Genomic DNA, 55342 nt, shown 5'->3' with positions numbered 1-55342 from the left:
CGCCGAGATGCGCGCCGCCTATCCGGGCGCGGAAATCCTGGCCCACCCGGAATGCCCGGAAGAGGTGCTGGCCGCGTCCGACTTCGCCGGATCGACGGCGGCGATGATCGACTATGTGGTCGACCGCAAGCCGAAGCAGGTGGTGATGATCACCGAGTGCTCGATGGCCTCGAACGTCAAGGGCGACGTGCCCGGCGTCGACTTCATCGGCCCGTGCAACCTGTGCCCGCACATGAAGCGCATCACGCTGGAGAACATCCGCGACTGCCTGAAATACATGCAGTTCGAGGTGACGGTGGAGCCCGAGATGGCCGAGCGCGGGCGTCTGGCCGTGCAGCGGATGATCGACCTGCCGCCGCCCGCCATCCCGGCGCGCTATGACCTGATCAAGGCCCGGCACCACGTCGATGTGGAGCTGATCTGATGCATGACGCTGCTGTCCTTCTCCCCTCGGGGGAGAAGGTGGCCGGTGGAGCCGGACGGATGAGGGGGAGGGCAGCCTCATCCTCGACCGTTCGCCTGTCTCCGGCGTCCCCCTCATCCGAGACGCTGCGCGTCCCACCTTCTCCCCCGAGGGGAGAAGGATGAGCGTCGAGGGGCCTTGGGGTGCGCGCGACGGACGAACTGCGCCTGTCTCTGAAGCCGCGCCCGTTCGTTCCGCACCGCTGGAGGACAAGGGTCAGCATCCGGCCTGGGCCATCGCCTCGACCCTGCTGATGGCGGGCTTCCTGTGGTGGGTCACGGGCAGCGTCGTGGTGGCGGGCGGCGTCCTGTTCGGCCTGTTCGTGCATGAATACGGGCACGTTCTGGCGATGAACCGCCTCGGCATGGGACCGGCGCGCATCTACATCATCCCCTTCCTCGGCGGCATGGCCAAGGCTCAGCGCGAGCCGAAGAGCGAGTGGCACGGCGTGCTGGTGTCGCTGGCGGGTCCGGCCTTCGGCCTGGTCGCCATGATCCCCTTTGTGGCCGTCGGCTTGGCGCTGCGGTCGCCCGAGTGGCTGATGGGGGCCTTCTTCATCGCCATGATCAATCTGGTGAACCTCCTGCCCGCCCCGCCGCTGGACGGGTCCAAGGCTCTGGGGCCGGTGCTGACCCGGGTGCATCCGCGGCTGGAGCAGGTCGCCCTGCTGGCCGTCGGCGGTCTGGCCGTCTGGTGGGGCCTGTCGACGGGACGGCTCATCCTGGCGGCCTTCCTCGCCATCGCGATTTTCGGCCATATGAAGCGCGGCGTCTGGCGCGCGGCCTGGGGTCAACTGAGCTGGCCGGAGGCGGGGCGCAGCCTGGCGCTCTATCTGGCGACGGCGGCGATCTGTGCGGCGGCGGCCCTTGGCGCCCTGCTGCCCCTGACCGGCGGCGCGGTGGAACCCGCCTTCGACATGGGCCTGAAATTCATCGGCGTGGGAGGCCGCTAGCAGCATGGCGCGTATCCGGCATGACGGGCCGCTGATCATCGGCGGCGGACTGGCGGGGCTGTCGGCCGCGCTGGAGGCCGCGCCGGCGAAAGCCTTGGTGGTCACGCCGGATCTGTTGCTGAACGCCTGTTCCTCGGCCTGGGCCCAGGGCGGGCTCGCGGCGGCCCTGTCGCCGAAAGACAGCGCGGTCCTGCACGCGAAAGACACCGAAGGGGCAGGGGCCGGTCTGGTCGAGCCCGAGGCCGCGCGCGCCCTGACCGAGCGGGGGCGCGAGACGGTGGAGTGGCTGGCTTCTCTGGGCGCGCCCTTCGACCGGGACGAGGCGGGCGGATTTTCCGTCAGTCTTGAGGCGGCGCACAGCCTGCCGCGCGTGGCGCGGGTCGGCGGCGACGGCGCCGGGCGGGCCATCCTGTCGGCGGTGGTGGCGGCGGCGCGCGCCTCCAAGCATATCGAGATCTGGGAAGACGGGCGGCTGCGCGGCCTGATCCAGGACGTGAACGGCCGGGTGCGCGGCGCCCTGATCGAGCGGGCTGGCGGGCGCGTGGACGAGGTCTTCGCCCCCGCCGTCGTCTTGGCCACCGGCGGCGTCGGCGGTCTGTATGAAGTGACGACCAACCCCTCGGCCCTGCGCGGCGAGGGGCTGGCGCTGGCCTATCTGGCGGGGGCTGAAATCCTCGATCCCGAGTTCGTGCAGTTCCACCCCACCGCCATCGATGTCGGCCTCGACCCGGCGCCCCTGGCGACCGAGGCCCTGCGCGGCGAGGGGGCGCGGCTGATCGACGGAACCGGCGCCTTCCTGCTGGGAGCAGACGCCGACGCCGATCTGGCCCCGCGAGACATCGTGGCGCGGGTGGTGCACGCGGCGCGCGCCGACGGACGCGGGGCGTTTCTGGATGCGACCCAGGCGGTGGCCGAGGCCTTCCCGCACGAGTTCCCGGCGGTGTTCGCCGCCTGCATGCGCGCCGGGCTGGACCCGCGCGTCAGCCCCATCCCGGTGGCGGCGGCGGCCCACTACCACATGGGCGGCATCGTCGCCGACGACGAGGGGCGGACCACGGTTGCGGGCCTCTACGCCATCGGCGAATGCGCGGCGACCGGGGTGCACGGCGCCAACCGTCTGGCCTCCAATTCCCTGCTGGAAGCGGGCGCCTTCGGGCGTCGCGCCGGGCGGGCGGCGGCGCAGGAGGTGCAGCCGGCCAAGGCGGCGCTGAAGCCGGCGCGGGCCTCGAAGGATTTGCCGCCCGAAGCGATGGCTGAGCTTCGCGCCGCCATGACCCGGTTCGCGGGCGTGGTGCGCGACGAAGAGGGGCTGAGCGTCCTGATCGGCGGCATCGACCGACTGATGAAGGCCCATCCCGACGCCGTGGTCCTGACCGCCGCCCGCCTGATCGCCGAGGGGGCGCTGAAGCGCCGCGAGAGCCGGGGTGGGCACTACCGCGCCGACTATCCCGACAGCCTGCCGACGGCGGAGCACACGCGGATGCGGCTGACGCCTGTGATCCTCCCCTGCGGAGCGGGGGAGGGGGACCGCGAAGCGGTGGAGGGGGCGGAGCCGGGCTCTTGCCTAACCGTTGCTGAGCGCTGAGAAAACACAAACCGGGGCGGTTGCGGCCGCCCCCTCCACCACGCTGCGCGTGGTCCCCCTCCCCCGTCGGGGACGGGGGAGGATTGGTGAAGAAGAATGACCCGAACCTTGCCGGACCTGCTGATCGAACCCGTCGTGCGGATGGCCCTGGCCGAGGATCTGGGCCGCACCGGCGATGTGACGGCCCAGGCCTGCATCCCCGAGGAGGCGCGGATGAGCGCAGTCTTCGCCGCGCGTCAGGCGGGCGTGATGGCCGGCGGCGCCGTGGTGCGGATCGCGGTCCATGCCATGGACCCCAAGGCCAAGGTGACGGTGAAGGTCGCCGACGGCGAGGCCTTCGAGGTCGGGACCGTGCTGGTTGAGGTCGAGGCTGACGCCCGCGCCCTGCTGGCGGCGGAACGGACGGCGCTGAACCTGCTGGGCCGGATGTGCGGGATCGCCACCCTGACCCGGACCTATGTGCAGGCCGTGGCGGGAACAACTGTCCGCATCGCCGACACCCGCAAGACCACGCCCGGCCTGCGCGCGCTGGAGAAGCACGCGGTGGCCTGCGGCGGCGGTCTGAACCACCGCTTCGGACTGGATGACGCCATCCTGATCAAGGACAACCACGTCGCCGTCTGCGGCGGGGCGGGCGAGGCGGTGCGTCGCGCCAAGGCCTTCGCGCCCCACCTGATGAAGGTCGAGGTCGAGGTCGACAGCCTGGCTCAGCTGGACGAGGTCCTGCCGGAGCGCCCGGACGTCATCATGCTGGACAACTTCAACCTCGACGACCTGGCCGAGGCCGTGCACCGGGTGAAGGCCAGCGCCTTTGGTCCCGTGACGCTGGAGGCCTCAGGCGGGGTCAATCTGACGACCGTGGCGGGCATCGCCGCGACCGGGGTGGACGTGATCTCGGTGGGCGCCCTTACGCACTCTGTTCCGCAGTTGGACGTGGGTCTGGACGCGAAGTAACCGGGCGAGCGAACCATTTGCGGCCAATCCATTTCTGGATCGGTTCGTCGATGAGGCGGTTGTAGAGGTCCGAGGCGACCAGGGTGAAGACCAGGGCGCCGAACCACATGGCCCAGGCCTCCCAGGCCACGCTCTCGATCGCCGGATGCAGGCGGGCCGCCAGCGGCTCGACCACGTCGAACCAGACGGCGCCGGTGATGGTGTGGACCATGAACAGGCAGAAGCTCACCTTGGCGCCCCATTCGGCGCCGGGGATGGGCTTGGTCACTGGCGAGGCGCCGCAGCCGATGATGACGGCGCCGATGGCCAGGATGTTGATCAGGTCCGGCCCGACCCACCAGGCGTTGGCCAGCAGGACGGCCCCCCCGCCAAAGCCGACGATCCGCGCCGCGCCGGCGGTCCAGCGCCCCGTCTGAACCGCGCGCGCCAGCGCCAGCCCGACCAGGAAGAGCGGCGCGGCGCGGAACATGCACCACTGGAAGGGCAGGCTGAACTGCTGCTCGCCCAGCAGGGCCAGGCTCAGGGCGTTGGCGCCGACGACAATGCCGATCGCCAGCCCCAGACTGATGCAGACGCTGTTGATCCTCAGCATGGTCCGCCACAGCATGGGGAAGAAGGCGTAGCAGATCAGCAGGGTCGAGATGGTCCAGCTGGGAATGTTCCAGTGACCGCCGCCCAGCCCGAAGGCATGCAGCAGCAGGATCTGGGCGGGCAGGCCGGACAGGTCAAACCGGCCCTCATTGCTCGCCTGCATGCCCAGGGCCCCGGCGGCGAGCACCATGACGACCAGCATGGCCAGGGTGATGATATGGGTGGGATAGCAGCGGGCCAGCCGCTTGAGCCAAAACCGGGCCAGGGACACCTTGCGGCTGGCGACGCCCGCGCCATAGGCCTTGGCCAGAACGAAGCCCGACAGGATCAGGAAGAAGTCGGTGGCCAGATAGCCGCGTCCCAGAAAGCCATGCATCGACTGCAGCGAGATCGGCGCCGCATCCCCGAAATGAAACACCACCACGAACAGGGCGGCGACAAATCTCAGGGCGTCGAGCGCGCCGCCACGCGTTTTGGAGGCGGCGGGCGGGGCGGCGGAGGTCAGGGTCATGCGGCGGCTTCCGGGACGTCGGGGGCGGTCTGAGCCGTCTTCAGCAAGAAACAGGCCGGGAACATCCTTGCGTCGGGGCTCGTTTCCTTGAGGTGAAAGGAGCCCGCCATGACCAAGTCCTTATCCGTACCCAAGGAGCAGCGCAGCTTTGCCGATCATGGCGCGTGCGCGGTTCAGGATATGGCGGATCGGCATGAGTTGGCGACCGGCGCCGCGAAGGGGCCGCCGGGCGATATGGGCGTCAACACGCATCAACAGGGCCGGTTCGGCAACCTGAAGCAGAACATGACGCCGCAGTGGAAGACGCAAGACCGCTAGACAGCCATCCACGGTCGGGCCGTCACCGGGAGGTTATCCGGCGACGGCGGTTTCCGACGCGATCTGGTTGTAGGGCACAGGGCCGGTCGAGGCCTCGGTCGTCTTGAGACTGGCCTGAATCAGGCGCGGGGTCTCGGCGCCGCTCGAGGGACGCGGGGTGTAGCGGAAGGCGTCGCTGGAGCCCGAACGACCGCCGAAGCGATAGAAGAGGTGATCGCCGACCTGGCCGACCTTGACCAGGCTGTTGCGCCAGCTGGGCGAAACCCCGGTGGTGTGGAAATGGGTGGCGTTGCCGACAGGGGCATAGACCTGACCTGACAGGGCCTTGGACGCCACGTCGCGCGCGCGGTTCCAGGCGGCGCGGTTGACGGCGCCGCGCATGGCGCCGTTGCAGGTAAAGCTGAACTGGCAGCCGCTGCTGCGGTTCGAGCCCTGGAAGACCACGGCGCAGACGGTATTGGGGAAGGCGGCGTGACGGGCGCGGTTCAGAACCACCTGGGCCACGGCCTTCATGCCGTCCACACCCTCGCCGCGCGCTTCGTAATAGGCGGCCTTGGTCAGGCAATCGAGATCGCGCGACTGGTCCAGCGAACTGCCGAGATTGAAGGGGCGGGCGGCGGGGCTGGTCAGGTTGGCGCGACGCAGGCCGTTCTGGCTCTCTTCCAGGCGGGCGGTCAGCAGTTCCGCCTGACGGTCGCGCTGGGCGGCGCCAGCGACGGAATAGGGGTCATGGCGATCAGCGATGGCCAGGGCGCTGGCGTCCAGGCCGCCCGCCGCAGCGGCCATGGCTTCCTGGGTATAGCCCTGGGAGCCGGCGCCTTGCAGGCGTTCAGCCTGGGCGCGAACGGTTGAAGCCTGGGCGGCCACGCCGCCCAGATAGGCTCCACCGACAGCAAGGCTGACCACGCCGCCGAACGCCGCAGCCGCCGTCCTGGGGCGCAGGCGAATCGATTGGGCGGCGTGCATCAGCGCACGCGTCTGCGAAGAGAAACTCAAAGGCGTAGTCCTGTTCAGCAGGGCGAGGATGCCGCCCCTGTACTCAACGAACCCAGGCGACATGACGCGTCGCGAACCGGCTCCGGACCAGAGATCGACGAACGGCCGACCTCCGGAAGGCGGGCCTTAAGCCATCTGTTTATGACCTCAATGTGGTTGATTCGCCAGATATCGTTGCGCCGCAGCAATTCGTCGCGCGCCTACAGATGGCGTTTCGACCGCTTGTGAGAAGCCTGTGTCATTGCTTCAGCACATCTTGCCGAATCTGTATTCGGATACCGGTCGATGATTTCGATCCGGCCCCGATCGGATCGTAAACGCTATTCGTGAAGGCTGGGTTACTTGCTGAAAGGCGTTTCGCTTGAGAGGGGAACTCTAGGCCTCTGGGCGCGTTGCAAGCTGAACCATTTCAAGGAGTTCTCCGCCCCATGACCCGATCCTCGATCCGCGCCGCCGCCGTTCTCGCTCTCGGGGTCTCGGCCCTGGCCCTGTCCGCCTGCGGCCATTCGGTCGAGCAGAAGGCGGCGACCGGCGCCATCGCCGGCGCTGTGGTGGCGGGGCCGGTGGGGGCCGCGGTCGGCGGGGCGGCCGGCGCCGCCGTCGGCCATATCGACAAGCCGCACCGCTAATCGCGCCTGCGCGCGGCCCCGCTTGCCTGCGGCGCCGCGACGGCCCATCTGCTGTTCTGGACGCGATATCGCTCTAAATTGCGCGTTTAGAGGTCCGGAACGGCCGCAGAGCTTGCTTTTCGCGCCGGATTCCGCTTTGCCAGCGCGCCGGGCCGTTCGCGCATCCGCACGCCCGCCGGGCCGCCACTGATCGGCGTCGCCCCTCATCAGAGTTTCAAGGAAGACCGCCTCTACGCATGCGAGACCTCAAACAAACCGGCTTCAACGACCGTATCTCCGCTCAACAGGACGCCAAGAAGGCCCTGCTGGCCAAGTTCAAGCCCAAGCCGACCGTTCAGGATCCCGAGTTCGAGAAGCTGGCCGCGAAGCGGGCCGCCGAGAAGGAGGCTCTGCGTCAGCAGTTCGAGCTGGAAAAGGCTGAACAGCGCCGTGAGAAGGCCGAGAAGGAAGCCGCACGCATGGCGGCTGAACAGGAAGCCCAGGAAGAAGTCGACGCCGCCAAGCGCGCCGCCCGCAAGGAGCGCAAGCAGTTGACTAAGGAAGAACAGAAGGCCGCTCGCGACGCCCGCTACGCCGCCCGCAAGGCGCGTCAGCGCTAAACAAGCGTCTTCCAGCTAAGGCCCTTCTCCCTTTGCGGGAGAAGGTGGACGGCGAAGCCGGACGGATGAGGGGGGCGCGAGGTTCAACGCGCCGCCTTCGTCCGCCATTGCGAGACCCCTCATCCGGCCCTGACGGACCACCTTCTCCCGCAAGAGGAGAGGGGTTTGGCGCTCGGCTGTTTGAGCGCTGTCTGCGCCTGCAACGCCCCGGCGACTTCAGCGTTTCAGCAGTGAAGATTCATGGGCGCAGGCCGCCTCGCCCCTTGGCGGGCCTGAGAAAACACCTACCTGCAAAGCTGGATCTTCGTTCGTCACGCCTTCAGGAGCAGACATGACCGCTTCCATCGACACCGGCCTGAAACCCAAGGAGCGCGGCGATGTCGCGCAGGAACTGTCCAAGGTTCTGGCCGACAGCTTCGCCGTCTATCAGAAGACGCACGGCTATCACTGGAACGTTCGCGGGCCGGAATTCTTCAGCCTGCACAAGCTGCTGGAGCAGCAGTACAATGAAATCTGGGCCGCGCTGGACGACATCGCCGAGCGTATCCGCGCCCTGGGCGAACTGGCCCCGCAGAGCGCCTCGGCCTTCGCCAACCTGACCTCGATCAAGGACGGCGACCCGGAAAAGGACGCCAACGCCATGCTCAAGGAGCTGATCAAGGACCACGGCGTGCTGATCGCCACGGCCCGCGCCGCCCTCGACGCCGCCGACAAGGTCGGCGACGAGGCCTCGGTCGATCTGATGACCCAGCGTCTGGCCGCTCACGAAAAGGCCGCCTGGATGCTGCGGTCCAGCCTGGGCGACCGCTAGAGCGCGGTCGCTCACGGAACGGTAATCAACGGGCCTGAAAAGCGCCGGATTGGGTGACCATCCTGATCTCCCTCCGGCGCTCGCCAGCGCCGCCTATGGGACGCTGGATGCTGAAAGGCCGACTGCCGCAGTTGAAGACGACCGGACGTCAGGCCCTGGCCATGGCGCCTATGGCGGTGGCCGTCAGTCTGGCGGTCATGGGTCTGGCCATGTCGGCCAGCTCCAGCGTGCGGCCTGATCTGGACCGCACCGCCGAGGCTGTGGCCCGCGCTACTGGCGGCGACCTGACCCCGAACGGCCTGAAACTGATCATGGCGCGGCTGGACCCCGGCCAGTTGGCCATCGCCCGCCGCTTCGACCCGGCGTTGAACCTGCCCGAGCTTTATGACCTGACGCCGGGGTGGGAGAGTCTGACCCTGGGCGGCAAGCCGTCTCTGGACGCCGGCGTCTCGGGCGTCGCCGCCCAGCAGTTGAACGCGGCCATGCCCAATGCCTTGGGCGCGTTGCAACCCGCGAAGCCCTTCGACCTGCGTCCCGCCACCGAGGCTGACCGCAAACGCGCCCTGCGCTGCCTGACCCAGGCCGTCTACTACGAGGCGGCGCTGGAGCCGAGCGAGGGGCAGGAGGGCGTGGCCCAGGTCGTGCTGAACCGCGTGCGCGACCCCAACTATCCCAACACGGTCTGCGGCGTGGTCTATCAGGGCGCCGAGCGGACTGCCGGCTGCCAGTTCAGCTTCACCTGCGACGGGGCGCTGAGCCGCGCCCCCATCCCCTGGGCCTGGTCCCGCGCCGCCCGCGTGGCCGAGCGCGCCCTGGCCGGCCATGTGGCGACGCGCGTGGGCACCGCGACCCACTATCACGCCGACTACGTCCATCCGTGGTGGTCGCCGACCCTGGCCAAGATCACCCAGGTCGGGGCGCACATCTTCTATCGCTGGAAGGGCGCGCCGGGCGAAAGCGCAGCCTTCGCCCAGAGGTCGGCGGGCCGCGAACCTGTCATCGACGAGGCCCGCTTCGCCCGGCCCCGCATCCTGCTGGCCGCCGACAGCGTCGAGGAGGCCTTGGCCGGCGCCGCGCCGAACCAGTTGCGCACCGTCGAGATTGACGGCCAGACCCGCGTGGTCGGCATCGCCAGCCTGGGCGGCCGCCGTCAGGCCAGCAAGGACGAAATCGCCGCCATCAACGAACGGCTGAAGGCCTATGAGGCGGCGCCCGCCGTCGCGGTCGCGCCTCCGCCCGGCGTCACCGCCATGGCGGTCGAGGAAGTGGGCAAGCCGGCGGTCTGACCGTCGCTGTCGCGGCGCGGCGGCTATCGTCGCCCCGCCTCGAGTGCGTCCGCTCTGAAATGCCAGAACGGGTGGGAAGCGGGCCTTGGAAGTGGAGGGGGTCCCCTATAGCCCAATGGGAACGGCGATCATTTGATATGGGACAAACGTGTCCGAGCCCCAGCAACACGCCGCTTCAATGAAAATGAGACCATCGTCGGGATCAGAAACCTGGAGCCCTGCCCAGGCTCGAAGGATAGGAACGTCGCCAGTTGTGATAGTCCCATTTCGCGAGCGGGCAAAACGGTTCTGCCCGACGGCAATCCAGCCGTCGTCAGTCGCGATCAAACTGTTGAACGGCCAGGTTTGTCCGGCTCGATTGACGATTGAACCGGGCTTGATGGGGAGCGGATCAGCGAAGACTGAAGAGATCTGGTCTTCACAAACCCGCATGACTTCACCGTATCGTCCGCTGAGGTGCGCCAAACTTGCTCCAACCAGAATGCAGCCCTGAGTCGAGGTGTCGGTGATAATCCCGACGACTGGCGTGCAGTCAGGGCTGATCAGGCCGCCGCATGAATTGGCGCCGGCTTCGCGCACGAAAGAAATTGTCCCGGTTGAAACATCAATGCGCCGCAATCCGCCACCCCACTCGCCCTTGTTGTATCCGACGAAAAGCATGCCATCGGTGAGCGCTGAAACCTGTGCGTAGGGTTCCACGGATGCAGCAAGCGGCCTGCGGTCCCACTTGTCGGCCAGGGGGAGCAGAACCTTTTCGGTTGTCAGGACGCCGGGGCCGTCGTTCGTGGCAAACAGGGCCACAGGACTACCTTCGAAATAGATCCGACGTTCAGGTTGATCGGGATCCCGAAGGTCACGCACGACGCCTTGATTGGCGTCTAGCCCCACCAGCGCCCAGAGGTGGGGGCCGTCAGCCAGGATATCCAAGACCTGAAGAGCAGCGACCGATCGTTCGCCGGTCTGCCGGTTAAACCGCACGACCTGCTTGGAAGCGCCGCGAAGCCACAATGAATCTGAGGTCGCAATACCTTCGACAACGGCTCCGCCAAGGTCCGGGTCAGTCCGGTCTCGGATCGGGCGTCCTTCTGCATCTGTGCGGATTTGAGCAGCAGTGCCTTCAGCCAAGGTCAGCACAATGAGCAGGGCAAGAAGTGTTGAACGCATGCACAACCATCCTACGGGTCTAGGTTTATGGCGCGCTTCTTCGAATGGGCGGTCTGCAATGGATCAAAAGCGAGGAAGCCGCGAGCCGGTAGCTATCGGATGTCGAGCCTAGCGCAAAAAACGCGCCGTAGCCCACCCTTCCCGATGGGGAGGATGGGCTTGAGGCCCTACCAGGCCCCGATTTTCTCGGCTTCGGCGTGGCTGATGGGGTTGTGGGCGGCCTTGTGGTCTTCCTCGGCGAGGAAGCGCGAGGCTTCCAGTGCGGCCATGCAGCCCATGCCGGCGGCGGTGACGGCCTGGCGATAGACGTCGTCGGTCACGTCGCCGGCGGCGTAGACGCCTTCGATGGCGGTCGAGGCCGTGCCCGGCTTGACCCGCAGATAGCCGCCGGAGTTGATCTCCAGCTGACCCGCGAACAGCTCCGAAGACGGGGCGTGGCCGATGGCGATGAAGACGCCGTCGGCGGGGATTTCCGACAGGTCGCCGGTCTTGACGTTCTTCAGGCGCACGCCGGTGACGTTGCGGGCCACGCCGTCGACGACGCCGAGGATTTCATCGACGGCCACGTCCCAGATCACCTCGATCTTGGGGTGGGCGAACAGGCGGTCCTGCAGGATCTTCTCGGCGCGGAACTCGGCCTTGCGGTGGATGACCGTGACCTTCTCGGCGAAGTTGGTCAGGAACAGGGCTTCCTCGACGGCCGTGTTGCCGCCGCCGACGACCGCGACCTGCTTGCCGCGATAGAAGAAGCCGTCGCAGGTGGCGCAGGCGGAAACGCCAAAGCCCTGATACTTGCTCTCGGATTCCAGACCCAGCCACTTGGCCTGGGCGCCGGTCGAGATGATGACGGTTTCGGCCAGAAGCTCCGTGCCGCTGTCCAGCGTCAGGCGGAAGGGGCGCTGCGACAGGTCGGCCTTGGTCACGATGTCATGGATGACCTCGGTCCCGACGTGCACGGCCTGGGCCTGCATCTGCTCCATCAGCCAGGGACCCTGGATGGTCTCGGCGAAGCCGGGATAGTTCTCGACATCCGTGGTGATGGTCAGCTGACCGCCGGGTTGCAGACCGGCGATGACCACCGGGTTCAGCGAGGCGCGGGCGGCATAGATGGCGGCGGTCCAGCCGGCGGGACCGGAACCGATGACGGCGAGGCGGACAGTACGGGGCGTGCTCATGACGCCTATTTAAGGGCTGATTCCCGAATGCGCGATGCTAGCGTGTCGTTTCAAGCGAGGGGATTTGATCATGAGCAACAGAAGCGCGGCCTTTCTGCCCGTCGGGATCGGCGTCGGACTGGCGATCGGGGTCGCTTTCGGCAAGGCCGTCGACAACCTGGCGCTGGGCCTTTCGCTGGGCGTGGCCGTCGGGGCGGGGCTGGGCGTGGCCCTGATGGGGTTCGGCCATCTGAAGGCGCAGAGCGGCAAGAAGGCGGCTGACGGCTCGCCCATGGTGTCGGACGGCGGCGCTTCGACATCGAGCGGCAGCCACTGCGCGCCCAGCGCGGACTGCGGCGGGTCTGACGGCGGCGGCGGGGGCGATTGACGCACATCGTCGTGGAGGCCCATGCTCCTTCAAGGAACAGGGTGATGTCATGACCTCAGCCGCCGATCCGGTCCGTGAAACGCGCAGCTATCTGCGCCGTCTGCTGGCCGCAGCGCGGCGCGGGGTGGATCGGGAGGCGGTCGAGGCTTCGGTCTATGACAACGGCGGTTTGAGCGGCCGCTATTTGATGATGACGGTGATCTCGGCCGCCATCGCGGCCCTCGGTCTGATGCTGTCGTCACCAGCCGTGGTCATCGGGGCCATGCTGGTGTCGCCGATGATGGGGCCGATCGTGGCTCTGGGCTTTTCACTGGCCCTGCTGGACTGGCGTCGGCTGAAGCAGTCGCTGACCTGTCTGGCGGTCGGTATGGCGACGGCCCTGACGGTGGCCATTCTGCTGACCCTGCTGTCGCCGCTGAAGGAGCCGACCAGCGAGATTCTGGCGCGGACCCGGCCCAACTTCTTCGACCTGCTGATCGCGGTCTTTTCCGGGGTGGCGGGGGCCTATGCGGTGATCCGCCAGCGCGGCGAGACCATTATCGGCGTGGCCATCGCCACGGCCCTGATGCCGCCGGTGGCCACCGTCGGCTTCGGCATCGGCACGGGGGAGCTGTCGATCTCGGTGGGGGCCTTCTATCTGTTCATGACCAATCTGGTGGCCATCGCCCTGTCGGCGACGCTGACGGCGGGCTTCTACGGCTTCCGGCCGCGGCTGATGGAGCGGCCCTCGCCGTGGCGGGGGATGGCGGTGCTGGCGGTCTTCGTCCTGCTGTCGATCCCGCTGGTGATCTCGCTGAGGGCCATCGGACTGGAGAGCCGGGCCACGGCCGAGACGCGGACGGCGGTGGCCGACATCTTCGCCGGGGCGGATTCTCGCATCACCCTTCTGGACGCCCGCAGCGAGGGCCGTGGCGTGGTGGTTTCGGCTCTGGTCAGCACGAAGAAGCTGGTCGCCGACGCCCAAGGCCAGCTTCAGGCCCGGCTGTCGGCGGCCCTGCATACGCCGGTGACGGCGACCCTGGATCAGATCGTCGTGGCCGACCCGCAAGCCGCCGCGCGCGCGGTTCAGGCCAGCACCACCTCGGCGGCCGACCCCACGGCGACTCTGCGCACCCGCCTGTCCGACGCCGTGCCCTTCGCCACGGACGCGGTGATGGTGGACGCCGAGGGACGGCGCGCCATCGTCCTGCTGCGGCCCGACGCCGGGCTGGATCTGGCCAGCGCCTATGCCCTGGAGGCGGGACTGCGTGGACGCTTTGAAGGCGTGGATGTCTGGGTCACGCCGCCGGTTCAGGAACTGTCCGTGGTCGATCTGAGCGATGCAGGCGCGCGGGCGCGGGCGGTCTGGGCTCTGACCCGCTGGCGGGCCAGTCCCGCGGTGCGCGACTGCCGCCCTGCGCCGGGCGCAGCGGTCGGCGAAGGCCAGGAACCCCAGCCGAATGCGGGCGAGGCCTTTCGCGCCCAGCTGGCGGCGGCGGGCGTCTCGATCCGCGCTGAACCGGGGCCGGAGTGCCGTCGGGGCGATCAGAACCTGGCGCGGCTGTCGCTGGGCTAGGCAATGACCCCGAATCGTCACCCTCGGGACAAGCCCGAGGGTGACGATTCGGGGTGGATCCTAGCCGCGCGCGGCCATGGCCTCCAGCACCGCCCTGGCTGCGCGCTCGGTCTCGTTGAGCGGGGCGTAGGTCCAGGGCTGCAGCGATCCGTCAAAGGGCCGCGCGGCGCCGTGGGTCATCAGGTCGGCGTGAAGCCGGGCGAACTTGCCGGCGGGCTTGAGCGGGATCATGGGCAGGACGTGGACCGGCTTGCCGGTCGAGGCGGCCTCCGCAGCCATATTGGCGCTGTCCTCGGTGACGAGGACGTGGTCAGCGGCGTCCAGCATGGCGAACAGGGGGTTGTCGCCCGTTCCGTCCCAGATCCAGCCCGGCAGGGCCGACAGGCGCTCGGTCATGACGGCTTTCGCCGCCTCGGGCGTGCGGCGCGAGAAGGTCAGCAGCAGAGAGCCGTTCGCCGTCTCTATCGCCGTCTTGATCTGATCGGCCAGCGCCACCGCATGGGCGGGCGGCAGGTCAAAGGCCTTGGACCGACCGCCGATCATCACCGCGACACGCGGATGGGGCAGGGGGGCGATGCGGTCGGAGAAGGCGGGCGCGGCCTCGGCCAGCTTTGACGGCGTGATGCGGTGGGGGCTGCCGACGATCTCCAGGACGTTGTCGCCGGCCAGACCGTCGTGGGCCGGGGCGACGATCAGGTCATAGACGCTGTTCTTCCAGCGCGGGTCCTGGGTCTGGACGGTGAAGGTCTTGCCGCCGCTCCAGTCGCGCACGCGGGCGGACAGGGGCAGGCTGGCGCGCCCGGTGGCGATCCACAGATCGGGCCAGTCGGTCACGGCGCGGGGATCAAACGAGCCCGGCGCCAGCATGGCGGGGGTCTTCAGGCTGGACGGCCAGCGGTCGAACAGGGGCCGCCAGCGGACGATCTTGAGGGCGATGTCGGCGGGGGTCAGGCGGGCGACCGCCTCGGCCAGACCCAGGGCCTGGTTCTGGATGCCGGTGCGGCCGTCGGACACCACCCAGACAGACAGAGGGCGCGCGGCAGAACCGCGCGCCCCTGTGGCCTTCTCAGCGAGAGAAGGGCTTATTTCCACTCGACCTTGAGGATTTCATAGGCCTTCACGCCGCCGGGCGTGTTGACCTCGACCACGTCGCCGACCTTTTTCGAGATCAGGGCGCGGGCGATCGGCGAGGCGATGGAGATCTTGCCCAGCTTCACATCGGCTTCGTGTTCGCCGACGATCTGATAGACGCCCTCTTCCTCGGTGTCTTCGTCCACGAAGGTGACGGTGGCGCCGAACTTGACCTGGCTGCCCGACAGCTTGGAGACGTCGATCACCTGGGCGCGCGACAGCTTGTCCTCGATGTCGGCGATCGAGCCTTCGATCCAGCCCTGGCGTTCCTTGGCGGCGTGATACTCGGCGTTTTCGGACAGGTCGCCGTGTTCGCGGGCCTCGGAGATGGCCGCGATGACGCTCGGCCGTTCGACCTGCTTCAATTGCTTCAACTGTTCGTCGAGGACACGGTAGCCCTCGGCCGTCATCGGCACTTTTTCCATTGTGTCGTGAATTTCTTGTTTCGCCCTGAGACTAATGAGAGACGTAATCAGCACAGACGCGATCACGGGGCGCGCGTGATCGGGGCCGAGAGCCTAGGGCGCCCTTTCGCCAAACTCAAGAGCATGATCGGCGGGACGGATCAGGGCTTGGTCTGACCCATGGCCCGGCGGATCGCGGTCCAGGCGATAAAGCCGAGCGCCGCCACGGCCAGCAGCATGAAGACGCTGGAAATCAGTCCCACCCCTGCGGCGATAAAGGCGATGATGACGCAGATGGCGGCGGACAGGGCCGCGATGACTTGAATGACTGAAAGGCGCATGGGCTCGTAAACGCCGGCGCCGCGCCGGGGTTGCGCCCTCCCGAAGCCGTGATCGGGCAAGGCGGGCGTCAGGCATAGGCATAGTCTCCGCCACGTTCCAGGGCGCGTTTCCAGGCCGGACGGGCATGGATGGCGTCCAGGAAGCGCGCGATATGAGGATAGGCCGCCAGATCAACGGCGCGGCTGGCGGCGGCCTCCAGCGGGAAGCTCATCATGATGTCGGCGGCGCTGAACGCCGGCCCGGCGAACCAGCCGGTCGCAGCCAGTTCGGCCTCTTGCCAGTCCGCGTGGGCCTTCACCTGTGGGTCGATGAAGCCGGTCTGCGCCTTGGCGGCGATGCCCTTGACCAGGGGCCGCATCAGCCCCGGCGCCCGCCGTGGCATCTGGGCGAAGACCAGCTTCAGCAGCAGGGGCGGCATGGCCGAGCCCTCGGCGTAGTGAAGCCAGTAGGTGAAGCGCCGTCCCTCCGCCGTGCCGCGCGCCGGCCGCAGCCGGCCCTCAGGGTCATAGGCGTCCAGCAGGTATTCGACGATGGCCCCGGTCTCGGCCACGCGGACCTCGCCGTCATCCAGAACCGGCGACTTGCCCAGCGGATGCACCGCCCTCAGCTCGGGCGGGGCCAGCATGGTGGCCGGGTTTCGCTCATAGCGCTTGATCTCATAGGGCAGGCCCAGCTCTTCGAGCAGCCAGAGCACGCGTTGCGAGCGGGAGTTGTTCAGGTGATGGACGGTGATCATGACCCGCCCCATACGCGCGGCCTCAGGGTTTGGATGTCGGCCGGGCCCTTCATGTCCGCGGCATCAGGGCTTCGGCGGCCAGGACCGAGCCTTCGACGCCCAGGGTGACGGCCGGTTCCGGCGTGATGCGGAACAGGGGCGAGTGGTGGCCGGGGGCGCTGTCCGCCTGATCGGCGGGCGTGCCGCCGACGCTGAAATAGACGCCCTTCACCCCGCTTTCGGGGGTGACGAAATAGGCGAAGTCCTCGGCGCCCATGCTGGTGCGCGGCGTATCGAGCAGGACGTCCTCGCCCAGTCCGGCGACGAAGGCGGCGCGGACGCGGGCGGCGGTGGCGGCGTCGTTGATGTTCGCCGGCGTATTCTCCAGCGCCGAACGGGTCACGGTCGGCAGCTTGTCCTCGGGCACGCCCAGCGCCAGGGCCGTGTTGCGGCTGATGCGGTCGATGCCATCCAGAAGCTGGGCGCGGACCTCGGGGCTGTCGGCGCGGACTGTCAGCTGCATATCGACGCGGTCGGAGATGATGTTGTGCTTGATGCCGCCGTGGATGGCCCCGACGGTGACGACGGCCCCTTCCAGCGGGCTGGTCTCGCGACTGCGCAGAGATTGCAACGAGACCACGATCTGCGAAGCGACCAGCACCGGATCGACGCCCAGGTGCGGCGACGCCCCGTGCGTGCCGACGCCATGCACGGTGATGTCCACGCTGTCCGAGCTGGAGGACGTGATGCCTAGCGGCGCTTCGATCTTGCCCGTCGGCGTGTCCGCCGAGACGTGGAAGGCCAGGGCGTAATCGGGCTTGGGGAAGCGGGTGTAGAGGCCGTCGTTGACCATGGCCCGCGCGCCGAAGATACGCTCCTCGGCCGGCTGGGCGATCAGGACCAGGGTGCCGGACCAGTTGGCCTTGCGCGCCATCATCTGACGGGCGGTGCCGACCAGGGCGGTGATGTGCACGTCGTGGCCGCAGGCGTGCATGACGGGCTTCTCGGTTCCGTCCGAGTCCACCTGACGCGCGGTCGAGGCGTTGGCGAGGCCGGAGTTCTCGACCAGGGGCAGGCCGTCCATGTCGGCGCGGATCATGACGGTCGGCCCCGCGCCGTTCTTCAGCACTGCGACCACGCCGGTGCCGCCGACGCCGGTGGTGACGTCATAGCCCAGGGCGCGCAGTTCCTGCGCCATGCGGGCGGCGGTCTGGACCTCCATGCCCGACAGTTCGGGGTTGCGGTGGAAGTGGTCGAACAGGGCGCCGAGGTTGGCGTCATAGTCCGCCTTGACCGCCGCCTTCAGCCCGGCGTCGCTTCCGGCGCCTTGGGCCATGGCCGGGACCGCGCCCGCCGCCAGAACCGTGGCCAGCACGGCCGTGATCGATAGTCTTTTCATGATGTCCCCCTGATCCCTGCGGTGAGCTTATGCCTTTCACAGGGGGCGGCAAGGGGCGACGAGATCAGGCGGCCAGCGCCTTCCAGATGACATAGGCCGCAGCCGCCAAAAGGGTCGCGACATAGAGGGCCAGACGAAAGCCCAGCCGAGAACGGAACGGCTCCTTCCGCGTCTTGTGGCGCAGAATGTGTTGACCCATCCAGGCCCCCAGGCCGCCAAATAGGACCGCCCACAGCAGGGTGTTCTCAGAAATGCGCCAGTCGCCGTTCTCGGCCGCCCTCTTGTCGAGCCAGAACAGGCTGAAGGCGATCAGGTTGCCCGCCAGCAGGAGCAACAGGGTCAGGTCGATTGTGGAAAGGTGCATGGCGTCGCTCAATCTTCGGAGCGGCAGTGTGCCTGAGGGATGGCTGAGAATTTGTTGCCATCCCGCTCATCCCCGCGGACGCCGGGATGAGCGGGATATGTGGATATGAAAAAGCCCCCGGCGTCGGAACGCCGGGGGCTGATCTCAGGACTGAACCGTGGCTCAGTTGTAGGACTGCACCGGGCGGACATCCAGGTCGCCGTGGCGGATGGCGGCGATCCCTTGCGCGGCGGCCAGCGAACCGGCGGCGGTGGTGTAGTAGGGAATCTTCATCATCAGGGCCGTGCGGCGGATGGAGAAGCTGTCGGCCAGGGCCTGCTTGCCGTCGGTGGTGTTGAAGACCAGCTGGACCTCGCCGTTCTTCATGGCGTCGACGATGTTGGGACGGCCTTCCAGCACCTTCTTGACCAGGCCGACCTCAAGGCCCTGGGCCTTCAGGTAGTCGTGGGTGCCCGAGGTGGCGATCACCGAGAAGCCCTGCTCCAGCAGCGAGCGGACGGCCTCGACGATGAAGGGCTTGTCGGCTTCCTTGACCGAGACGAAGGCGCAGCCTTCGGTCGGCAGGACGGTGCCGCCGCCGATCTGCGACTTGGCGAAGGCGCGGGCGAAGGCGGGGGCCAGATCGGCCTCGCCCTCACGCTTCCAGTCCAGGCCCATGACCTCGCCGGTCGAACGCATTTCCGGACCCAGGATGGTATCGACCCCGGCAAAGCGCGCGAAGGGGAAGACGGCTTCCTTGACCGCGATATGCTCCAGTTCCTTGTCGACCAGGCCGAAGGAGGCCAACGGCACGCCAGCCATGATCTTGGCGGCGATGGCGGCGATGGGCTGGCCGATGGTCTTGGCCACGAAGGGGGCGGTCCGCGACGCGCGCGGGTTTACTTCCAGCACGAAGATGCGCGGGTTTTCGCTGTGCGGCTCCTCGATGGCGAACTGCACGTTCATCAGGCCGCGCACCTTCAGGGCCTTGGCCATGGCGGTGGTCTGACGCTTCAGCTCGGCCACGATCTCGGGACGCAGCGAGAAGGGCGGCATGGAGCAGGCGCTGTCGCCCGAGTGGACCCCGGCTTCTTCGATGTGTTCCAGCACGCCGGCGACGAAGACGTCTTCGTCATCGCACAGGGCGTCGACGTCCACTTCCGTGGCGCGGTTCAGGTAGTGGTCGATCAGCACGGGATCGCTGCCCGAGACGCGCATCGCCTCATGGACATAGCGGTCCAGCTGCTCGCGGTCGTGGACGATCATCATGCCGCGGCCGCCCAGAACATAGGAGGGGCGCAGGACGACGGGATAGCCGACTTCCTCGGCCTTCTGCGCGGCTTCTTCGGCGCTGCGGGCCAGACCGTTCGGCGGCTGCTGCAGACCGATGGCCTGCAGCATCTGCTGGAAGCGCTCGCGGTCCTCGGCCAGGTCGATCGAGTCGACGCTGGTGCCCAGGATCGGCACGCCGTCCTCTTGCAGGGCGTGGGCCAGCTTCAGCGGGGTCTGGCCGCCGAACTGGACCACGACGCCGATCAGATCGCCTTTCGAGCGCTCGACGTCGATCAGTTCCAGCACGTCTTCGCCCGTCAGAGGCTCGAAATAGAGGCGGTCCGAGGTGTCGTAGTCGGTCGAGACGGTCTCGGGGTTGCAGTTGACCATGATCGACTCGACGCCGATGTCGGCGAAGGCGAAGGCCGCGTGGCAGCAGCAGTAGTCGAACTCGATGCCCTGGCCGATCCGGTTCGGACCGCCGCCGAGGATGATGGCCTTCTTCTTGTCCGACGGCGCGGCTTCGCACTCGGGGATCTGGCCCAGGGCGCCGGTCTCATAGGTCGAATACATATAGGCCGTGGCCGAGGCGAACTCGGCGGCGCAGGTGTCGATGCGCTTGAACACCGGGCGCACGCTCAGGGCGCGACGGGCCTGACGCACGGCGACCTCGGTCGTGCCGGTCAGCTCGGCCAGGCGGGCGTCGGAGAAGCCCTTGGCTTTCAGCTTGCGGAACTCGGTCTCGGTCGCGGGCAGGCCCTGGACGCGGACATGACCCTCGGTGCGGATCAGGTCGGCGATCTGACGCAGGAACCAGGGCTCGTAGGAACAGGCGGCGTTGACCTCCTCGACCGTCAGGCCGTGGCGGAAGGCCTGAGCGATGACGCGGATGCGGTCCGGGGTCGGCTGGCCCAGGGCGCGGACGACCGCGGCGCGGGCGCTGGCGTCGTCCTCGGCGTCGGCCACGCCTTCGATCTCGATGTCGTCAAAGCCGTTGAGACCGGTTTCCAGGCCGCGCAGGGCCTTCTGCATGGATTCCTGGAAGGTGCGGCCGATGGCCATGACCTCGCCGACCGACTTCATGGCGGTGGTCAGGTGGGGCTCCGAACCCGGATATTTTTCAAACGCGAAGCGCGGGATCTTGGTGACGACATAGTCGATCGACGGCTCGAAGCTGGCCGGCGTCACCATGGTGATGTCGTTCTGAAGCTCGTCCAGGGTGTAGCCGACGGCCAGACGGGCGGCGACCTTGGCGATGGGGAAGCCGGTGGCCTTGGACGCCAGGGCGGACGAACGCGACACGCGCGGGTTCATCTCGATGACGACCATGCGACCGTCAGCCGGGTTGATCGCCCACTGGACGTTGGAGCCGCCGGTTTCGACGCCGATCTCGCGCAGGACGTTGATCGAGCCCGTCCGCATCAGCTGATATTCTTTATCCGTCAGCGTCAGGGCCGGGGCGACGGTGATGCTGTCGCCGGTGTGGACGCCCATCGGGTCGATGTTCTCGATCGAGCAGATGATGATGCAGTTGTCCGCCGTGTCGCGGACGACCTCCATCTCGTATTCCTTCCAGCCCAGGACCGACTCTTCGATCAGGACTTCGGTGGTCGGCGACAGATCCAGACCGCGCTCCACGATCTCGTGGAACTCTTCGATATTATAGGCGATGCCGCCGCCGGTGCCGGCCAGGGTGAAGCTGGGGCGGATGATGGCGGGCAGGCCGACGAAGGCCAGGGCGTCGTCGGCTTCCTCGATATGGTGGACGGCGCGCGAACGGGGGCTTTCCAGACCCAGCTTGTCCATGGCGTCGCGGAACTTCTGACGGTCCTCGGCCTTGTCGATGACCTCGGCCTTGGCGCCGATCATTTCGACGCCGTACTTGGCCAGGGCGCCCGAGGCGTTCAGGGCCAGGGCCGTGTTCAGCGCGGTCTGGCCGCCCATGGTCGGCAGCAGGGCGTCGGGGCGCTCCTTGGCGATGATCTTCTCGACGATCTCGGGCGTGATCGGCTCGATATAGGTGGCGTCGGCCACCTCCGGGTCGGTCATGATGGTGGCGGGGTTCGAGTTGACCAGGATGACCCGGTAGCCCTCGGCCTTCAGCGCCTTGCAGGCCTGAACGCCGGAATAGTCGAACTCACACGCCTGGCCGATGACGATCGGGCCGGCGCCGATGATCAGGATGGACTGGATGTCTGTGCGCTTGGGCATCGGCTGCTACTCAGTTCGTCACGACCGCGCACTCCCAGCCGTCGTAGTCGAGCTGGAAGGCCGCGGCCCAGGATTGCATCATGGCCGACACAGGCGAAAACGACGCCTCGTCGACCGCTATGGTCGTCTCCAGAACGGTCATGTCGTCCTGGCCCCGTGTCAGGAACCCGGCGCGGCGGGCCACCTCGTTGAGGTCGCCGTGGTCGCCGTCGCCATAGAAGTAGAACAGCGTATGGCGCGGGGTGATCCCGCTGTCGCCCTGCTCGGCCAGAGCAGCGCGCACCATAGCATCCTTTTCCTCATGACTGGTCAGCGGCGGGCTCCACGCGCGCGAAGAAACCGGACGCAGGGCGAACCCCCGCGACCGATCCGTTCAGGTTGTCGGTTAAGCGGTCCGTTTAGAGACGAGGGGCCGGGGGAGCAAGGGCCGGAATGAGGCGGGCGGGGATTTCCCCTACTGGTCGATGGCCGCGATCCAGTCGGGCAGTTCGCCGATGCGGCTGAGGCTGACATAGCGGGGATGCCCCTCGGGCGCGTCGGCCAATTCATGCGCCCAGGTGATGTGGTAGGGGATGTGGGCGGCGAAGGCTCCGGCCTCGATGGCGGGCAGGACGTCGGACTTCATCGAGTTGCCGGCCATGACGGCCTCGGCCGCGCCGGTGCCGTGGCGGGCGAAGATGCGGTCATAGGTCGAGCGGTCCTTTTCCGACACGATCTCGACGGCGGCGAACAGGTCGCCGAGGCCGGAGGCCGCCAGCTTGCGTTCCTGATCCATCAGGTCGCCCTTGGTGATCAGGACCAGACGGTATTTCTCGGACAGTTCGGCCAGAACCTCGTCGACGCCGGGCAGGGTCTCGACCGGGTGGGCCAGCATCTCGCGACCGGCGGCCAGAATCTCGCGGATGATGTGGGGCGGGGCGGCGCCGTCGCACAGCTCCATGGCCGTCTCCAGCATGGACAGGGTGAAACCCTTCACCCCGTAGCCATAGAGCCGCAGGTTGCGCCGCTCGACCACCGACAGGCGCTCCATCATCACCGGTTCGTCGGCGTGATCGGCCAGCAGGTCCACGAACCGCTTCTGGCTCAGGCGGAAGATGGTCTCGTTGTGCCAGAGCGTATCGTCGGCATCGAGGCCGACCGTGGTGATGGTCATGGGGCGTCCAGGGTGAGGCGGGGGCTGGCCGCTTCCTAGACCCGCGCTGATGGCGAGGGTAGGGCGTGATCGGTCCAGAGACGGTTCCGCGGCGTATTTCCCCACGACAAGGGAGAGCAAAAGCCATGACGCAGGGTTCGGCGATCATTATCGGCGTGTCGGGCGGCGTGGGGCGGGCGCTGGCGCAGCAACTGGGGCAGGCGGGCGACCGCGTGGTGCACGGCCTGTCGCGCACGCCGGTCGCGCCCCTCGACGGCGTGACGCATGGTCTCCTCGATCTGGAGGACGAGGCCGGCATGGCCGCCGCCGCCGCGCGCATCGCCGAAGGTCCGGCGCCCAGCCTTATCATTGTGGCGACCGGCGTGCTGCACTCCGGCCAGACGCCCGAACGCAGCTGGCGCGAGCTGTCGGCGGAGCATCTGATGCGCGATTACCGGATCAACGCCGTTGGCCCGGCGCTGGCGGCGCGTCACTTCCTGCCTCTGCTGCCGCGCGACCAGCGGGCGGTGTTCGCGGCCCTGTCGGCGCGGGTCGGCTCCATCAGCGACAACCGGCTGGGCGGCTGGCACAGCTATCGGGCGTCCAAGGCGGCGCTGAACATGATCCTCAAGACCCTGTCGGTGGAACTGGCACGCACCCATCCGCAAGCGGTGGTCGCGGGCCTGCATCCCGGCACGGTGGACACGGCCCTGAGCGCGCCCTTCCAGCGCGGGGTCAAGCCCGAGAAGCTGTTCTCCCCGGCCTTTTCGGCGGCCAGCTTGCTGACGGTGATCGAGGGTCTGACGCCGGCTGACAGCGGCGGCGTATTCGCATGGGACGGGGCGAGGATTCCCGCGTAAAGGGCGGGCATGACCCAGACGGAAATCCTGCCCGACCCGCCGCACCGCATTGGCTGGGCGCTCGCCGCCCTCGTCGTGGCCGGCAACATGATCGGTTCGGGCGTCTATCTGCTGCCCGCGACCCTGGCGCCGACGGGCAGCAGCAGCATCATCGGCTGGCTGATCTGCGGCCTGGGCGCCGTGACCCTGGCCCTGGTGTTCGGCGGTCTGGGGCGGATGCAGCCGGACGCCGACGGCCTGTCGGACTTCACCCGGCGCGGCATGGGCCGCTTCATCGGCTATCAGACGGGGCTGGCCTACTGGGCCGCCTGCCTGGCGGGCAATGTGGCGCTGGCGGTGGCGGGCACCGGCTATCTGGCCTTCTTCATTCCGGCGCTGAAGGAACCGCTGTGGGCGGCGGTCAGCAATCTGGCCCTGATCTGGCTGACCTCGGCGGCCTATGCCAGCGGCGCCCGGACGGCGGCGCGGTTCGGGGCCATTACGCTGGGCCTCGGCCTGATCCCCATTGTTCTGGCCATCATCGCCGGGGTCGTGGCCTTCAACAGCGACACCTTCGCCGCCTCGTGGAGCCCTGGCGACCAACCCCTGTTGAAGACGGTCCCGGCCTCGCTGGCCATCATCTTCTGGGCCTTCCTGGGCGTCGAGAGCGCCGCGGCCCTGTCCAGCCTGGTCAAGAACCCGTCGGTGGACGTGGGGCGCGCCTCGCTGGGCGGCGTGGCGCTGGCCTTCATCGTCTATGTTGCCGCCAGCATCGCCGTGTTCGGCGTCATCCCCGCCGATGTCCTGGTCCATTCGACGAGCCCCTATGCCGATCTGGTGGCGCGGGTCATGGGGTCGTCCGTGGCCGGTCTGGTCGCGGCCTGCGCCGTCATCAAGGTGCTGGGCACCATCGCCGGCTGGACCATGCTGGCGGGCGAGACCTCGCGCGGCGCCGCCGAGGCGGGCTGGATGCCGCGCTGGTTCGGCGGAGCGCAGAAGGGCAAGACCCCGCTCAGCAACCCGATTCTCAACTGTGTGGTCATGAGCGTTCTGGTCATCGCCAGTTCGCAGCCGAAACTGGGGCAGCAGTTCGAGAAGCTGATCGGCGTCACCTCGGTGCTGACGCTCTGTATGTACGCCCTTTGCGCGTTGACGCTGTGGAAGCTGACCCGCAAGACGGGCTGGCGCTTGCTGGCGATTGGCGGCGCTGTCTTTTCGGCCTTTGCGGTGGCGGCGGCGGCGGGCGACTATATTCTGCCCAGCGTCGGATTCTTCGCCCTGACCAGCCTGGCCTGGGTCTGGGTGCGGAAAACCCAGAAGGTCTAAAGGTCCAAGGGCGGTTGACCCCGTCCCGGCATCTCTTTAGTGACGCCGCCGTTTGTCTGCCCGTATTCATTGCTAGGAGCCTGCGCCATGACGACCCAGATTCTGTCCGGCGCCACTGGCGTCCTCGCGCTCGCTGACGGCACCATCCTGCAGGGAATCGGCGTCGGCGCCGTCGGCTCGGTCCTAGGCGAGGTGGTCTTCAACACCTCCATGACCGGCTATCAGGAAATCCTGACCGACCCCTCCTATATGAGCCAGATTCTGGCCTTCACCTTCCCCCACGTCGGCAATGTCGGCGTGAACCACGAAGACGTCGAGCAGATCGGCGCGTCGCCCGAGCGCGCGGCCCGCGGCGCCATCTTCCGCGACGTCCCGACCGAGCCGGCCAACTGGCGCGCCATCGGCAGCCTGGACGCCTGGATGAAGTCGCGCGGCGTGGTCGGCCTGGCCGGCGTGGACACCCGCGCCCTGACCAAGATCATCCGCGACAAGGGCGCGCCGCACGCCGTCATCGCCCACAACCCCGAGGGCCAGTTCGACCTCGACGCCCTGGTGGCCCAGGCGCGCGACTGGAAGGGTCTGGTCGGTCTGGACCTGGCTCAGGAAGCCTCGACGACCCAGGCCTTTGAATGGACCGAGGGCGTCTGGGACTGGCCCGCCGGCTACGCCAAGCCCGAAGCCGGCGCCAGGTCAGTGGTGGTCATCGACTATGGCGTGAAGCGCAACATCCTGCGCGCCCTGGCCTCGACCGGCGTGAAGATCACCGTGGTCCCGGCGACGACCTCGGCCGAGGACATCCTGGCCCGCAATCCCGACGGCGTGGTCCTGTCCAACGGTCCGGGCGATCCGGCGGCGACCGGCGAATACGCCGTGCCGGAAATCCAGAAACTGGTGGCCAGCGGCAAGCCGATCCTGGGCATCTGCCTGGGCCACCAGATGCTGGCCATCGCCCTGGGCGCCAAGACCATCAAGATGGATCAGGGCCACCACGGCGCCAACCACCCGGTCAAGGACCTGACCACGGGCAAGGTCGAGATCGTGTCGATGAACCACGAGTTCTCGGTCGACCGCGACAGCCTGCCGGACGCCGTGGAAGAAACCCACGTCAGCCTGTTCGACGGCACCAACTGCGGCATCGCCCTGAAGGGCAAGCCGGTGTTCAGCGTCCAGCATCACCCGGAAGCCTCGTCCGGCCCGATCGACAGCCTCTATCTGTTTGATCGTTTTGCGGACTCGCTGAAGGCCTAGAGCGACATCAGGAGGCGGGGTGAAAGCCCCGCCTTTTTCCTTGGGGCCTAGGCCGTCAGAACATTGCCGCGCGCATGATGCCGGCTGTGCCAGGCCCAGGCGCTGCCGACCACGGTGGCCAGGTCCGAGCAGCGGGTCTCAAAGCCCAGCTCCCGCCGCGCCAGCGACGGGTCGGCCACCAGACTGGGCGGATCGCCCGCCCGGCGCGGCCCGACCGCGTTCGGCGCCGGTATGCCCGAGGCGGCGGCGACGGCGTCCAGCACCTCGCGCACCGACCGGCCTTCGCCGGTGCCCAGGTTGAAGGCCGAGAAGCCCTGGCGTCCGTTCAGCAACTGCTCCAGCGCGGCCAGATGCCCGGCGGCCAGATCGGCGACGTGGACATAGTCGCGCACCGCCGTGCCGTCTGCGGTGTCATAGTCGGCGCCGCAGACCTGGAAGTCGTCGATCTCGCCCAGGGCGGCCATCATGGCGCGCGGGATCAGGTGGGTCTCCACCGGACGGAACTCGCCGATGTCGGCGGTTTCGGAGGCCCCGCAGGCGTTGAAGTAGCGCAGGGCCACGGTCTTCAGCCCATGGGCCTCGGCGGCGTCGCGCAGCACGGTCTCGCACATCAGCTTGGAGCGGCCATAGGGGCTGATCGGCGCCGGGCTCAGGTCCTCGCGGATCACCGCGCCTTTCGGGTCGCCATAGACGGCGCAGGTGCTGGAGAAGACCAGCTTGTCCACGCCCGCCGCCCGCATCCCCTCGACCAGACCCAGCAGGCCGCCGACATTGTTGCGGTAATAGTCCAGCGGGGCGACGGCGGATTCGCTGACCACCGACGAGGCGGCGAACTGCATGACGGCGGCCACGTCATGCGCGACCAGGGTGCGGCGGACCAGCTCGGCGTCAGCGACATCGCCCCGGACCAGCGGCCCCCAGCGCACGAACTCGGCATGGCCGGTCGAGAGGTTGTCCAGCACCACCGGCCGATAGCCGGTCTTCGCCAGGGCTTCGCAGACATGGCTGCCGATATAGCCGGCCCCGCCCGCAACCAGGACGGCGGGGCGGTTCGGCGCGGCGGAGGGGAGACTCATGATCGCTCGATCAGCGGTTAGGCAGGAGCGATCAATATAGCGGGCTTATCGCCCCTCGGGTGTAATTTATGGTCTCGCAGGGGCGGGCAGGTCCAGCAGGCGACCGGCCTTGACCGAGGCTGTGCCGGAGAAGGCCGGGCGGGTGATCTGCATGGTCTTCAGGTCGATCTCGCCATCGGATCCCAGGGCCGTGACCTTGATGGAGGCGTAGTCCAGCGGCTGGCCGGGCTTGGCCTGCGGCGCGCCGTCGGGCTGCACCAGCCAGGCGTAGCCGCTGCTGGCGGTGAAGAAGCGTCCGACGCCGTCAGCCTCGACGCACAGGGCGCCGTCTTCATCGACGCCCAGGCCGACCGCCTGCGGGTCGTCGGTGGCGCGGGTCTGAGCCACGAAGGCGATCAGCCGGCCCATGCGGTCGCGCACCGAGAAGTGGGTGTCGGTCACGACATGGGCCAGGTAGGGCATGCTGAGGAAGTCGCGCACCATGGTGACTTCGGACCCCATCGGGTCCTTAAGCGCGGTCTCGGAATCGACGCTGCCGTCGTCCATCGCACCGTATCCGGCGCCGCCCAGGATGGCCAGACCCGCGCTGGTGCCGCCGATCGGGCGACCGCGCGCGACATGGGCGTTCAGCGCCGTCTCGACTGGGGTGTCTTTCCAGAAGCGGACGTATTTGGCCTGGTCGCCGCCGGCCAGGAAGACGCCGTCGGCGTGATCCAGAATGGCCAGGACGCGCGGATCGTAGGCCGCCTTGCGGTCGTCGAACAGCAGGGTCTGGACCGAGGCGGCGCCGCCGATGTCGCGATAGATCTCCTCGCCCCCCTCGCCGTCGCCAGAGGCGCGCAGGATGACGATATGGCCGTTGCCCGCCTTGCTCAGGAACCAGCGGAAGGCGCGGTAGTCCCAGTCGCCGCCGCCCATCAGCAGCAGGGCGGCCTCGGTCTGTCCTGGCGTCGGACCAGCCACGTCGCCGACCGAGAAATAGGTGTAGCCGTCGGGCGTCTGCGCCGCCGCGGGCGCGGCGCCTGTTCCCCAGGCGATCGCCAGGCCGCAAAGAAGGGCGAAGATAGCCTGTCGCATGAAGAAACCCCGTGGTCGGCGATGATGCCGGCATAGGCGCACATTTCGTCGAATGACGCGAGATGAACGGTGGTTTTCGCTCTTCTAAAACAGTGAAATCAGTTGCAAGGTGACGCTTGAGGGACACTGGGGGAACCGTCATGCGACGCATCAAATCCATCATCTGGGCGCTGAGCGCCGGCAGCAGTCTGATCGCCCTGGCGGCGGCGGCCCAGACCACGTCTGCGCCCGCCAATGACCAGACGACCACGGTCGACGAGGTGGTGGTGCTCGGCTCGCGGATTCCGCGCAAGATCGACACCGAGGGGCCGGCGCCGGTGACGGCGATCACCGCCGACGACATCCTGCGCAACGGCTATCAGAGCGTGCCGGACGTCCTGCGCGCCGTGACCCAGAACGGCGGCGAGACGCAGAGCCAGCAGTCCTCGTCCGGCGCCTCCTTCACGCCGGGCGCCCAGCAGGTCGACCTGCGCGGCCTGGGGCCCAACCACACCCTGGTGCTGGTCAACGGCCGCCGTATCGCCGACTTCCCTCTGCCCTTCCAGGGACAGAGCAATTTCACCGACGTGTCCAACATCCCGGTCGGCCTGATCGAGCGGGTCGAAATCCTCAGCGGCAGCGCCTCGGCCGTCTATGGCTCGGACGCCATCGCCGGCGTGGTCAACTTCGTGCTCAAGAAGTCGGCCGACGGCACACGCTTTGATTTCCGCACCGGCTTCACCGAGGACGGCGGCGGCGAGTCGCAGCGCCTGACCATCACCACCGGCTGGGATCGCGGAGCCTTCCACGGCGTGGTCGGCGTCGAGCTGCTGAACCAGGAACCCCTGTGGGCCTATGATCGCGAGATCCAGGATTCGACCAAGGACAGCCCGGTCAACACCACGGCCCGTCGCGCCTTCCTGAGGTTCGACGACGTGGACGACTACCTCGACCCCGGCGAGGCGACCTGCGCCGCCCTGTCCTCGCTCAACGGCGGCACGACCTACTACGCCAACCGCCCGCGCTACGGGAACTTCTGCGGCAGCGACGAATCCATCGGCTACGGCACCATCCTGAGCGAGCGTCAGGGCGTGAACGCCTATTCGGCCATCGGCTACACCCTGAACGACCGGGCCGAGCTCTTCCTCGATCTGCAGTTCAGCCACAGCAATCTGAAGCTGTTCCGCGACGTCCAGACCTGGCTCTATCAGGACGAGAACGGCAGCGAGGACGGCCTTTTCTTCAACGCCGACACCGGCCTGATCGAGGGCTGGCAGCGCCAGTTCTCGCCCGAAGAGATGGGCGGCCTGGCCAAGGGCTTCACCCACAACCGCTCGACCTCGTTCAACATCACGCCGGGCATCAAGGGCGTGTTCGGGGACGGCGACAAATGGGCCTATGAGGTCGCCTTCAACCACGCGGAATACCGCTCGAAGGTCCGCTTCCCTCAGATCATCGCCAGCGCGGCCAACGACTTCTTCCTCGGAGAGTCCCTGGGCGTCGATCCTGACAGCGGTCTGGCCATCTTCGCGGTCGGAGAGAATGCGGATCGCCTGTATCACCCCCTGACGCCGGCCGAATACGACCAGATCGCCCAGCATGCGGTCTATGAGCCGCGCTCGCGCACCGACAGCCTCTCGGCCAGCCTCAGCACCAGCGACCTGTTCCAACTGCCGGCGGGGCCGGTGGGCTTCGCCGCCGTGGTCGAGGCGGGCAACCAAGGCTATGAGCTGAACCCCGATCCTCTGGCTCTGATCCCCTATTACGTCGGCCTGATCGATTCAGACGGCAAGGGCGACCGCGACCACTGGGGCGTCGGCTATGAGCTGCGCGCGCCGCTGCTCAGCAACCTCGAGTTCAGCACCGCCGGTCGCTATGACCACTACGAGTTTGCCGACAAGGGCTTCGGCAAGTTCACCTACAACCTGGGTCTGGAATATCGCCCGATCGAGACCCTGATGTTCCGCGGCGCCTATGGCACCGGCTTCCGCGCGCCGGACCTGCACTATGTCTTCTCGGGGCCAGGCAACACCCACCCGTCGGGCGACGACTACTACCGCTGCCGCACTGAGGAGCCGGACGAGGATATCGGCGACTGCTCCTACTCGGGCGAGGGCATCGTCGCCCACCGCAACGGCAATCGCGACCTGAACCCGGAAACCAGCAAGTCCTTCAACGCCGGCCTGGTCTGGCAGCCGGTCCGCAACTTCGACCTGTCGATCGACTACTTCAAGGTCGAGCTGACCAATCAGGTCCGCGACATGAGCATCGACGCCGTCCTGCGTGACGAGGCCGACTGCCGCATCGGCCAGACCGCCGGCGGCTCGACGGTCGATCCCAACTCGCCGACCTGTCTGGACGCCATCGCCCGCGTCGAGCGCAATCCGTCGGGCGAACTGCTGGGCGTTTTCATCAACCCGATCAACATCGCCAAGGAAACCACGTCCGGCTTTGATGTCGCCGCCCGCTGGCGCATCCCGACAGAGACCTTCGGCCGCTTCAACCTGTCCGCCGCCTATACCTGGGTCGACAGCCACGACTTCCAGCAATATCCGGGCGATCCGACCATCGACAAGCTGGCCTTCGACAGCGGCTACTACATCCCGCGCGAGAAGGGCACGGCCAGCGTCAGCTGGACCAACGATCGTCTGACAGGGACGATCCAGGGTCAGTATCTGGGCAAGCTGCCGAACTATGACGAGGACGCCTACATCGACGCCAGCTGGATGTTCAACGCCTCGGTCCAGTACGACCTGAACGACCGCGTGCGCCTGTCGGGCACGATCAACAACCTGTTCGACGAGGGGCCGGTCAAGGACCCGACCTACAGCGCCTATCCCTACTACGACATCTCGTGGTTCGATTCGGTCGGGCGCAGCTTCTACTTCCAGATCACCTACAAGATGGGCGGCGCGGGGCTCTGATCTGACGCTCCAAAGCTTGAGGCGCCGACCCTTGTGGTCGGCGCCTTTGGCCTGTCTCTACAGGGGTCAGGGCAGGGCGACGAAGTCCGCCTGACGCAGGGCGCAGGCCTTTCGAACCGCCATCGGCGCGGCCGCGATCCAGTAGGCGGCGTCGTCGGCGCGGCGGGCCTGCTTTCGCTCCAGTCCGCGGCGACGGCGCGCGGCGGCGTTGTCCAGCAGGCGCGCATGCAGGGCGCGGGGCGTCAGGAACGGAACAGCGGGGGAGCCGGGGACGGCGACGGCGTCGGGGCCTTGGGGCTCCACCGCCGGGCGGGCGATGGCGATGAACATCAGAAGCTTCCATAAAACAGATCAATCCACAGGCTGTGGATAAGCTGTTGTCGCGCGCGATTTCGTTCGTATTCCGACGATTCAGCGTCCGGCGCGGCCTTCTTGGTTAATCAAACCCTAACGCGGGTTTTGCGCTCAAGCCTTTTCCTCCTGTCACGGAAAGCGCCTAGGGTGGCGGGACCTGGAGGACGCCCATGAGTTTCAGCCTGATGCGGACGGTCGCCGCCGTCCTGAGCGCTGGTCTGCTGGCCTCGGCCTGCGCCAGCGGCGCGCGCAGCGACTTCGGCCTGACCGAGCGCGAGGCGGCCTCACCCGTGGGCTTTCCCAATGTCCGCTTCTCCATCGAGGACGAGGCGGCGGCCCAGAAGATCGAGCAGCAACTGGGCGAGGGCGTGCCGAAGGGGCCGGACGGTCATTTCGACCTGATCGCCCTGTCCGGCGGCGGGGCCAACGGCGCCTTCACCGCGGGCCTGATCAACGGCTGGACCGCCAGCGGCAAGCGCCCGGATTTCGAAGTCGTGACCGGGGTGTCGACCGGCGCTCTCGCGGCCCCCTTCGTCTTCCTCGGCCCGCGCTGGGATGCGCGGCTGAAAGAGGCCTATACCGGCGGTCAGGCGACCGGGTTGCTGAAAAGCCGTGGTCTGCGCGCCCTGGTCGGATCGGGCGTGTTCAGCGGCGAGCCACTGCGTGAACTGGTCGAGCGCAATGTGGACCAGGCGATGCTGACCGAGGTCGCCGCCGAGCACGCCAAGGGGCGGCTGCTGCTGGTCGCCACCACGGATCTGGACGCCCAGCGCGGGGTCATCTGGAACATGGGCGCCATCGCCGAGCGCGGCGGGCCGGAGGCTCTGGCCCTGTTCCGCGACGTCCTGATCGCCTCGGCCAGCATTCCGGGCGCCTTTCCCCCGGTGATGATCCGCTCCCAGGGGCGCGGCGCGGTGTTCGAGGAGATGCATGTCGACGGCGGAGTGATGAACCCCTTCGTGGCCCTGCCGCAGATCATGTGGAACTGGGACGATGTGTCGGGCGTGTTTCAGGGCGCGCGTCTGCACGTCGTGGTCAACGGCAAGGACGCGCCGCGCTTCGCGGTCACCCGCGACGCCGCCATCCCGGTGCTGACCCGCAGTCTGGACGCGGTGCTGGGCGGCCAGCTGCGGGCCACCATCGCCGCCAACCGCGCCTTCGCCAGCCGCAATGGTCTTGAGTTCCACGTCGCCGCCATCCCTGAGGATTTCGACGGCGCCGACAGCCTGGACTTCAACCAGGCCTCGATGCAGGCCGTCTATGACCTGGGCGAGGCCCTGGGCCGGACGGGCGAGGCGTGGAAGTAGGCCTGCGCTCGCAAGCGACGGACTTCTCCTCGATCTTCACAGGCTGTGGAAAACACAACCGGGGATGGCCATGTCTGACGACGCGGCGGGCCTTCCCCTCGTCGCCGCGCCGGAGTGACTGAAGACGTGCGTTTCGACGATCGTTTCCTTGAAGAACTGAAGGCCCGCCTTCGGCCGTCCGACGTGATCGGGCGGACGGTGAAGCTCAAGCGTCAGGGCCGCGAGTATGTGGGCCTCAGCCCCTTCTCCAAGGAGCGGTCGCCCAGCTTCTTCGTCAACGACGACAAGGGCTTCTTCCACGACTTCAGTTCCGGCAAGCACGGCGACATCATCAACTTCCTGCAGGAGACCGAGCGTCTCAGCTTTGTCGAGGCGGTGCAGCGGCTGGCGGGCGAGGCGGGGATGCAACTGCCCGCCGAGGACCCGCAATCCGCCGAGCGCGAGGCCAAGAAGCAGGGCCTGACCGACTGGATGGACCTGGCCCAGAAATGGTTCGCCGCCAATCTGCGCCGCTCGGTCGGCAAGGCGGCGCGCGAATATCTGGAAAAGCGCGGCCTGCCCGAGGATCAGTGGGAGCGGTTCGGTCTGGGCTATGCCCCCAATGACCGCGAAGGCCTGAAGAACGCCCTGATCCAGCGCGGGGCGCGGCCCGGCGATCTGGTCGAGGCTGGGATGCTGATCTCGCCGGAAAGCGGCGGCGCCCCCTATGACCGGTTCCGCGACCGACTGATGTTCCCCATTCTGGATGCGCGCGGGCGGATCGTCAGCTTCGGCGGACGGGCCATGAACCCCGACGACCGGGCCAAGTATCTGAACGGGCCGGAAAGCCCGCTGTTTCACAAGGGCGCCACCCTCTATGGCCTGCCTGAGGCGCGCCGCATCCTGGGGGCCGAGAGCCGGGGCGAGCAGGGGATCATCGTCGTCGAAGGCTATATGGACGTCATCGCCTGCCAGCGCGCGGGCCTGCCGGCCGTGGCCCCCATGGGCACGGCTCTGACCGAGGAACAGATGGAGCGGCTGTGGCGGGTCTCGGCCGAGCCGGTGCTGTGCTTTGACGGCGATGCGGCGGGTCTGCGGGCCGCCTACCGCTCGATCGAGCGGTCGCTGCCCCTGTTGAAGTCGGGGCGGTCCTTCCGCTTTGCTCTGCTTGAGGCCGGGCAGGACCCCGACGACATCCTGCGCGACAAGGGGGCGCCGGCGCTGCGCCACGCCATCAGCGAAACGCGGGCCTTTGTCGAAGTCCTGTTCCGCCGCGAGGCCGAGGCCGAGCCGCTGGACACGCCCGAGCGCAAGGCGGGGCTGAAGGGACGGCTGCGTCAGGCGGCCTCGGCCATTCAGGACAAGGATCTGGCCGAGCAATACCGCCGCGACCTGTTCGAGCGTTTCGACGCCCTGTTCCCTCGTCAGCAGCAACAACAGCAGGGCCAGCCCTATCAGCAAGGCGGGGCGCGCCCCGGCCCCGGTGGCCGTTGGCGCGGTCCGCCGCCCAAGCTGGGCCAGACGACCGAGGGCGCCCAGGCCATGCACGCCCTGTTCCGCTCCATCGAGCCGGTGGCCGCCGCCCTGGCCCACGGCGCGGTCGATGATCCCGAGCGGATGGACGACCATCTGGAGGCCATCGCCCGCCACGGATTCGGCGACCCGGCGCTGGACGGACTGGCGCAGGAACTGGTCCGGTTACGGTTTTCCGGGCAGAGCCTTGACTCTGCCGCGATCCGACGCCATCTGGCCCACTCGGGTCATGATGCCTTGATGCACGAGGTCGAGAAGGCGGCGGCAAAGTCCGGCGCGCCCTTCCTGGCTGCAGACAAGCCCCTCGGCGAGGCGAGGATCCGGTGGTCGCAGGCGTTCGACGCTCTGACCCGCGTAGCGGCGTTGGAGCAGGCGCTGGCGTCAGCAAAGTCGGACGCCCACAAGGCGTTCGATAACTCGGCCTTCACCCTGGTGAAAGCTGAGCGCGATGCTTTGCGACGGGCCATCAAGACCGGAACGATTTGGGAAGACGCGGCCTCTTCGTAACCAACGAAGTTGTCGGGCGTTGTATTTTCGCCGCAGGGGACTGATCACCCTCGAGCGGTCGTGGAGACTGACTGAATGAGCGCGCAGACCGAGACGCAGGACACTGAAGCCAATACCGACGGGCCCCTGCTCGATCTGACGGACGCCGGCGTCAAGAAATTCATCAAGCAGGCCAAGGCGCGCGGCTATGTCACGATGGAGGAGCTGAACAAGGTCCTCCCGTCCGAGGAAGTGACCCCCGACGCCATCGAAGACACCCTGGCCATGCTGTCGGAGATGGGCGTCAACGTCGTCGAGGCCGAGGAAGACGCCGCGGAATCGACCGGCACCGACGTGGCCGCCGCGGCTGAAACCGCCGTGGCCGAGGCCCCGGCCAAGGCCGCCTATGACCGTACCGACGACCCCGTGCGCATGTATCTGCGCGAAATGGGTTCGGTCGAACTGCTGAGCCGCGAGGGCGAAATCGCCATCGCCAAGCGGATCGAAGCCGGCCGCGACGCCATGATCTCGGGTCTGTGCGAAAGCGCGCTGACCTTCGAGGCCATCATGGTCTGGCGCGAAGAACTGGCCAACAACCGCATCCTGCTGCGTGAAGTGATCGATCTGGACGCCACCTACGGCATCCTCAACCCGTCGTCCCTGCCGCACAACCAGCCGCCCGCCGCCCTGCCCGGCGCCGCCCCCGCCCCCGGCGAGGCCGACAAGCCTGAGAGCGACGACGAGGACGAAGACGACTTCGACGACGGCGGCGGCATGTCGATCTCGGCGCTGGAAGCCGAGCTGCGCGACGGCGTCATGGAGGTTCTGGACGCCATCGCCTCCGACTTCGGCGGTTTCCGCAAGCTGCAGGACAAGCTGGTCGAGGCGCGCCTCAAGGGCGAGGTGCTCAGCGCCAAGGACCACAAGGCCTATGAGACGCTGACCAAGACGATCTCGGATCGTCTGAAGACGATGAAGCTGAACAACAACCGTATCGAGGCCCTGGTTGAGCAGCTCTACGCCATCAACAAGCGTCTGATCGGTCTGGAAGGCCGCCTGCTGCGTCTGGCGGACAGCTACGGCATCTCGCGCCCCGAATTCCTGAAAGCCTACTTCGGTTCGGAGCTGGACCCCAACTGGGCCGAGCGCGTCAAGGAAATGGGCGTCCGCTGGACCAAGTTCAGCGACAACGAAGCCGCCCAGATCGCCAAGATCCGCACCGACATCGCCGCCGTGGCGACCGAGGCCGGCCTGCCGATCGACGACTATCGCCGCATCGTCCAGACGGTCCAGAAGGGCGAACGCGAAGCCCGTCAGGCCAAGAAGGAAATGGTCGAGGCCAACCTGCGTCTCGTCATCTCCATCGCCAAGAAATACACCAACCGCGGCCTGCAGTTCCTGGACCTGATCCAGGAGGGCAACATCGGTCTGATGAAGGCGGTCGACAAGTTCGAGTACCGCCGCGGCTACAAATTCTCGACCTACGCCACCTGGTGGATCCGTCAGGCGATCACCCGCTCGATCGCTGACCAGGCGCGGACCATCCGTATCCCGGTCCACATGATCGAGACGATCAACAAGATCGTCCGCACCAGCCGCCAGATGCTGCACGAGATCGGCCGCGAGCCGACCCCGGAAGAACTGGCCGAGAAGCTGGCCATGCCGCTGGAGAAGGTGCGCAAGGTCCTGAAGATCGCCAAGGAGCCGATCAGTCTCGAAACGCCTATCGGCGACGAGGAAGACTCGCACCTGGGCGACTTCATCGAGGACAAGAACGCCGTCCTGCCGATCGACGCCGCCATCCAGAGCAATCTTCGCGAAACAACGACGCGAGTGCTCGCGTCGTTGACCCCGCGCGAGGAGCGGGTTCTGCGGATGCGCTTCGGCATCGGCATGAACACCGACCATACCCTGGAAGAAGTCGGCCAGCAGTTCAGCGTGACCCGCGAACGCATCCGTCAGATCGAAGCCAAGGCCCTGCGCAAGCTGAAGCACCCGAGCCGGTCGCGGAAGCTGCGGAGCTTCCTGGACAGCTAAGACGATCCGAGACAGATCAAGGGCGGCTCCGATGGAGCCGCCCTTTTTGTTTGGCCTGTTTTTCCTCCCCATTTCATGGGGAGGTGGCGCGGCGCGTGGCGCCGTGACGGAGGGGGCGACGCAGACCTGTCCGTCTCGGGCGCGTGAGCGCCTAACGTCGCGCCGCCCCCTCCACCGCTACGCGGTCCCCCTCCCCACGAGTGGGGAGGAAAGCGGGTTCGTTAGTTCTGGAACACCGTCTCGAAGCCGCCCCACATCATGCGTTTCCCGTCGAAGGGCATGTCCATGTCGGCCATGGCGGGGTCCTCCTGCATCTTGGCCCAGGCGTCGTCGGCGGTCTTCTTGTCGGGCCAGATCAGCCAGGAGAAGACCACGGCCTCGCCGTCCTCCAGCTTCACCGCCATGGGGAAGCTGGTCAGCTTGCCGTCGGGCACGTCGACGCCCCAGTTCTCGACCTGGGCCAGGGCGCCATAGCCCTTGAACAGCGGCCAGGCGACGCGGGCGGACTCGATATAGCGGTCCTTGTTCTCGGTCTTCACCGGGGTCAGGAAACCTGTGACATAGCTCATGGTCGTCTCCTCTGTGTTGTTGGCCCCTATCGCTCGCCGCGCGGCGGCTCGCTGCATGAGGGGCGGGGCGGATAGTCGAGGGCGGGCGGTGGTCATGTCTTGGTCGAAAGCGACAGGTCGGCCAACTTAGCTTGGCGGTTCACCCAGCCTTGTCAGCAGCAGCTTCCAGCGCAGCGATATTGATCTTCTTCATCGTCATCATGGCCTCGAAGGCGGCCTTGGTGCGGGCGGGGTTGGGGTCGGCGTAGAAGGCCATCAGGCGGCGCGGGGTGATCTGCCAGTTGACGCCCCAGCGGTCCTTGCACCAGCCGCAGTCGCTTTCGCGCCCGCCATTGCCGACGATGGCGTCCCACAGGCGGTCGGTCTCGGCCTGGTCGTCCGTCATGATCATGAAGGAGACGGCCTCGGTATGGGGGAAGATCGGCCCGCCGTTCAGCCCGACATAGGGCCGTCCGGCGAGAGTGAACTCGACCACCAGTTCGGCGCCTTCGGGGTTGGACGGATTGTCGGCGGGGCTGGCCACGACACGGTCGACATGGCTGTCGGGCAGGCCCAGCGAGACATAGAATTCCGCCGCCTTCCTGGCCTGACCCAGGTCGTACCAGAGGCAGGGAATGATCTTGTCGGCCATCAGCGCTTCTCCTGTGCGGCCAGCCTCTCGGCGAACTCTCCCAACTGATCGGCGGCGGCGCCCCAGCCGAGCTCAAACCCCATCTGGGCGTGGGTCTGCATGGCCTTGGCGTCCCAGTGGCGGGCGCGCGCGGTGTAGCGCGTGCCGTCGCCTTCGGCCTCGAACGTGTCGATGCGGACGAAGTTCATCTCGCCGGCCTGTGGAACCCAGCCCTCGGTCATGGCGCCCGTGGTGACGATGCGGCGGCCCGGTTCGACCTCCAGCACCACGCCGCGATACTCGTGCCGCTCGCCCTCGGGCGACTGCATGACCACATCGGCCCGCCCGCCGGGGCGCAGGTCATAGTCGACCTGAGGCGTGGTCCAGGGGCGGGGCGTGAACCATTCCGTGCCGTGCTCGGTGAAGGCCCGCCAGACGGTGTCCGGCGCAGCCTTGATGAAGCGGCTGACGCTCAGCTCGAACAGGTCGGCCATGGCTCAGCCCCCTCCGACCTGGGCGGCGAAGGCCTTGGGCCCCTCGGCGGCGGCTTCGGGGTCCATCCACATGACCTCCCAGATGTGGCCGTCGGGGTCGGCGTAGCTGCGGCCGTACATGAAGCCGTAGTCCTGCTTGGCGTTGGGGTCGGCCTGACCGCCGGCCTTGGCGGCGCGGTCGATCACGGCGTCGACGCCGTCGCGGCTGTCTTCCGAGACGCAGATCAGCACCTGGGCCGTCTTGTGGGCGTCAGGGATGGCGCGATCGGTGAAGCTGGCGAACTTTTCGTGGGTCAGCAGCATGGCGTGGATGGTGTCCGACAACACCATGCAGGCGGCGGTGTCGTCCGAGAACATCGGGTTCTTTGCGGCGCCCACGGCCTCGTAGAAGGCGACCGAACGGGGCAGGTCGGTCACGGGCAGGTTGATGAATACAAGCTTGGGCACGGCGTTCTCCCTCTCTGATGGTGGCAGTCTTGGGTCTCCGTGTTATGTTAGTCAACCATGAAGTTAGAAAAGATAACTAAAGAGTCTGTCGGCCGGTCACGCCGCTACCACGACGCCTGCGGCGCGGCGCACGGGCTCGACCTGATCGGCGAGCGCTGGGCCTTGCTGGTGATACGAGAACTCATGATGGGGCCGAGGCGTTTCAGCGACCTGCGCAAAGACCTGTGCGGCATCTCCGCCAACGTCCTGACGCAGCGGCTGGAGGGACTGGAGGCGTCAGGCATCGTCCAGCGCCGCAAGCTGCCGCCGCCCGCCTCGGTCCAGGTCTATGCGCTGACCGACTGGGGTTATGAGATCAAACCCATCTTCATGGTGCTGGGCCGCTGGGCCGCGCGCTCGCCGCAGCACGACCCGACCCTGCCGATCAGCGCGGTGTCGGTCATGCAGTCGTTCGAGACCATGTTCGACGCGGGCCGGGCGGGCGATGCGGCCATGACCCTGGGCTTCGTTCTGGGCGAGGACCGGATGGTGGTGAGCGTGGCCGAGGGCGTTATCGAAACCCGCCGCGGCGAGGTCGAGGTGGCTGACGTCGTGGTGCGCGCCGCCCCGCCGGTCGTGGCCGCCGCCGTCTATGGCAAGGTTCCGCTGGCGGCGCTGGAAGGCGAGGGGACGATGACTCTCGAGGGCGACCGCGAGGTCTTCGCCCGCTTCATCGACGTCTTCCATCTGCCGGAAAAGGCGGGCTGACCCACAACCACCCGCTCATCCCCGCGGAGGCGGGGACCCAGTGAGAGTCACGCGCGCCACCCTCAAATGTTTAACCCCGCGCTCGCAGCCAAAGCCTGGGTCCCCGCCTCCGCGGGGATGAGCGGAATAAGTTTAAACCAGCACGTCCAGCAGCGTGCCGATCATGTCGTCCGCCGTGCGAACGACAGCAGCATTGGCCGAGAAGTCCTGGCTGGCGCGGATCTGCTCGACCGCCTCGACCGCCAGATTGTCCAGCGAACCTTCAGCGGTGCGACGGGCGCTGCTTTCGAAACGCGAGGCGGCGTTCTGCATTCCGGCGGCGGCGATGCTCAGGGGCGGGATCATTGGGGGTCTCCGGCGCGGATGGGGCGGGCGAGGCGGTCAGGATCGTGGCTTTGCGGTCAATGGCGCCTGAACAAGCGTGGTGAACGGCGGTCTTTTTCCAGAAACGCGCCCCATCGGGGCCAATATTGGTGTATAGAGACCGCCTCCTCCTCGCCCGGCCGGCTGTTCGCCTTGGCCGGGCGCGGTCGTTTCGACGACCGCATTGCTCTTTTTCAGGTCGTATATGCCCTTTCCCGCGATCCACCCCGCGCTAGACCGCGCTCTCGTCAACAAGGGCTATGCTGAGCCCACGCCCGTCCAGGCGGCGGTTCTGGACGGCCACGGCGAGGCCGACATGCTGGTCTCGGCGCAGACCGGATCGGGCAAGACGGTGGCCTTTGGTCTGGCTGCGGCTTCGACCCTGCTGGGCGAGAACGAGAACTTCGGTCCGGCTGACGCGCCGCTGATGCTGGCCATCGCCCCGACGCGCGAACTGGCGCTGCAGGTCTCGGCCGAGCTGGAGTGGCTGTACGGCCAGTCGGGCGCCAAGATCACCACCTGCGTCGGCGGCATGGACGCCCGCAAGGAAGCCCGCGCGCTGAACTTCGGCATCCACATCGTTGTCGGCACGCCGGGCCGCCTGAAGGACCACATCGACCGCGGCAACCTCGACCTGTCGGCGCTGAAGGTGCTGGTGCTCGACGAGGCCGACGAGATGCTCGACATGGGCTTCCGCGAGGACCTGGAATACATCCTCGAGCAGTCGCCGCCCGAGCGCCGCACCCTGCTGTTCTCGGCCACCATCGCCCGCGACATCGCCACCCTGGCCAAGCGCTATCAGCGCGACGCCGTGCGCATCGACACCGTCGACCGCAGCGCCCCGCACAGCGACATCGAATACCGCGCCCTGCGCATCGCCCCGAACGAGATCGAGCACGCCGTCGTCAACGTGCTGCGCTTCTATGAAGCGCCGGGCGCCCTGGTCTTCTGCTCGACGCGCGACAGCGTGCGTCACCTGCAGTCCTCGCTGCTGGAGCGCGGCTTCTCGACCGTGGCTCTGTCCGGCGAAATGGGCCAGCGCGAGCGCACCGACGCCCTGCAGGCCCTGCGCGACGGCCGCGCCCGCGTCTGCGTCGCCACCGACGTGGCCGCGCGCGGTCTGGACCTGCCCGACCTTGGCCTGGTGATCCACGCCGAACTGCCGATCAACAAGGCGACCATGCTGCACCGTTCGGGCCGTACCGGCCGCGCGGGCAAGAAGGGCGTCTCGATCCTGCTGGTGCCGCATACGCGCCGCCGCAAGGCCGAGATGCTGCTGAACTCGGCTGGTGTCGAGGCCACCTGGGCCGGCGCCCCGACTGCCGACGAGATCCTGGCCAAGGACGAGACCCGTCTGCTGGCCGGTGAAATCTTCGAACAGGCCGTGACCGAGGAAGAAATGATCCTGGCGCGCCGCCTGATGGGCGAGCGCACGGCCGACGAAATCGCCGCCGCCCTGATCCGTCTGATGAAGAAGGATCTGCCGGCGCCGGAAGACCTGCTGGACCCCGGCGCGATCCACCAGCCGCGTCGCGAGCGCGGCGAGCGCAGCGCCGGCGGCGAGGACTTCTCGCCGACGCCGTGGCCGGGCGACCGCCTGCAGGCCGACGAAGTCGTCTGGTTCCGCATGGATGTGGGCCGCAACAAGAACGCCGACCCGAAATGGCTGATCCCGCTGATCTGCCGCGTCGGTCACATCACCAAGAAGGAAATCGGCGCGATCCGAACCTTCCCCGATGAGACCCGCTTCGAAATCGCCAAGACCCACGAAGGCCTGTTCCGCGACGCCCTGAAGAACAGCCCGCGCGACGACGTCACCATCACCCCGTCGGAAGCCCCGACGCCGGGCGGCGGCGGCGGCTTCAAGAAGCCGTTCAAGAAGCGCGACGACGAGCGTGGCGGCGACCGGGGCGACCGTCCTTACGCCAAGAAGCCGTTCAACCGCGACGAGCGCACCGGCGACGGCCCGCGCCCGGACTTCAAGAAGAAGCCCTACGCCCCGCGCACCGACGCTGAGCGCAGCGCGCCGCGCACCGACGGCGACAAGCCTTACGCCAAGAAGCCCTTCGGCGCGAAGCCGGGCGGGTTCAAGTCGGGCGGCAAACCGGCCGGCGCCAAGCCGTTCAACAAGGCCGGCAAGCCCGGCAAACGCTTCGACTGATCCATGATCGCTGACTTGCCCCCGGTTCGATCCGGGGGCAGGCTGCGGCCATGACCGCAGGCGATCACCAGACTGGCCGCGACCCTGGAGAGCGATACGCCTCCTTTGCGGCCTTCTATCCTTATTACATCCACGAACACTCCAACCGGACCTGCCGCCGCATCCACGTGGTTGGGACAGGGCTGGTGATCGCCGCCTTTGCGGCCTTCTGCCTCACGCTGAACGCCTGGTGGCTGCTGGCCATGCCGGTGGTGGGCTATGGCTTCGCCTGGGTTGGGCATTTCTTCTTCGAGAAGAACCGGCCGGCGACCTTCCAGTATCCGCTGTGGAGCCTGATGGGCGACTTCCGCCTCTTCTTCGAGACGGTCAGCGGCCAGCGCAAGTTCTAGGGCCTCTTTCCTCCCCATTTCATGGGGGGGAGACCACGAAGTGGTGGAGGGGGCGGCGCTGTCTTTTGCCGTGCGGTCCACAATTCGCCCCGTCGCGCCGCCCCCTCCGTCACGTCGCCTTCGTCGACGCGCCACCTCCCCATTCGCTCCGCGAACAGGGAGGAAAGGTTTCGCCCAAGCAAAAAGGCGACCGGATCGCTCCGGTCGCCTTTTTTGTCGGGGAGCGTCGCCGCTCTTAGTTCGAGGCCGTTTCCCAGGCCGGGGGGCAGCCGTCGAAGTCGCCGGCGTCGGCGATGGTCAGGGTCTTCATGTTCAGGCTGCGAGCCTGCTGCATCGAGCCGCGGCCGTTGCCGGTATAGAGGTCGATCTTGGAGCCCTTGATCGCGCCGCCGGTGTCCGAGGCGTACCAGTAGCCGTCGTGGACCTCGCCGTTGGCCAGGCGCATGCCGACCGTTTCGCGGATGAACAGCTTGGTGCGGCGCGGGATGACGCGGGGGTCGACGGCGACCGTGCGCATCGGGATCGGACGGCAACCGAGCGAGTCGTTGCCCGTCGCGCCGCCGCCGCCTGCATGATAGAGGCGGGCCGAGGCGCGCCAGTCGGGATCGCCCGCCATCAGCTCGGCCTGTTCGGCGGAGAGGGCGGTCGCATCGATGGAACTTTCACCCGCCGCGGCGGTTTCCACTGCAGCCGTATCGATAGCGACAACGGCGTCATAGGGTTGAGGCTCTCCGGAACCGGAGAAGGCCATAGCCCAGAACATGGCAAGCGCGGCGGCTGTGTTCAGCATCGAACAAACTCAGGAAGCACCGGTCCCGACACGATCCGGCCCGGGGTTTTTGACCGCCAATTGTGGCAAAAACACGGCGAATGAGATCAGGTGCGGCCCTGCGTCACGATCATCGTTCGATTAGTCCACAGGGTGATGAGCATATCGCCCAAATGTCACAGCATATGTGGCAGCAACGAATTCAGTATTCGAGCTCTATGGCTTCTATACTTTGTGGATCAGCTGTCCGGTTAACACCTAAGTCTGGCTATGTAACACTTTATTGCGAAGAAAGTCTGGCTTTCGGTTTAAGATAACGGCGGCGTGATCGCGCGGCCACGTCGTGTGCGGCATGGGTGGAGGCGGGGCCGGGAATGGGATAAGCGGTCGTTTCCCCACGAATTTTTCCGCCGGTGTCCTCCGATGAAGCGTCAAGTCAAACGCCTGATGATCTCCGCCGCCGCCCTGATGCTGGTCGCGGCCCCCGCCGTTCAGGTCGACGCCTGGGGCAATACCGGCCACCGCCTGATCGGCGTCGCGGCCATGCGGGCCTTGAGCGACGACCTGCCGGCCTTCCTGCGGACGCCGGCTTCGATCGCCGACGTCGGCGAACTGGCGCGCGAGCCGGATCGCTGGAAGGGCGGCGGCCAGCCGCACGACCGCGAGCGCGACACGGCCCACTTCATCGACCTCGACGACAACGGCTTCGCCATGAACGCCAACGGCCCGTCTATCGACGCTCTGCCGCGGCTGAAGTCCGACTATGACGCGGCCCTGACCAAGGCGGGGCTCAGCGTCGACGACGCCGGCTATCTGCCCTACGCCCTGATGGACGCCTATCAGAACCTGGGCCGCGACTTCGCCTACTGGCGCGTCCTGACGGCCGCCGAGGGCCGCGAAATGGATCCGGGCAAGAAGGCCTGGTACCGCGCCGACCGTGAACGCCGCGAAGCGCTGATCCTGCGCGACATCGGCGTCCTGGCCCACTACGTCGGCGACGGCTCGCAGCCGCACCATATGTCGATCCACTTCAACGGCTGGGGCGACTATCCCAACCCCGAGGGCTTCACCAATTCGCGCCGCACCCACGGCATTTTCGAGGGCGAGTTCACCTCGCGCGTCGCCCGTCTGGACACGGTCGAGGCGGCCATGAGCCAGCCGCAGGTCTCGGGTCTGGATCTGCGCGCCCGCACCGCCGGCTATCTGAAGACCACCCTGGGGACGGTCATCCCCTTCTATCGTCTGGAAAAGGCCGGCGGCTTCAACGACGCCGATCCGCGCGGCGCGACCTTCGTCACCGAACGTCTGGCGGCCGGCGCTTCGGAACTGCGCGACCTGATCATCCTCAGCTGGCGCGAGAGCGGCACGGCCGCCGTCGGCTGGCCCGCCGTCAAGGTGGCCGAGGTCGAGGCCGGCACGGTCGATCCGTGGCTGTCGATGATCGGCGAGGACTGATCTCTCTTCCTTCTCCCCTTGCGGGAGAAGGTGGGCCCGAAGGGCTCGGATGAGAGGTTTCTGAACGTTCGAAAGGATGAGGCGCTCGGCGGCGATGCGACCCCTCATCCGTCAGGCTTCGCCTGCCACCTTCTCCCGCAGGGGGGAGAAGGATTTTTGTCGCGCTACGCCTCCGGCTGCTTGAGCGCCTTCTCCCGCAAGAGGAGAAGGACTATGCAGCCCCCATGACTGAACTCACGCCCCCCGTCGTCATCCTCGACAAGTCCCAGATGGCCGAAAACATCGGCGCGGTTGCTCGCGTCATGGCCAATTTCGGCCTGTCGGAACTGCGGCTGGTCAGCCCGCGCGACGGCTGGCCTCAGGAGCGCGCCTGGGCCACGGCCTCAGGCGCCGACTGGGTGCTGGAGGGCGTGAAGGTCTTCGACAGCGTGGCCGAGGCGATCCACGACCTCAATACCGTCTTCGCCACCACCGCCCGCCCGCGCGAGACGCGCCAGCCGGTGCGCACCCCGCGCGAGAGCGCCCGCATCCTCTATGACGACACGGCGTCCGGCCTGAAGACCGGCCTGCTGTTCGGCGGCGAACGCGCCGGTCTTGAGACCACCGACATCGCCCTGTGCGCCGGCATCACCACCATCCCCATCGACCCCAGGCACCATTCGCTGAACCTGGCCCAGGCCGTGGCCATCAACGCCTATGAGTGGCGCACCCTGATCCTGGACGCCCCGCCGCCGCGCTTCCGCGAGGGCGAGCCGCCCGCGTCGAACGAACTGCTGATCGGGATGTACGAACACTTCGAGGCCGAGCTGGAGGCTGGCGGCTTCTTCCACCCGCCGGAGAAGAAGCCGTCCATGAGCCAGAACCTGCGCGTCATGCTGGGCCGCGCCGCCTTCACCGAGCAGGAGGTCGCCACCATGCGCGGCGCCATCCACGCCCTCGCCAAGGGCCGTGGCCGCGTGCTGGCCAAGCTGGCCGAGAAGCGCGCGGCGGAAGAGAAGAAGGGCGAGTAGGCCTCCCTTCCGTCATCCTCGGGGCGGCGAAGCCGAACCCGGGGACCCAGACGTCGGACGTGTAACCGCCTTGTTCTGTCGTCGCCGCGCGTGCTGAATGGCCTGGCTTCCGGGTTCGGCTGCGCCGCCCCGGAATGACGGAGATTATATGAAACTCGCCCTCATCTACCCCCTCGCGGCCCTGGCCGAGATCGGCGGCTGCTTCGCCTTCTGGGCCTGGCTGAAGCTGGATCGGTCGCCGGTCTGGCTGGTTCCGGGCGTGCTCAGTCTGATCGCCTTCGCCTGGCTGCTGACCCTTGCGCCGGCCGAGACGGCGGGGCGAGCGTTTGCGGCCTATGGCGGGGTTTATATCTGCGCCTCTCTGGTCTGGATGGCGCTGGTCGAGAAGACGACGCCGGACCGCTGGGACCTGATCGGCGGCGCGGTCTGCCTGATCGGGGCGGCGGTCATCCTATTCGGTCCGAGGGGCTAGAGCGCGCCGAAGAAGGCGGGCACGGCCTCGGTGGCGGGGCCATAGACGCCCTCGTCGAACAGGCGCGCACCCTGCGTCGGTTCCAGATTGATCTCCACCGTCCGCGCCCCGGTCATGCGCGCCGACTGGACGAAGCCCGCCGCCGGATAGACCGCGCCCGAGGTGCCGATGGAGACGAACAGGTCGCATTGCTCCAGCGCCGCCTCGATCCGCTCCATCGCCAGCGGCGTCTCGCCGAACCAGACGATGTGCGGACGCAACAGCCCCTGCGGATGATGCGGCGAGGCGTGCTCGGCCTCCAGATCGCCGGTCCAGTCGCAGACGACGCCGGACGCCGTGCAGCGCGCCTTCAGCAGCTCGCCGTGCATGTGGATCAGCTCAAACCCCGCTGCGGGCGGCGTCTCGAGGTGCGCCCGGTCGTGCAGGTCATCGACGTTCTGCGTCACCAGCAGGAAGTCGCCCCGCCACCGCGCCGCCAGATCGGCCAGGGCCCGATGCGCCGCATTGGGCTGCACGCGCGCCAGGTGTCGCCGCCGCTGGTTGTAGAAGTCCTGCACCAGGGCCGGGTCGGCCGCGAACCCCTCGGGCGTCGCCACCGCCTCGATGCGATGCCCCTCCCACAACCCGTCCGAGGCGCGGAAGGTCGGCACGCCGCTCTCGGCCGAGACGCCGGCGCCGGTCAGGACGACGAGGTTCATGCGGGGCTCCTTTGGGCGAGACGGTCGTGCAGCCAGTCGATCATGGCGCGGACCTTGGGCGGGACGTGGCGGGGGTGGGGGTGGACGGCCCAGACGCCTTCGTCGGGCGGGCGGGCCTCGTCCAGCAGGGAGACCAGGGCGCCGGACGCGAGCGCCTCGGCCACATAGAAGTCGGGCAACTGGCACAGGCCGAGGCCTTGCAGCGCCGCATCCAGCACCGCCGCGCCGGAGTTGCAGCGCCAGCGGCCGGAGGGGCGAAGCGTCACCTCGCGCCCGGCCTCGGTGAAGCGCCAGTGCTCGGCGGAACCGATCAGGCCGTCGTGGCTGGCGATCTCGGACAGGTCGCGCGGGGCGCCGCGTCGCGCCAGATAGTCGGGGCTGGCGCACAGGATCAGCCGCCGCGAGGCCAGTCGCCGCGCCATCAGCCGCGAGTCGGTCAGGTGGCCGAAGCGCACCGCCAGATCATAGCCGTCGCCGACCAGGTCACGCAGGCGGTTGTCGAGGTCCAGCTCGATCCGCAGCTCCGGGTTCTGGCGCGCGAAGGCGTTGACGGCGGGGGCGATGAAGCGCTCGCCATAGGAGACCGAGCAGGTCATGCGCAGCAGGCCGCGCGGGGCCTGATCATCGGGCTGGACGGCGGCCAGAGCCTCGTCGCGTTCGTCGATCAGGCGACGACAGCGGGCCAGGAAGTCGCGGCCGGCGTCGGTCAGCTCGACCCGGCGGGTGGTGCGGTGGAGCAGGCGGGTCTGGAGCCGGTCTTCCAGCCGCGCGATCTCGCGGCTGACGGCCGAGGTCGACAGGCCTAGACGCCGCGCGGCGGCCGAGAAGCTGGCCTGTTCGGCGACAGCGGTGAATTCGTCGATCCCGTCCCAGCGGCTCATCGGGACGTTCGATCATGATTGTTGCAACACGACAATAATGTTTTGCGGTTGTCGCCATATCCGCCCCGCCGCGACGGGCGTAGAACAGACGCCAATTCAGTCACCTCCTGTCCCTGAAGCAGCGAGCGACCGCGTCGCGAGCGTTAGGGACGTCCGAAGGACCACCATCATGAAAACCCGCGCCGCCGTTGCGTTCGAAGCCAAACGCCCGCTCGAGATCGTCGAGGTCGATCTGGAGGGTCCGCGAGCGGGCGAGGTGCTGATCGAGATCAAGGCGACGGGAGTGTGCCACACCGACGCCTATACGCTGGACGGTCTGGACTCCGAGGGCATCTTCCCCAGCATTCTGGGCCACGAGGGCGCGGGCGTGGTGGTCGAGGTCGGGCCGGGCGTGACCTCGCTGGCGGTAGGCGACCACGTCATCCCGCTCTACACCCCGGAATGCCGCCAGTGTAAGTCGTGCCTGAGCCGCAAGACCAACCTGTGCACCTCGATCCGCGGCACCCAGGGCAAGGGCCTGATGCCCGACGGCACCTCGCGCTTTAGCTACAAGGGTCAGGCCATCGCCCACTACATGGGCTGCTCGACCTTCTCGAACTTCACGGTCCTGCCCGAGATCGCGGTGGCCAAGATTCGCAAGGACGCCCCCTTCGACAAGGCCTGCTACATCGGCTGCGGCGTGACGACGGGCGTGGGCGCCGTGGTCAACACGGCCAAGGTCGAGCCGGGCGCCAACGCCGTGGTCTTCGGTCTGGGCGGCATCGGCCTGAACGTCATCCAGGGGCTGAAACTGGTCGGGGCCGACATGATCGTCGGCGTCGACATCAATGGCGAAAAGGAAGAATGGGGCCGTCGCTTCGGCATGACCCACTTCGTCAATCCCAAGGACACGCCCGACGTGGTGGCCCATCTGGTCGAGCTGACCGGCGGCGGCGCCGACTACACCTTCGACTGCACCGGCAACACCGTGGTCATGCGTCAGGCGCTGGAAGCCTGCCATCGCGGCTGGGGCGAGAGCATCGTCATCGGCGTGGCCGAGGCGGGCAAGGAGATCTCGACCCGTCCGTTCCAGCTGGTCACCGGCCGCGTCTGGAAGGGCTCGGCCTTCGGCGGCGCGCGCGGCCGCACCGACACGCCCAAGATCGTCGACTGGTACATGGACGGCAAGATCGAGATCGACCCGATGATCACCCACACCCTGCCGCTGGAACGCATCAACGAGGCGTTTGACCTGATGCACGAAGGCAAGAGCATCCGTTCGGTCATCGTCTTTTAAAAGAGCGTTGCCAAACAAAACTGGCAAGGCCTAGCTTGCCGCGCCCGGCGAACTGGTCGGGCGCATCTTCGGGAGGAAGACCATGTTCACGCACGTCACGCTGGGCGCCAACGACGTTGAGGCGTCGCACAAATTCTATGACGCGGTGCTCGGCGCCCTGGGCCACCAGCCCGGCACGTTCAGTGATCAGCCCCGGCCCGGCGTCTGGTACATGACGCCGCGCGGCATGCTGGGCGTGGTCACGCCGCGTGACGGCGAGCCCGCCTGTCACGCCAACGGCGGCACCATCGGTTTCGCCGCCGCCAGCCCCGAGGCGGTCATCGCCTTCGCCGAGGCGGGCGTGGCGGCGGGCGGCACGGCCATCGAGGATCCGGCGGGTCCGCGCGACACCCCCTTCGGCGTCATGCATCTGGCCTATCTGCGCGATCCGTCGGGCAACAAGATCTGCGCCGTTCATCGGCCGGGCTGAGGACTGAAATGATGAAGACGGCGGCGATAGCGTCGATCATGGCCGGTCTGGTCGTCATGGGCCTCGCCGCCTGCAATCGCGAACCTGCGCCCGTGGCGGCGGAGGCCCCCGCCGAGGCCTTCGTGGGCAAGGACGTCGTCCTCTATCTGCCCGATCCGGTCATGAAGGCGCGGGTCGAGGTTTCGGCCCTGTCGCCCTACGTCAATGCGGCGGCGATCGCAGCCGAGGGCGCGGTGCGCGCCGCCCCGGTCCAGCCCGGCGCCTCGGGCATGTTGCTGCTGATGGTCAAGCCGGGCGGGCGATCGAAGGCCTGGGTCGTCACCGGCGAACCCGCGCCCAGCGCCGAGACCATCGCGGCGGTGGTCAAGGCGGTCGAGGCCGTGCCCGCGCCCGCCGTGCGCGAGGGGCCGATCCTGGTCGGGGTCGGCTTCGACGCCTGGGGCGGCGGCGCCCCGCCCGCGGGGGCCAGCCCGCCCATCCCGCGCGACTGGTACAGCTATTTCTCCAAGGACGGCGGCCGACTGGACGACGCCTTGATGGCCCGCGCCTGGCCCGACTGATCTTCAGGAGTCCGAGTTGATGGAAACGACCAAGACCCACGCCGTCCACGGCGGGACGCTGCGCTATCTGAAGCACGACAGCGCCGCCACCGGCACGCCCATGACCCTGTCGGTCTTTGTCCCGGCGGGCGAGGGGCCGTTCCCGGTTCTGATCTGGCTGTCGGGCCTGACCTGCACCGAGGACAATTTCACCACCAAGGCCGGGGCCTACAAGGCCGCTGCCGAACACGGCGTCATCATCGTTGCGCCCGACACTTCGCCCCGAGGCGAAGGCGTGGCCGACGACCCCGCCTATGATCTGGGGCAGGGGGCCGGCTTCTATGTCGATGCCACGCAAGCGCCCTGGGCGCCGCATTTCCGCATGGAAACCTATGTCACGGACGAACTGATCGCCCTGATCGACGCCGAATTCCCGACCACGAAGACCCGCTCCATCTTCGGTCACTCCATGGGCGGGCACGGGGCGCTGACCCTGGCCCTGCGCCATCCCGACCTGTTCAGGTCCGTTTCGGCCTTTGCGCCGATTTCGTCGCCGACGCGCTGCGCCTGGGGCGAGAAGGCGTTTTCGGCCTATCTGGGCGAGGATCGCGGCCAGTGGGATCGCCACGACGCGGCCCGCCTGATCGAGGCCGGCGCGGCGGCAGGTCGTTTCGACGACATCCTGGTGGATCAGGGGGACGCCGATCCCTTCCTGGCCGAGCAACTGAAGCCGGAACTGCTGGTCGCCGGGGCTGAGGCGGCGGGACAGCGGCTTACCCTGCGGATGCAGCCGGGCTATGATCACTCCTACTTCTTCATGGCCAGCTTCGTGGACGACCACGTGGCCTTCCATGCGACCCGCCTGAAAGCCTGAAACGATGACCGACGCCGCCCCCAATTTCGACCACGTGGACTTCGACGAGATGTTCGCCGCCCTGTGCAGCGAGGTCGGCTTCTGCCTGCATGACAAGGGTCAGAAGAAGGTCATCGCGGCCCTGCCCAAGGGCCTGGACGCGGCGATGAAGGCGGTCCTGGCCGCCGAGGGCGTGGATGAACCCAATGCGCCGGGCGACCTGAAGAAGGCCGTGCGGGATTGTCTCAAGGCCCACGTCCAGCCGGGGTGATCGCGCCGCCGCCGCGCGGATGGACAAAACTTCATCCGCGCGGATTAAGGTGACGCCTTGCGGGGCGGCGTCGCTTCGATAGTCTCCCCTCCCATTGCTTTTGGGAGGAAGCCCCGATGATGGACCGTCGCCGCCTGTTGATGACCGCCGCCCTGGGAGGCGCGTTCGCGACCTCGGGCGCCGCCCGCGCTCTGGCGCAAGCCGCTGCCCCGGCCGCGCCCGCCGCCGGCCCCGCCTCGGCTCAGTTCCTCGCCCTGCTGGACAAGATCGCGCAGGAGATGATCCTGTCCGATCCCGAGACCCTGACCGCCCTGGGCATGGATCGGGGGCCGATGGCCGCCGCCCGCTTCAAGCTGAGCGACCGCTCGCAAGCCAAGATCGATGCGGACAAGGTCAAGTTCAATGAGGGCATGGCGGCGGTCAAAGCCATCGACAAGGCCCAGCTGACGGCGACCGAGCAGACCTATTACGACTCGCTCGAGTTCTTTGGCGACACGGTGCAGGAGGGCTATGCCTTCCCCTATGGCGGGGGCATGTTCCCGTCGCCCTATACGGTCAGCCAGCTCGGCGGGGCCTATCAGCAGGTTCCCGACTTCCTCGACAGCCAGCACCGCATCGAGGCGGCGGACGACGCCGACGCCTATCTGTCGCGCCTGTCGGACTTCGCCAAGGGGTTGGACGACGAGCGGGCGCGGATGCAGGCGGACTTCGCCGCCGGCGCTGTGCCGCCCGACTTCGTGATCGACCGCACCCTGACCCAGATGGCCGCCATCACCGGCACGGCCCCGGCGGACTCGGTCATGAGCCAGTCGGTTGCGCGTCGCGCCGCTGAGAAGAATATCCCCGGCGACTGGGCCGCGCGCGCCCAGGCCATCCTGACGGCGGAGGTCTATCCGGCCATCCAGCGTCAGGCCGACGCCCTGAAGGCCGTGCGGCCCGGCGCGACCCACGACGGCGGCGTCTGGCGCCTGCCCCAGGGCGAGGACTATTATCGCTTCGGTCTGAAATACTTCACCACCTCGTCGATGACGCCGGACGAGGTGCACCAGATGGGGCTGGAGCAGGTGGCCGAGATCTCGGCCCGCGCCGACGCCCTGCTGAAGGCGCAAGGCCTGACCCAGGGCACGGTCGGCGAGCGCATCGCCGCCCTCGGCAAGGACCCGCGCTTCCTCTATCCGAACACGGACGAAGCCAAGGAAGAGCTGCTGAAGGCGCTGAACGCCCAGATGGTGGCCGTGCAGGCCCGAATGCCGGAATACTTCGGCCGTCTGCCCAAGTCGCCGTGCGATATCCGCCGCGTGCCCAAGGCCATCGAGGCGGGGGCGCCGGGCGGCTATTATCAGTCGCCGGCCCTGGATGGCTCGCGTCCGGGCGCCTACTACATCAACCTGCGCGACACGGCGGAATGGCCCAAGTGGACCCTGCCGACCCTGACCTATCACGAGGCGGTGCCGGGCCATCACTTCCAGATCGCCTTGCAGCAGGAGCAGCCGGACACGCCGCTGCTGATGAAGGTCATGGGCTTCTCGGCCTATTCCGAGGGTTGGGGCCTTTACGCCGAGCAACTGGCGGACGAGATCGGCCTCTATGAAAACGACCCCTTCGGTCAGGTCGGCTATCTGCAGTCGCTGATGTTCCGCGCCGCGCGTCTGGTCGTGGACTCCGGTCTGCACCACAAGCGCTGGAGCCGTGAGCAGGGCATCCGCTACATGGTCGACACCCTGGGCGATCAGGAATCCAGCGTCGCCACCGAGGTCGAGCGTTACTGCGTCTGGCCGGGTCAGGCGTCGAGCTACAAGGTCGGCCACACGACCTGGGTTCGCCTGCGCGAAGACGCCAAGAAACGTCTGGGCGGCCGCTTCGACATCAAGGGCTTCCACGACACCGGCCTGAACCTCGGCGGCGTGCCGCTGACGGTGCTGGAGCGCACCATGACCGCCTGGACGCCGGCCTAGGCCACTGACTGAGTAACGGGCGCGCCGGCCCGACGACGATCTGAGTATGAGGGGGCGCGCGGCGTCGCGCCCGCCTCGTCGGGGAGTAGCCACCATGATCGACCGCCGCCGCCTTCTGTTGACCGCCGCCGCCACGGCCGCTGTCGCGCCCTCGCTGGCTCAGGCCGCCGCCACCGACGCCGACGGGCGCCTGAACGCCCTGCTGGACGGCTGGTTCGAAGCCGACATTGACGAAAGCCCCGAGCGCGCCACCAACCTGGGCCTGGACAAGGGCGCCCGCGCCGGTCTGTCGTCGCAACTGAGCGAGGCGGGGCCCGACGCCATCCGCCATGACCGCGACAAGGCCATCAGCCGCTGGGCGACCCTGCGCGCCTTCGATCAGACCGGTCTCTCGCAGGCCGGCGCCCTGAACTACGCCATCGCCGCCTTCGGACGCGAGACCTCGGCCGAGACCGCGCGCTTCGCCTATGGCGCGGGGCCGGGGCGTCCGTCGCCCTATGTCGTGAGCCAGCTGTCGGGCGGCTATTTCGAGACGCCGGACTTCATGGACAACCAGCACCGCATCGAGGACGCGGCCGACGCCGACGCCTTCCTGTCGCGCCTTGCCGCCTTCGCCGGGGTGCTGGACGGCGAGACGGACAAGGTGCGCGAGGACGCAGGGCTGGGCGTCATCCCGCCGGACTTCATCATCGACCGGATGCTGCCGCAGATCCGCACCCAGCGCGACACGACCGCCGCCGACATGGCCATGGTCAAGTCGCTGGCCCGGAAGACCGCGGCCCTGAACCTGACCGGCTATGACGCCCGCGCCGCCGCTATTATCGACCAGCAGGTCAAGCCCGCCCTGGCCCGCCAAATCGCCGCGCTGGAAGCCATCCGTCCGCAGGCCACGCACGACGCAGGCGTCTGGCGCCTGCCCGACGGCGAGGCCTTCTACGCCAATGGTCTGAAGTCCAACACGACCACGACCCTCAGCGCCGCTGAGATCCACAAGATGGGCAAGGAGCAGGTCGCCGAGATCAGCGCCGAGATCGACGCCATCCTGAAGTCGCAGGGCTATACCCAGGGCGCCGTCGGCGAGCGCATTCAGGCCCTGAACAAGGACCCCGCCCAGCTCTTCCCCAATACCGATGCGGGCAAGGAAGAACTGCTGCTGTGGCTGAACCATCAGGTCGCGGCGCTGGAGCCCAAGCTGCCGACCGTCTTCGGTCGCCTGCCCAAGACCCACGTCGAAATCCGCCGCGTGCCGGTGTCGATCCAGTCGGGCGCGCCGGGCGGATACTATCAGGGGCCGCCGCTGGATGGCTCGCGTCCGGGCGCCTACTACATCAACCTGCGCGACAGCGGGAACTGGCCCCGGTTCGCCCTGCCGACCCTGACCTATCACGAGGCCTCGCCGGGCCACCACCTGCAGGTCGCCCTGCAGCGCGAGTCGGGCGAGCTGCCGCAGTGGCGCCGCGCGGGCGGCTTCTCGGCCTATAACGAGGGCTGGGCCCTCTATGCCGAGGCGGTCGCCGCCAACGACCTGAACGCCTATGCCGACAACCCGCTGGGCCGCGTCGGCTTCCTGATGTCCTACCTGTTCCGGGCCGTGCGCCTGGTCGTCGACACCGGCCTGCACTCGGAACGCTGGAGCCGCGAACAGGCCGTCGAATACATGGCGGCCTCGGGCGCCAAGCCGCTGGACGCCTCGAACAGCGAGATCAACCGCTACACCGTCTGGCCGGGCCAGGCCTGTTCCTACAAGGTCGGCCACACGGTCATCGCCCGCCTGCGGGCCGAGGCGGAAAGCCGTCCTGGCTTCGACCTGCGAGCCTTCCACGACAAGGTGCTGATGAACGGCT

Annotated in this window: 55 protein-coding genes (2 of these 55 cut by a window edge); 31 read left to right on the top strand and 24 right to left on the bottom strand. The window is 67.8% G+C overall.

The window, feature by feature from the left end; translation table 11 throughout:
• The 4 genes from nadA to nadC form a co-directional block, all read left to right on the top strand.
• Positions 1–424: the final stretch of a quinolinate synthase NadA gene (nadA, locus tag P0Y52_11990; protein WEK57257.1), read on the top strand. 656 nt of this gene lie to the left of the window's left edge; the window shows 424 of its 1080 coding nt (coding positions 657–1080); its start codon lies beyond the left edge, outside the window; the stop codon is at positions 422–424.
• A gap of 160 nt (positions 425–584) precedes the next feature.
• Complete coding sequence (locus P0Y52_11985) at positions 585–1415, top strand: peptidase M50 (GenBank protein ID WEK57256.1); 831 nt, start codon at positions 585–587, stop codon at positions 1413–1415.
• Between the two features lie 4 nt (positions 1416–1419).
• Positions 1420–3000, top strand: coding sequence for an L-aspartate oxidase (locus P0Y52_11980; protein WEK57255.1), 1581 nt, complete (start codon positions 1420–1422; stop codon positions 2998–3000).
• 96 nt (positions 3001–3096) lie between these two features.
• Entirely contained in the window at positions 3097–3954 is an 858-nt protein-coding gene (gene nadC / locus P0Y52_11975; GenBank protein ID WEK57254.1) for a carboxylating nicotinate-nucleotide diphosphorylase, read from the top strand.
• Here nadC and P0Y52_11970 read toward each other — a convergent pair.
• Complete coding sequence (locus P0Y52_11970; GenBank protein ID WEK57253.1) at positions 3908–5056, bottom strand: acyltransferase; 1149 nt, start codon at positions 5054–5056, stop codon at positions 3908–3910. The genes nadC and P0Y52_11970 overlap by 47 nt on opposite strands.
• Positions 5057–5164: 108 nt before the next feature.
• Here P0Y52_11970 and P0Y52_11965 point away from each other — a divergent pair, with 108 nt between their 5' ends.
• A complete protein-coding gene (locus tag P0Y52_11965; protein ID WEK57252.1) occupies positions 5165–5374 on the top strand; it encodes a hypothetical protein in 210 nt (69 codons plus the stop codon).
• Positions 5375–5407: 33 nt separating this feature from the next.
• Here P0Y52_11965 and P0Y52_11960 read toward each other — a convergent pair whose 3' ends face one another.
• Positions 5408–6370, bottom strand: coding sequence for a cell wall hydrolase (locus tag P0Y52_11960; GenBank protein WEK57251.1), 963 nt, complete (start codon positions 6368–6370; stop codon positions 5408–5410).
• Between the two features lie 428 nt (positions 6371–6798).
• Between P0Y52_11960 and P0Y52_11955 the strand changes: the two genes are divergently transcribed.
• The 4 genes from P0Y52_11955 to P0Y52_11940 all read left to right on the top strand — a co-directional run bounded on the left by P0Y52_11955 (position 6799) and on the right by P0Y52_11940 (position 9695).
• The gene (locus tag P0Y52_11955; GenBank protein ID WEK57250.1) at positions 6799–6999 is read left to right on the top strand and encodes a hypothetical protein; all 201 of its coding nucleotides are present in this window, start codon (positions 6799–6801) and stop codon (positions 6997–6999) included.
• A gap of 236 nt (positions 7000–7235) precedes the next feature.
• Entirely contained in the window at positions 7236–7598 is a 363-nt protein-coding gene (locus tag P0Y52_11950; GenBank protein ID WEK57249.1) for a DUF6481 family protein, read from the top strand.
• A gap of 331 nt (positions 7599–7929) precedes the next feature.
• Positions 7930–8409, top strand: a complete 480-nt coding sequence (locus tag P0Y52_11945) for a DNA starvation/stationary phase protection protein (protein WEK57248.1) — start codon at positions 7930–7932, stop codon at positions 8407–8409.
• A 107-nt stretch (positions 8410–8516) separates the two neighbouring features.
• Positions 8517–9695 carry a cell wall hydrolase gene (locus P0Y52_11940; protein WEK57247.1) on the top strand — a complete coding sequence of 393 codons (1179 nt, stop codon included), beginning with the start codon at positions 8517–8519 and terminating at the stop codon, positions 9693–9695.
• A gap of 105 nt (positions 9696–9800) precedes the next feature.
• Here P0Y52_11940 and P0Y52_11935 read toward each other — a convergent pair whose 3' ends face one another.
• A complete protein-coding gene (locus P0Y52_11935; GenBank protein WEK57246.1) occupies positions 9801–10859 on the bottom strand; it encodes a hypothetical protein in 1059 nt (352 codons plus the stop codon).
• Between the two features lie 167 nt (positions 10860–11026).
• On the bottom strand, positions 11027–12034 hold the full coding sequence (gene trxB / locus P0Y52_11930; protein ID WEK57245.1) for a thioredoxin-disulfide reductase: 1008 nt from the start codon (positions 12032–12034) through the stop codon (positions 11027–11029).
• Between the two features lie 70 nt (positions 12035–12104).
• Between trxB and P0Y52_11925 the strand changes: the two genes are divergently transcribed.
• On the top strand, positions 12105–12401 hold the full coding sequence (locus tag P0Y52_11925) for a hypothetical protein (protein WEK57244.1): 297 nt from the start codon (positions 12105–12107) through the stop codon (positions 12399–12401).
• A gap of 49 nt (positions 12402–12450) precedes the next feature.
• Entirely contained in the window at positions 12451–13956 is a 1506-nt protein-coding gene (locus tag P0Y52_11920; protein ID WEK57243.1) for a TIGR00341 family protein, read from the top strand.
• Positions 13957–14016: 60 nt separating this feature from the next.
• Here the strand turns inward: P0Y52_11920 and P0Y52_11915 are convergent, their stop codons facing one another.
• From P0Y52_11915 to P0Y52_11875, 9 genes are all read right to left on the bottom strand, one after another.
• The gene (locus P0Y52_11915; GenBank protein WEK57242.1) at positions 14017–14970 is read right to left on the bottom strand and encodes a mitochondrial fission ELM1 family protein; all 954 of its coding nucleotides are present in this window, start codon (positions 14968–14970) and stop codon (positions 14017–14019) included.
• 68 nt (positions 14971–15038) lie between these two features.
• Positions 15039–15512, bottom strand: coding sequence for a transcription elongation factor GreA (greA, locus tag P0Y52_11910; GenBank protein ID WEK57241.1), 474 nt, complete (start codon positions 15510–15512; stop codon positions 15039–15041).
• Between the two features lie 140 nt (positions 15513–15652).
• Complete coding sequence (locus tag P0Y52_11905) at positions 15653–15832, bottom strand: hypothetical protein (protein WEK57240.1); 180 nt, start codon at positions 15830–15832, stop codon at positions 15653–15655.
• A gap of 68 nt (positions 15833–15900) precedes the next feature.
• Positions 15901–16569, bottom strand: a complete 669-nt coding sequence (locus tag P0Y52_11900) for a glutathione S-transferase (GenBank protein WEK57239.1) — start codon at positions 16567–16569, stop codon at positions 15901–15903.
• A 49-nt stretch (positions 16570–16618) separates the two neighbouring features.
• Complete coding sequence (locus P0Y52_11895) at positions 16619–17947, bottom strand: amidohydrolase (GenBank protein ID WEK57238.1); 1329 nt, start codon at positions 17945–17947, stop codon at positions 16619–16621.
• 64 nt (positions 17948–18011) lie between these two features.
• Positions 18012–18311: a DUF1294 domain-containing protein gene (locus tag P0Y52_11890; protein ID WEK57237.1), complete on the bottom strand. Its 300-nt coding sequence runs from the start codon at positions 18309–18311 to the stop codon at positions 18012–18014.
• 162 nt (positions 18312–18473) lie between these two features.
• Complete coding sequence (gene carB, locus P0Y52_11885) at positions 18474–21773, bottom strand: carbamoyl-phosphate synthase large subunit (protein WEK57236.1); 3300 nt, start codon at positions 21771–21773, stop codon at positions 18474–18476.
• A 10-nt stretch (positions 21774–21783) separates the two neighbouring features.
• Positions 21784–22059: a hypothetical protein gene (locus P0Y52_11880; GenBank protein WEK57235.1), complete on the bottom strand. Its 276-nt coding sequence runs from the start codon at positions 22057–22059 to the stop codon at positions 21784–21786.
• Positions 22060–22227: 168 nt separating this feature from the next.
• Positions 22228–22926, bottom strand: a complete 699-nt coding sequence (locus tag P0Y52_11875) for an HAD hydrolase-like protein (GenBank protein WEK57234.1) — start codon at positions 22924–22926, stop codon at positions 22228–22230.
• 125 nt (positions 22927–23051) lie between these two features.
• On the opposite strand from P0Y52_11875, the gene P0Y52_11870 reads away from it, so the two are divergent.
• From P0Y52_11870 to carA, 3 genes are all read left to right on the top strand, one after another.
• Positions 23052–23765, top strand: coding sequence for an SDR family NAD(P)-dependent oxidoreductase (locus P0Y52_11870; GenBank protein ID WEK57233.1), 714 nt, complete (start codon positions 23052–23054; stop codon positions 23763–23765).
• Between the two features lie 9 nt (positions 23766–23774).
• Positions 23775–25070: an amino acid permease gene (locus P0Y52_11865; GenBank protein ID WEK57232.1), complete on the top strand. Its 1296-nt coding sequence runs from the start codon at positions 23775–23777 to the stop codon at positions 25068–25070.
• Positions 25071–25157: 87 nt separating this feature from the next.
• Complete coding sequence (carA, locus tag P0Y52_11860; GenBank protein ID WEK57231.1) at positions 25158–26318, top strand: glutamine-hydrolyzing carbamoyl-phosphate synthase small subunit; 1161 nt, start codon at positions 25158–25160, stop codon at positions 26316–26318.
• Positions 26319–26365: 47 nt separating this feature from the next.
• Here the strand turns inward: carA and galE are convergent, their stop codons facing one another.
• Positions 26366–27394 carry a UDP-glucose 4-epimerase GalE gene (gene galE / locus P0Y52_11855; GenBank protein ID WEK57230.1) on the bottom strand — a complete coding sequence of 343 codons (1029 nt, stop codon included), beginning with the start codon at positions 27392–27394 and terminating at the stop codon, positions 26366–26368.
• 66 nt (positions 27395–27460) lie between these two features.
• Positions 27461–28471 carry a cyanophycinase gene (locus P0Y52_11850; GenBank protein ID WEK57229.1) on the bottom strand — a complete coding sequence of 337 codons (1011 nt, stop codon included), beginning with the start codon at positions 28469–28471 and terminating at the stop codon, positions 27461–27463.
• A 140-nt stretch (positions 28472–28611) separates the two neighbouring features.
• Between P0Y52_11850 and P0Y52_11845 the strand changes: the two genes are divergently transcribed.
• Complete coding sequence (locus tag P0Y52_11845; GenBank protein WEK57228.1) at positions 28612–31374, top strand: TonB-dependent receptor; 2763 nt, start codon at positions 28612–28614, stop codon at positions 31372–31374.
• Positions 31375–31440: 66 nt separating this feature from the next.
• Here the strand turns inward: P0Y52_11845 and P0Y52_11840 are convergent, their stop codons facing one another.
• Positions 31441–31704 carry a hypothetical protein gene (locus tag P0Y52_11840; GenBank protein WEK57227.1) on the bottom strand — a complete coding sequence of 88 codons (264 nt, stop codon included), beginning with the start codon at positions 31702–31704 and terminating at the stop codon, positions 31441–31443.
• 194 nt (positions 31705–31898) lie between these two features.
• On the opposite strand from P0Y52_11840, the gene P0Y52_11835 reads away from it, so the two are divergent.
• From P0Y52_11835 to rpoD, 3 genes are all read left to right on the top strand, one after another.
• A complete protein-coding gene (locus P0Y52_11835) occupies positions 31899–33035 on the top strand; it encodes a patatin-like phospholipase family protein (protein ID WEK57226.1) in 1137 nt (378 codons plus the stop codon).
• A gap of 126 nt (positions 33036–33161) precedes the next feature.
• Entirely contained in the window at positions 33162–35054 is a 1893-nt protein-coding gene (gene dnaG, locus P0Y52_11830) for a DNA primase (protein WEK57225.1), read from the top strand.
• Between the two features lie 75 nt (positions 35055–35129).
• Positions 35130–37070, top strand: a complete 1941-nt coding sequence (gene rpoD, locus P0Y52_11825; GenBank protein ID WEK57224.1) for an RNA polymerase sigma factor RpoD — start codon at positions 35130–35132, stop codon at positions 37068–37070.
• 221 nt (positions 37071–37291) lie between these two features.
• On the opposite strand, the gene P0Y52_11820 is transcribed toward rpoD, so the two are convergent.
• From P0Y52_11820 to P0Y52_11805, 4 genes are all read right to left on the bottom strand, one after another.
• Positions 37292–37639 (bottom strand): DUF1428 domain-containing protein, encoded by a 348-nt coding sequence (locus P0Y52_11820; GenBank protein ID WEK57223.1) that lies wholly within the window; start codon positions 37637–37639, stop codon positions 37292–37294.
• A gap of 139 nt (positions 37640–37778) precedes the next feature.
• Entirely contained in the window at positions 37779–38270 is a 492-nt protein-coding gene (locus tag P0Y52_11815) for a VOC family protein (protein ID WEK57222.1), read from the bottom strand.
• Positions 38270–38743 (bottom strand): SRPBCC family protein, encoded by a 474-nt coding sequence (locus P0Y52_11810; GenBank protein ID WEK57221.1) that lies wholly within the window; start codon positions 38741–38743, stop codon positions 38270–38272. The genes P0Y52_11815 and P0Y52_11810 overlap by 1 nt, the downstream gene beginning before the upstream one ends.
• Positions 38744–38746: 3 nt before the next feature.
• Positions 38747–39190, bottom strand: coding sequence for a lactoylglutathione lyase (locus P0Y52_11805; GenBank protein ID WEK57220.1), 444 nt, complete (start codon positions 39188–39190; stop codon positions 38747–38749).
• A 57-nt stretch (positions 39191–39247) separates the two neighbouring features.
• Between P0Y52_11805 and P0Y52_11800 the strand changes: the two genes are divergently transcribed.
• Entirely contained in the window at positions 39248–39937 is a 690-nt protein-coding gene (locus P0Y52_11800) for a helix-turn-helix domain-containing protein (GenBank protein ID WEK57219.1), read from the top strand.
• Between the two features lie 132 nt (positions 39938–40069).
• Here the strand turns inward: P0Y52_11800 and P0Y52_11795 are convergent, their stop codons facing one another.
• Positions 40070–40282, bottom strand: a complete 213-nt coding sequence (locus tag P0Y52_11795; protein WEK57218.1) for a flagellar basal body rod C-terminal domain-containing protein — start codon at positions 40280–40282, stop codon at positions 40070–40072.
• Between the two features lie 223 nt (positions 40283–40505).
• On the opposite strand from P0Y52_11795, the gene P0Y52_11790 reads away from it, so the two are divergent.
• Positions 40506–42461 (top strand): DEAD/DEAH box helicase, encoded by a 1956-nt coding sequence (locus P0Y52_11790; GenBank protein WEK57217.1) that lies wholly within the window; start codon positions 40506–40508, stop codon positions 42459–42461.
• 50 nt (positions 42462–42511) lie between these two features.
• Entirely contained in the window at positions 42512–42850 is a 339-nt protein-coding gene (locus P0Y52_11785) for a DUF962 domain-containing protein (protein ID WEK57216.1), read from the top strand.
• Between the two features lie 235 nt (positions 42851–43085).
• On the opposite strand, the gene P0Y52_11780 is transcribed toward P0Y52_11785, so the two are convergent.
• Positions 43086–43640 (bottom strand): 3D domain-containing protein, encoded by a 555-nt coding sequence (locus tag P0Y52_11780; GenBank protein WEK57215.1) that lies wholly within the window; start codon positions 43638–43640, stop codon positions 43086–43088.
• 402 nt (positions 43641–44042) lie between these two features.
• Here P0Y52_11780 and P0Y52_11775 point away from each other — a divergent pair, with 402 nt between their 5' ends.
• The 3 genes from P0Y52_11775 (at position 44043) to P0Y52_11765 (ending at position 46556) form a co-directional block, all read left to right on the top strand.
• Positions 44043–45074, top strand: a complete 1032-nt coding sequence (locus P0Y52_11775) for a S1/P1 Nuclease (GenBank protein ID WEK57214.1) — start codon at positions 44043–44045, stop codon at positions 45072–45074.
• A 224-nt stretch (positions 45075–45298) separates the two neighbouring features.
• Entirely contained in the window at positions 45299–46084 is a 786-nt protein-coding gene (locus P0Y52_11770; GenBank protein WEK57213.1) for an RNA methyltransferase, read from the top strand.
• Between the two features lie 148 nt (positions 46085–46232).
• Positions 46233–46556, top strand: coding sequence for a YnfA family protein (locus P0Y52_11765; GenBank protein WEK57212.1), 324 nt, complete (start codon positions 46233–46235; stop codon positions 46554–46556).
• Here P0Y52_11765 and P0Y52_11760 read toward each other — a convergent pair.
• Positions 46553–47254 (bottom strand): NAD-dependent deacylase, encoded by a 702-nt coding sequence (locus P0Y52_11760; GenBank protein WEK57211.1) that lies wholly within the window; start codon positions 47252–47254, stop codon positions 46553–46555. The two genes, P0Y52_11765 and P0Y52_11760, sit on opposite strands and share 4 nt — an antisense overlap.
• Positions 47251–48135, bottom strand: coding sequence for a LysR family transcriptional regulator (locus P0Y52_11755; protein WEK57210.1), 885 nt, complete (start codon positions 48133–48135; stop codon positions 47251–47253). Before P0Y52_11755 ends, P0Y52_11760 begins: the two co-directional genes overlap by 4 nt.
• Before the next feature lie 169 nt (positions 48136–48304).
• On the opposite strand from P0Y52_11755, the gene P0Y52_11750 reads away from it, so the two are divergent.
• The 7 genes from P0Y52_11750 to P0Y52_11720 all read left to right on the top strand — a co-directional run.
• Positions 48305–49411 carry an S-(hydroxymethyl)glutathione dehydrogenase/class III alcohol dehydrogenase gene (locus tag P0Y52_11750; protein ID WEK57209.1) on the top strand — a complete coding sequence of 369 codons (1107 nt, stop codon included), beginning with the start codon at positions 48305–48307 and terminating at the stop codon, positions 49409–49411.
• 82 nt (positions 49412–49493) lie between these two features.
• On the top strand, positions 49494–49880 hold the full coding sequence (locus P0Y52_11745; GenBank protein ID WEK57208.1) for a VOC family protein: 387 nt from the start codon (positions 49494–49496) through the stop codon (positions 49878–49880).
• Between the two features lie 8 nt (positions 49881–49888).
• Positions 49889–50440 carry a hypothetical protein gene (locus P0Y52_11740; protein WEK57207.1) on the top strand — a complete coding sequence of 184 codons (552 nt, stop codon included), beginning with the start codon at positions 49889–49891 and terminating at the stop codon, positions 50438–50440.
• Between the two features lie 19 nt (positions 50441–50459).
• The gene (gene fghA / locus P0Y52_11735) at positions 50460–51293 is read left to right on the top strand and encodes an S-formylglutathione hydrolase (GenBank protein ID WEK57206.1); all 834 of its coding nucleotides are present in this window, start codon (positions 50460–50462) and stop codon (positions 51291–51293) included.
• Positions 51294–51297: 4 nt separating this feature from the next.
• Entirely contained in the window at positions 51298–51543 is a 246-nt protein-coding gene (locus tag P0Y52_11730; protein WEK57205.1) for a hypothetical protein, read from the top strand.
• A gap of 116 nt (positions 51544–51659) precedes the next feature.
• Positions 51660–53498 carry a DUF885 family protein gene (locus P0Y52_11725; protein WEK57204.1) on the top strand — a complete coding sequence of 613 codons (1839 nt, stop codon included), beginning with the start codon at positions 51660–51662 and terminating at the stop codon, positions 53496–53498.
• A gap of 94 nt (positions 53499–53592) precedes the next feature.
• Positions 53593–55342, top strand: the 5' portion of a protein-coding gene (locus P0Y52_11720) for a DUF885 family protein (GenBank protein WEK57203.1). The gene runs 41 nt beyond the window's last position; 1750 of the gene's 1791 nt are visible here — the first part of the coding sequence; its start codon is at positions 53593–53595; its stop codon lies off the right edge, out of view.

It is taken from the genome of Candidatus Brevundimonas phytovorans, from assembly GCA_029203145.1.
Classification (GTDB): domain Bacteria; phylum Pseudomonadota; class Alphaproteobacteria; order Caulobacterales; family Caulobacteraceae; genus Brevundimonas; species Brevundimonas phytovorans.
The sequence above is the reverse complement of the archived record's forward strand: the minus strand, read 5'-3'. Positions and strand labels throughout refer to the sequence as shown.

Excerpts from the sequence above, each read along its gene's own strand:
- P0Y52_11985 (WEK57256.1), top strand. The coding sequence starts at position 585 with ATGAGCGTCGAGGGGCCTTGGGGTGCGCGCGACGGACGAACTGCGCCT.
- P0Y52_11980 (WEK57255.1), top strand. The coding sequence starts at position 1,420 with ATGGCGCGTATCCGGCATGACGGGCCGCTGATCATCGGCGGCGGACTG.
- nadC (WEK57254.1), top strand. The coding sequence starts at position 3,097 with ATGACCCGAACCTTGCCGGACCTGCTGATCGAACCCGTCGTGCGGATG.
- P0Y52_11970 (WEK57253.1), bottom strand. The coding sequence starts at position 5,056 with ATGACCCTGACCTCCGCCGCCCCGCCCGCCGCCTCCAAAACGCGTGGC.
- P0Y52_11965 (WEK57252.1), top strand. The coding sequence starts at position 5,165 with ATGACCAAGTCCTTATCCGTACCCAAGGAGCAGCGCAGCTTTGCCGAT.
- P0Y52_11955 (WEK57250.1), top strand. The coding sequence starts at position 6,799 with ATGACCCGATCCTCGATCCGCGCCGCCGCCGTTCTCGCTCTCGGGGTC.
- P0Y52_11950 (WEK57249.1), top strand. The coding sequence starts at position 7,236 with ATGCGAGACCTCAAACAAACCGGCTTCAACGACCGTATCTCCGCTCAA.
- P0Y52_11945 (WEK57248.1), top strand. The coding sequence starts at position 7,930 with ATGACCGCTTCCATCGACACCGGCCTGAAACCCAAGGAGCGCGGCGAT.
- P0Y52_11940 (WEK57247.1), top strand. The coding sequence starts at position 8,517 with ATGCTGAAAGGCCGACTGCCGCAGTTGAAGACGACCGGACGTCAGGCC.
- P0Y52_11935 (WEK57246.1), bottom strand. The coding sequence starts at position 10,859 with ATGCGTTCAACACTTCTTGCCCTGCTCATTGTGCTGACCTTGGCTGAA.
- trxB (WEK57245.1), bottom strand. The coding sequence starts at position 12,034 with ATGAGCACGCCCCGTACTGTCCGCCTCGCCGTCATCGGTTCCGGTCCC.
- P0Y52_11925 (WEK57244.1), top strand. The coding sequence starts at position 12,105 with ATGAGCAACAGAAGCGCGGCCTTTCTGCCCGTCGGGATCGGCGTCGGA.
- P0Y52_11920 (WEK57243.1), top strand. The coding sequence starts at position 12,451 with ATGACCTCAGCCGCCGATCCGGTCCGTGAAACGCGCAGCTATCTGCGC.
- greA (WEK57241.1), bottom strand. The coding sequence starts at position 15,512 with ATGGAAAAAGTGCCGATGACGGCCGAGGGCTACCGTGTCCTCGACGAA.
- P0Y52_11905 (WEK57240.1), bottom strand. The coding sequence starts at position 15,832 with ATGCGCCTTTCAGTCATTCAAGTCATCGCGGCCCTGTCCGCCGCCATC.
- P0Y52_11900 (WEK57239.1), bottom strand. The coding sequence starts at position 16,569 with ATGATCACCGTCCATCACCTGAACAACTCCCGCTCGCAACGCGTGCTC.
- P0Y52_11895 (WEK57238.1), bottom strand. The coding sequence starts at position 17,947 with ATGAAAAGACTATCGATCACGGCCGTGCTGGCCACGGTTCTGGCGGCG.
- P0Y52_11890 (WEK57237.1), bottom strand. The coding sequence starts at position 18,311 with ATGCACCTTTCCACAATCGACCTGACCCTGTTGCTCCTGCTGGCGGGC.
- carB (WEK57236.1), bottom strand. The coding sequence starts at position 21,773 with ATGCCCAAGCGCACAGACATCCAGTCCATCCTGATCATCGGCGCCGGC.
- P0Y52_11880 (WEK57235.1), bottom strand. The coding sequence starts at position 22,059 with ATGGTGCGCGCTGCTCTGGCCGAGCAGGGCGACAGCGGGATCACCCCG.
- P0Y52_11875 (WEK57234.1), bottom strand. The coding sequence starts at position 22,926 with ATGACCATCACCACGGTCGGCCTCGATGCCGACGATACGCTCTGGCAC.
- P0Y52_11870 (WEK57233.1), top strand. The coding sequence starts at position 23,052 with ATGACGCAGGGTTCGGCGATCATTATCGGCGTGTCGGGCGGCGTGGGG.
- P0Y52_11865 (WEK57232.1), top strand. The coding sequence starts at position 23,775 with ATGACCCAGACGGAAATCCTGCCCGACCCGCCGCACCGCATTGGCTGG.
- carA (WEK57231.1), top strand. The coding sequence starts at position 25,158 with ATGACGACCCAGATTCTGTCCGGCGCCACTGGCGTCCTCGCGCTCGCT.
- galE (WEK57230.1), bottom strand. The coding sequence starts at position 27,394 with ATGAGTCTCCCCTCCGCCGCGCCGAACCGCCCCGCCGTCCTGGTTGCG.
- P0Y52_11850 (WEK57229.1), bottom strand. The coding sequence starts at position 28,471 with ATGCGACAGGCTATCTTCGCCCTTCTTTGCGGCCTGGCGATCGCCTGG.
- P0Y52_11845 (WEK57228.1), top strand. The coding sequence starts at position 28,612 with ATGCGACGCATCAAATCCATCATCTGGGCGCTGAGCGCCGGCAGCAGT.
- P0Y52_11840 (WEK57227.1), bottom strand. The coding sequence starts at position 31,704 with ATGTTCATCGCCATCGCCCGCCCGGCGGTGGAGCCCCAAGGCCCCGAC.
- P0Y52_11835 (WEK57226.1), top strand. The coding sequence starts at position 31,899 with ATGAGTTTCAGCCTGATGCGGACGGTCGCCGCCGTCCTGAGCGCTGGT.
- rpoD (WEK57224.1), top strand. The coding sequence starts at position 35,130 with ATGAGCGCGCAGACCGAGACGCAGGACACTGAAGCCAATACCGACGGG.
- P0Y52_11820 (WEK57223.1), bottom strand. The coding sequence starts at position 37,639 with ATGAGCTATGTCACAGGTTTCCTGACCCCGGTGAAGACCGAGAACAAG.
- P0Y52_11815 (WEK57222.1), bottom strand. The coding sequence starts at position 38,270 with ATGGCCGACAAGATCATTCCCTGCCTCTGGTACGACCTGGGTCAGGCC.
- P0Y52_11810 (WEK57221.1), bottom strand. The coding sequence starts at position 38,743 with ATGGCCGACCTGTTCGAGCTGAGCGTCAGCCGCTTCATCAAGGCTGCG.
- P0Y52_11800 (WEK57219.1), top strand. The coding sequence starts at position 39,248 with ATGAAGTTAGAAAAGATAACTAAAGAGTCTGTCGGCCGGTCACGCCGC.
- P0Y52_11795 (WEK57218.1), bottom strand. The coding sequence starts at position 40,282 with ATGATCCCGCCCCTGAGCATCGCCGCCGCCGGAATGCAGAACGCCGCC.
- P0Y52_11790 (WEK57217.1), top strand. The coding sequence starts at position 40,506 with ATGCCCTTTCCCGCGATCCACCCCGCGCTAGACCGCGCTCTCGTCAAC.
- P0Y52_11785 (WEK57216.1), top strand. The coding sequence starts at position 42,512 with ATGACCGCAGGCGATCACCAGACTGGCCGCGACCCTGGAGAGCGATAC.
- P0Y52_11780 (WEK57215.1), bottom strand. The coding sequence starts at position 43,640 with ATGCTGAACACAGCCGCCGCGCTTGCCATGTTCTGGGCTATGGCCTTC.
- P0Y52_11775 (WEK57214.1), top strand. The coding sequence starts at position 44,043 with ATGAAGCGTCAAGTCAAACGCCTGATGATCTCCGCCGCCGCCCTGATG.
- P0Y52_11770 (WEK57213.1), top strand. The coding sequence starts at position 45,299 with ATGACTGAACTCACGCCCCCCGTCGTCATCCTCGACAAGTCCCAGATG.
- P0Y52_11765 (WEK57212.1), top strand. The coding sequence starts at position 46,233 with ATGAAACTCGCCCTCATCTACCCCCTCGCGGCCCTGGCCGAGATCGGC.
- P0Y52_11760 (WEK57211.1), bottom strand. The coding sequence starts at position 47,254 with ATGAACCTCGTCGTCCTGACCGGCGCCGGCGTCTCGGCCGAGAGCGGC.
- P0Y52_11755 (WEK57210.1), bottom strand. The coding sequence starts at position 48,135 with ATGAGCCGCTGGGACGGGATCGACGAATTCACCGCTGTCGCCGAACAG.
- P0Y52_11750 (WEK57209.1), top strand. The coding sequence starts at position 48,305 with ATGAAAACCCGCGCCGCCGTTGCGTTCGAAGCCAAACGCCCGCTCGAG.
- P0Y52_11745 (WEK57208.1), top strand. The coding sequence starts at position 49,494 with ATGTTCACGCACGTCACGCTGGGCGCCAACGACGTTGAGGCGTCGCAC.
- P0Y52_11740 (WEK57207.1), top strand. The coding sequence starts at position 49,889 with ATGATGAAGACGGCGGCGATAGCGTCGATCATGGCCGGTCTGGTCGTC.
- fghA (WEK57206.1), top strand. The coding sequence starts at position 50,460 with ATGGAAACGACCAAGACCCACGCCGTCCACGGCGGGACGCTGCGCTAT.
- P0Y52_11730 (WEK57205.1), top strand. The coding sequence starts at position 51,298 with ATGACCGACGCCGCCCCCAATTTCGACCACGTGGACTTCGACGAGATG.
- P0Y52_11725 (WEK57204.1), top strand. The coding sequence starts at position 51,660 with ATGATGGACCGTCGCCGCCTGTTGATGACCGCCGCCCTGGGAGGCGCG.